At 39.8% G+C, this 56,861-nt stretch carries 68 protein-coding genes (1 of these 68 cut by a window edge); 15 read left to right on the top strand and 53 right to left on the bottom strand.

From position 1 onward, the window contains the following. Positions 1 to 362: 362 nt before the first annotated feature. Positions 363 to 686, bottom strand: coding sequence for a DUF4870 domain-containing protein (locus F0342_RS15575; protein ID WP_149156805.1), 324 nt, complete (start codon positions 684 to 686; stop codon positions 363 to 365). Between the two features lie 240 nt (positions 687 to 926). On the opposite strand from F0342_RS15575, the gene F0342_RS15580 reads away from it, so the two are divergent. The 4 genes from F0342_RS15580 (at position 927) to F0342_RS15595 (ending at position 4,352) form a co-directional block, all read left to right on the top strand. Then, positions 927 to 1,706 carry an undecaprenyl-diphosphate phosphatase gene (locus F0342_RS15580; protein ID WP_149156806.1) on the top strand — a complete coding sequence of 260 codons (780 nt, stop codon included), beginning with the start codon at positions 927 to 929 and terminating at the stop codon, positions 1,704 to 1,706. Between the two features lie 10 nt (positions 1,707 to 1,716). Then, positions 1,717 to 2,316, top strand: coding sequence for an undecaprenyl phosphate transporter UptA (gene uptA / locus F0342_RS15585; protein WP_149156807.1), 600 nt, complete (start codon positions 1,717 to 1,719; stop codon positions 2,314 to 2,316). A 63-nt stretch (positions 2,317 to 2,379) separates the two neighbouring features. Continuing rightward, positions 2,380 to 3,510, top strand: a complete 1,131-nt coding sequence (locus tag F0342_RS15590; protein ID WP_149156808.1) for an amidohydrolase — start codon at positions 2,380 to 2,382, stop codon at positions 3,508 to 3,510. A gap of 284 nt (positions 3,511 to 3,794) precedes the next feature. Continuing rightward, complete coding sequence (locus F0342_RS15595; protein WP_149156809.1) at positions 3,795 to 4,352, top strand: GNAT family N-acetyltransferase; 558 nt, start codon at positions 3,795 to 3,797, stop codon at positions 4,350 to 4,352. A 467-nt stretch (positions 4,353 to 4,819) separates the two neighbouring features. Here the strand turns inward: F0342_RS15595 and F0342_RS15600 are convergent, their stop codons facing one another. Together F0342_RS15600 and F0342_RS15605 are read right to left on the bottom strand one after the other, a co-directional pair. Beyond that, the gene (locus F0342_RS15600; RefSeq protein ID WP_149156810.1) at positions 4,820 to 4,969 is read right to left on the bottom strand and encodes a DUF2639 domain-containing protein; all 150 of its coding nucleotides are present in this window, start codon (positions 4,967 to 4,969) and stop codon (positions 4,820 to 4,822) included. A gap of 60 nt (positions 4,970 to 5,029) precedes the next feature. Next, on the bottom strand, positions 5,030 to 6,100 hold the full coding sequence (locus tag F0342_RS15605) for an undecaprenyldiphospho-muramoylpentapeptide beta-N-acetylglucosaminyltransferase (RefSeq protein WP_149156811.1): 1,071 nt from the start codon (positions 6,098 to 6,100) through the stop codon (positions 5,030 to 5,032). A 394-nt stretch (positions 6,101 to 6,494) separates the two neighbouring features. Between F0342_RS15605 and F0342_RS15610 the strand changes: the two genes are divergently transcribed. Next, positions 6,495 to 7,862, top strand: a complete 1,368-nt coding sequence (locus tag F0342_RS15610; RefSeq protein WP_149156812.1) for an MATE family efflux transporter — start codon at positions 6,495 to 6,497, stop codon at positions 7,860 to 7,862. 61 nt (positions 7,863 to 7,923) lie between these two features. Here the strand turns inward: F0342_RS15610 and F0342_RS15615 are convergent, their stop codons facing one another. The 4 genes from F0342_RS15615 to F0342_RS15630 form a co-directional block, all read right to left on the bottom strand. Continuing rightward, the gene (locus F0342_RS15615) at positions 7,924 to 8,697 is read right to left on the bottom strand and encodes an SDR family oxidoreductase (RefSeq protein ID WP_149156813.1); all 774 of its coding nucleotides are present in this window, start codon (positions 8,695 to 8,697) and stop codon (positions 7,924 to 7,926) included. A 263-nt stretch (positions 8,698 to 8,960) separates the two neighbouring features. Further along, positions 8,961 to 9,773, bottom strand: a complete 813-nt coding sequence (locus F0342_RS15620; protein ID WP_149156814.1) for a CAP domain-containing protein — start codon at positions 9,771 to 9,773, stop codon at positions 8,961 to 8,963. 319 nt (positions 9,774 to 10,092) lie between these two features. Then, entirely contained in the window at positions 10,093 to 10,452 is a 360-nt protein-coding gene (locus F0342_RS15625; RefSeq protein ID WP_149156815.1) for a hypothetical protein, read from the bottom strand. A 149-nt stretch (positions 10,453 to 10,601) separates the two neighbouring features. Then, on the bottom strand, positions 10,602 to 10,883 hold the full coding sequence (locus F0342_RS15630) for a hypothetical protein (RefSeq protein ID WP_149156816.1): 282 nt from the start codon (positions 10,881 to 10,883) through the stop codon (positions 10,602 to 10,604). A 69-nt stretch (positions 10,884 to 10,952) separates the two neighbouring features. On the opposite strand from F0342_RS15630, the gene F0342_RS15635 reads away from it, so the two are divergent. After that, positions 10,953 to 11,198, top strand: coding sequence for a DNA alkylation repair protein (locus F0342_RS15635; RefSeq protein WP_149156817.1), 246 nt, complete (start codon positions 10,953 to 10,955; stop codon positions 11,196 to 11,198). Positions 11,199 to 11,287: 89 nt separating this feature from the next. Here F0342_RS15635 and F0342_RS15640 read toward each other — a convergent pair whose 3' ends face one another. The 5 genes from F0342_RS15640 to F0342_RS15660 form a co-directional block, all read right to left on the bottom strand. Further along, positions 11,288 to 12,907, bottom strand: coding sequence for an MDR family MFS transporter (locus tag F0342_RS15640; RefSeq protein WP_149156818.1), 1,620 nt, complete (start codon positions 12,905 to 12,907; stop codon positions 11,288 to 11,290). Positions 12,908 to 13,021: 114 nt separating this feature from the next. Then, positions 13,022 to 13,489, bottom strand: coding sequence for a MarR family winged helix-turn-helix transcriptional regulator (locus tag F0342_RS15645; RefSeq protein WP_262481767.1), 468 nt, complete (start codon positions 13,487 to 13,489; stop codon positions 13,022 to 13,024). A gap of 47 nt (positions 13,490 to 13,536) precedes the next feature. Continuing rightward, on the bottom strand, positions 13,537 to 13,872 hold the full coding sequence (locus F0342_RS15650; protein WP_149157006.1) for a DUF2085 domain-containing protein: 336 nt from the start codon (positions 13,870 to 13,872) through the stop codon (positions 13,537 to 13,539). Between the two features lie 38 nt (positions 13,873 to 13,910). Beyond that, on the bottom strand, positions 13,911 to 14,204 hold the full coding sequence (locus F0342_RS15655; protein ID WP_149156820.1) for a hypothetical protein: 294 nt from the start codon (positions 14,202 to 14,204) through the stop codon (positions 13,911 to 13,913). Between the two features lie 23 nt (positions 14,205 to 14,227). Continuing rightward, positions 14,228 to 15,148, bottom strand: coding sequence for a CobW family GTP-binding protein (locus F0342_RS15660; protein WP_149156821.1), 921 nt, complete (start codon positions 15,146 to 15,148; stop codon positions 14,228 to 14,230). A 480-nt stretch (positions 15,149 to 15,628) separates the two neighbouring features. Here F0342_RS15660 and F0342_RS15665 point away from each other — a divergent pair, with 480 nt between their 5' ends. After that, entirely contained in the window at positions 15,629 to 16,354 is a 726-nt protein-coding gene (locus F0342_RS15665; RefSeq protein WP_149156822.1) for an AlbA family DNA-binding domain-containing protein, read from the top strand. 1 nt (position 16,355) lies between these two features. Here the strand turns inward: F0342_RS15665 and F0342_RS15670 are convergent, their stop codons facing one another. From F0342_RS15670 to deoD, 5 genes are all read right to left on the bottom strand, one after another. After that, positions 16,356 to 17,291, bottom strand: a complete 936-nt coding sequence (locus F0342_RS15670) for an LCP family protein (RefSeq protein ID WP_149156823.1) — start codon at positions 17,289 to 17,291, stop codon at positions 16,356 to 16,358. Positions 17,292 to 17,405: 114 nt separating this feature from the next. Further along, positions 17,406 to 18,809, bottom strand: a complete 1,404-nt coding sequence (locus F0342_RS15675; protein ID WP_149157007.1) for a lmo1851 family serine protease — start codon at positions 18,807 to 18,809, stop codon at positions 17,406 to 17,408. Positions 18,810 to 18,985: 176 nt separating this feature from the next. Next, on the bottom strand, positions 18,986 to 19,573 hold the full coding sequence (locus tag F0342_RS15680; RefSeq protein WP_149156824.1) for a YitT family protein: 588 nt from the start codon (positions 19,571 to 19,573) through the stop codon (positions 18,986 to 18,988). Between the two features lie 172 nt (positions 19,574 to 19,745). Further along, positions 19,746 to 20,585, bottom strand: a complete 840-nt coding sequence (locus F0342_RS15685; protein ID WP_149156825.1) for a M15 family metallopeptidase — start codon at positions 20,583 to 20,585, stop codon at positions 19,746 to 19,748. Positions 20,586 to 20,735: 150 nt separating this feature from the next. After that, positions 20,736 to 21,440 (bottom strand): purine-nucleoside phosphorylase, encoded by a 705-nt coding sequence (deoD, locus tag F0342_RS15690; RefSeq protein ID WP_149156826.1) that lies wholly within the window; start codon positions 21,438 to 21,440, stop codon positions 20,736 to 20,738. 130 nt (positions 21,441 to 21,570) lie between these two features. On the opposite strand from deoD, the gene F0342_RS25480 reads away from it, so the two are divergent. After that, entirely contained in the window at positions 21,571 to 21,693 is a 123-nt protein-coding gene (locus F0342_RS25480; protein WP_262371772.1) for a hypothetical protein, read from the top strand. A 17-nt stretch (positions 21,694 to 21,710) separates the two neighbouring features. After that, positions 21,711 to 21,854, top strand: a complete 144-nt coding sequence (locus F0342_RS24960) for a hypothetical protein (protein WP_187443262.1) — start codon at positions 21,711 to 21,713, stop codon at positions 21,852 to 21,854. 73 nt (positions 21,855 to 21,927) lie between these two features. On the opposite strand, the gene F0342_RS15695 is transcribed toward F0342_RS24960, so the two are convergent. The 4 genes from F0342_RS15695 to F0342_RS15710 form a co-directional block, all read right to left on the bottom strand. Continuing rightward, complete coding sequence (locus F0342_RS15695; RefSeq protein ID WP_149156827.1) at positions 21,928 to 22,248, bottom strand: YodL domain-containing protein; 321 nt, start codon at positions 22,246 to 22,248, stop codon at positions 21,928 to 21,930. A gap of 96 nt (positions 22,249 to 22,344) precedes the next feature. Next, positions 22,345 to 23,115: a sporulation protein gene (locus F0342_RS15700; RefSeq protein WP_149156828.1), complete on the bottom strand. Its 771-nt coding sequence runs from the start codon at positions 23,113 to 23,115 to the stop codon at positions 22,345 to 22,347. A 17-nt stretch (positions 23,116 to 23,132) separates the two neighbouring features. Further along, complete coding sequence (locus F0342_RS15705; RefSeq protein ID WP_149156829.1) at positions 23,133 to 23,936, bottom strand: serine/threonine protein kinase; 804 nt, start codon at positions 23,934 to 23,936, stop codon at positions 23,133 to 23,135. Between the two features lie 755 nt (positions 23,937 to 24,691). Continuing rightward, positions 24,692 to 24,868 (bottom strand): YozD family protein, encoded by a 177-nt coding sequence (locus F0342_RS15710; RefSeq protein ID WP_148969368.1) that lies wholly within the window; start codon positions 24,866 to 24,868, stop codon positions 24,692 to 24,694. Between the two features lie 123 nt (positions 24,869 to 24,991). Here F0342_RS15710 and F0342_RS24965 point away from each other — a divergent pair, with 123 nt between their 5' ends. Beyond that, positions 24,992 to 25,162: a hypothetical protein gene (locus tag F0342_RS24965; protein ID WP_188048578.1), complete on the top strand. Its 171-nt coding sequence runs from the start codon at positions 24,992 to 24,994 to the stop codon at positions 25,160 to 25,162. Here F0342_RS24965 and F0342_RS15715 read toward each other — a convergent pair. The 9 genes from F0342_RS15715 to F0342_RS15755 form a co-directional block, all read right to left on the bottom strand. Continuing rightward, a complete protein-coding gene (locus F0342_RS15715) occupies positions 25,146 to 25,805 on the bottom strand; it encodes a hypothetical protein (protein WP_149156830.1) in 660 nt (219 codons plus the stop codon). The genes F0342_RS24965 and F0342_RS15715 overlap by 17 nt on opposite strands. Before the next feature lie 137 nt (positions 25,806 to 25,942). Continuing rightward, on the bottom strand, positions 25,943 to 26,167 hold the full coding sequence (locus F0342_RS15720) for a YozE family protein (RefSeq protein WP_113970954.1): 225 nt from the start codon (positions 26,165 to 26,167) through the stop codon (positions 25,943 to 25,945). Between the two features lie 92 nt (positions 26,168 to 26,259). Then, on the bottom strand, positions 26,260 to 26,550 hold the full coding sequence (locus F0342_RS15725) for a YokU family protein (RefSeq protein WP_149156831.1): 291 nt from the start codon (positions 26,548 to 26,550) through the stop codon (positions 26,260 to 26,262). Then, on the bottom strand, positions 26,543 to 27,970 hold the full coding sequence (gene kamA, locus F0342_RS15730; protein ID WP_149156832.1) for a lysine 2,3-aminomutase: 1,428 nt from the start codon (positions 27,968 to 27,970) through the stop codon (positions 26,543 to 26,545). The genes F0342_RS15725 and kamA overlap by 8 nt, the downstream gene beginning before the upstream one ends. Positions 27,971 to 28,062: 92 nt before the next feature. Continuing rightward, positions 28,063 to 28,896, bottom strand: coding sequence for a putative beta-lysine N-acetyltransferase (gene ablB, locus F0342_RS15735; RefSeq protein WP_149156833.1), 834 nt, complete (start codon positions 28,894 to 28,896; stop codon positions 28,063 to 28,065). A gap of 205 nt (positions 28,897 to 29,101) precedes the next feature. Beyond that, on the bottom strand, positions 29,102 to 30,367 hold the full coding sequence (locus F0342_RS15740) for a peptidase (protein WP_149156834.1): 1,266 nt from the start codon (positions 30,365 to 30,367) through the stop codon (positions 29,102 to 29,104). Between the two features lie 11 nt (positions 30,368 to 30,378). Continuing rightward, entirely contained in the window at positions 30,379 to 31,041 is a 663-nt protein-coding gene (locus tag F0342_RS15745) for a 3-oxoacid CoA-transferase subunit B (protein ID WP_149156835.1), read from the bottom strand. Further along, complete coding sequence (locus F0342_RS15750) at positions 31,020 to 31,718, bottom strand: CoA transferase subunit A (protein WP_149156836.1); 699 nt, start codon at positions 31,716 to 31,718, stop codon at positions 31,020 to 31,022. The genes F0342_RS15745 and F0342_RS15750 overlap by 22 nt, the downstream gene beginning before the upstream one ends. A 2-nt stretch (positions 31,719 to 31,720) precedes the next feature. Further along, the gene (locus F0342_RS15755) at positions 31,721 to 33,028 is read right to left on the bottom strand and encodes an aspartate aminotransferase family protein (protein ID WP_149156837.1); all 1,308 of its coding nucleotides are present in this window, start codon (positions 33,026 to 33,028) and stop codon (positions 31,721 to 31,723) included. Positions 33,029 to 33,372: 344 nt separating this feature from the next. Between F0342_RS15755 and F0342_RS15760 the strand changes: the two genes are divergently transcribed. Continuing rightward, positions 33,373 to 35,166: a methyl-accepting chemotaxis protein gene (locus F0342_RS15760; protein ID WP_188048579.1), complete on the top strand. Its 1,794-nt coding sequence runs from the start codon at positions 33,373 to 33,375 to the stop codon at positions 35,164 to 35,166. A 62-nt stretch (positions 35,167 to 35,228) separates the two neighbouring features. Here F0342_RS15760 and F0342_RS25175 read toward each other — a convergent pair whose 3' ends face one another. Continuing rightward, positions 35,229 to 35,369: a YjcZ family sporulation protein gene (locus tag F0342_RS25175; protein WP_113970745.1), complete on the bottom strand. Its 141-nt coding sequence runs from the start codon at positions 35,367 to 35,369 to the stop codon at positions 35,229 to 35,231. A gap of 164 nt (positions 35,370 to 35,533) precedes the next feature. On the opposite strand from F0342_RS25175, the gene F0342_RS15770 reads away from it, so the two are divergent. Next, positions 35,534 to 36,115: a DUF502 domain-containing protein gene (locus tag F0342_RS15770; protein ID WP_149156839.1), complete on the top strand. Its 582-nt coding sequence runs from the start codon at positions 35,534 to 35,536 to the stop codon at positions 36,113 to 36,115. 95 nt (positions 36,116 to 36,210) lie between these two features. Here F0342_RS15770 and F0342_RS15775 read toward each other — a convergent pair whose 3' ends face one another. The 4 genes from F0342_RS15775 to rsgA form a co-directional block, all read right to left on the bottom strand. Further along, positions 36,211 to 36,711, bottom strand: a complete 501-nt coding sequence (locus F0342_RS15775) for a PTS sugar transporter subunit IIA (protein WP_149156840.1) — start codon at positions 36,709 to 36,711, stop codon at positions 36,211 to 36,213. Positions 36,712 to 36,820: 109 nt separating this feature from the next. Further along, on the bottom strand, positions 36,821 to 37,243 hold the full coding sequence (msrB, locus tag F0342_RS15780; RefSeq protein WP_149156841.1) for a peptide-methionine (R)-S-oxide reductase MsrB: 423 nt from the start codon (positions 37,241 to 37,243) through the stop codon (positions 36,821 to 36,823). Then, complete coding sequence (msrA, locus tag F0342_RS15785; protein ID WP_149156842.1) at positions 37,240 to 37,782, bottom strand: peptide-methionine (S)-S-oxide reductase MsrA; 543 nt, start codon at positions 37,780 to 37,782, stop codon at positions 37,240 to 37,242. Before msrA ends, msrB begins: the two co-directional genes overlap by 4 nt. A gap of 158 nt (positions 37,783 to 37,940) precedes the next feature. Continuing rightward, positions 37,941 to 38,966: a ribosome small subunit-dependent GTPase A gene (gene rsgA / locus F0342_RS15790; protein ID WP_262481769.1), complete on the bottom strand. Its 1,026-nt coding sequence runs from the start codon at positions 38,964 to 38,966 to the stop codon at positions 37,941 to 37,943. Positions 38,967 to 39,294: 328 nt separating this feature from the next. Here rsgA and F0342_RS15795 point away from each other — a divergent pair, with 328 nt between their 5' ends. Beyond that, positions 39,295 to 40,035, top strand: a complete 741-nt coding sequence (locus F0342_RS15795) for a DUF4397 domain-containing protein (RefSeq protein WP_149156843.1) — start codon at positions 39,295 to 39,297, stop codon at positions 40,033 to 40,035. A 79-nt stretch (positions 40,036 to 40,114) separates the two neighbouring features. Here F0342_RS15795 and F0342_RS15800 read toward each other — a convergent pair whose 3' ends face one another. The 3 genes from F0342_RS15800 to F0342_RS15810 all read right to left on the bottom strand — a co-directional run bounded on the left by F0342_RS15800 (position 40,115) and on the right by F0342_RS15810 (position 42,627). Next, entirely contained in the window at positions 40,115 to 40,702 is a 588-nt protein-coding gene (locus tag F0342_RS15800; protein WP_149156844.1) for a YpmS family protein, read from the bottom strand. Then, the gene (locus F0342_RS15805; protein ID WP_149156845.1) at positions 40,699 to 41,529 is read right to left on the bottom strand and encodes an SGNH/GDSL hydrolase family protein; all 831 of its coding nucleotides are present in this window, start codon (positions 41,527 to 41,529) and stop codon (positions 40,699 to 40,701) included. The genes F0342_RS15800 and F0342_RS15805 overlap by 4 nt, the downstream gene beginning before the upstream one ends. A 120-nt stretch (positions 41,530 to 41,649) precedes the next feature. Beyond that, complete coding sequence (locus F0342_RS15810) at positions 41,650 to 42,627, bottom strand: nucleoside hydrolase (protein WP_149157009.1); 978 nt, start codon at positions 42,625 to 42,627, stop codon at positions 41,650 to 41,652. 222 nt (positions 42,628 to 42,849) lie between these two features. On the opposite strand from F0342_RS15810, the gene F0342_RS15815 reads away from it, so the two are divergent. Then, positions 42,850 to 43,335, top strand: coding sequence for a PCYCGC motif-containing (lipo)protein (locus F0342_RS15815; protein ID WP_149156846.1), 486 nt, complete (start codon positions 42,850 to 42,852; stop codon positions 43,333 to 43,335). Between the two features lie 81 nt (positions 43,336 to 43,416). On the opposite strand, the gene F0342_RS15820 is transcribed toward F0342_RS15815, so the two are convergent. The 3 genes from F0342_RS15820 to F0342_RS15830 form a co-directional block, all read right to left on the bottom strand. Then, positions 43,417 to 44,259 carry a DegV family protein gene (locus F0342_RS15820; RefSeq protein ID WP_149156847.1) on the bottom strand — a complete coding sequence of 281 codons (843 nt, stop codon included), beginning with the start codon at positions 44,257 to 44,259 and terminating at the stop codon, positions 43,417 to 43,419. A 211-nt stretch (positions 44,260 to 44,470) separates the two neighbouring features. Beyond that, positions 44,471 to 44,722 carry a DUF2535 family protein gene (locus tag F0342_RS15825; RefSeq protein ID WP_149156848.1) on the bottom strand — a complete coding sequence of 84 codons (252 nt, stop codon included), beginning with the start codon at positions 44,720 to 44,722 and terminating at the stop codon, positions 44,471 to 44,473. Positions 44,723 to 44,828: 106 nt separating this feature from the next. Continuing rightward, on the bottom strand, positions 44,829 to 45,482 hold the full coding sequence (locus F0342_RS15830; protein ID WP_149156849.1) for an SOS response-associated peptidase: 654 nt from the start codon (positions 45,480 to 45,482) through the stop codon (positions 44,829 to 44,831). A gap of 193 nt (positions 45,483 to 45,675) precedes the next feature. Here F0342_RS15830 and trhA point away from each other — a divergent pair, with 193 nt between their 5' ends. Beyond that, complete coding sequence (trhA, locus tag F0342_RS15835) at positions 45,676 to 46,314, top strand: PAQR family membrane homeostasis protein TrhA (RefSeq protein ID WP_149156850.1); 639 nt, start codon at positions 45,676 to 45,678, stop codon at positions 46,312 to 46,314. Between the two features lie 72 nt (positions 46,315 to 46,386). Here the strand turns inward: trhA and F0342_RS15840 are convergent, their stop codons facing one another. The 12 genes from F0342_RS15840 to F0342_RS15895 all read right to left on the bottom strand — a co-directional run. Continuing rightward, a complete protein-coding gene (locus F0342_RS15840; RefSeq protein ID WP_149156851.1) occupies positions 46,387 to 46,872 on the bottom strand; it encodes a dihydrofolate reductase in 486 nt (161 codons plus the stop codon). Continuing rightward, positions 46,869 to 47,663 (bottom strand): thymidylate synthase, encoded by a 795-nt coding sequence (locus F0342_RS15845; RefSeq protein WP_149156852.1) that lies wholly within the window; start codon positions 47,661 to 47,663, stop codon positions 46,869 to 46,871. Before F0342_RS15845 ends, F0342_RS15840 begins: the two co-directional genes overlap by 4 nt. Before the next feature lie 22 nt (positions 47,664 to 47,685). Then, positions 47,686 to 48,375, bottom strand: a complete 690-nt coding sequence (locus F0342_RS15850; RefSeq protein ID WP_149156853.1) for an anthrax toxin lethal factor-related metalloendopeptidase — start codon at positions 48,373 to 48,375, stop codon at positions 47,686 to 47,688. Between the two features lie 345 nt (positions 48,376 to 48,720). After that, positions 48,721 to 49,311 (bottom strand): YpjP family protein, encoded by a 591-nt coding sequence (locus tag F0342_RS15855; RefSeq protein ID WP_149156854.1) that lies wholly within the window; start codon positions 49,309 to 49,311, stop codon positions 48,721 to 48,723. A gap of 814 nt (positions 49,312 to 50,125) precedes the next feature. Then, on the bottom strand, positions 50,126 to 50,902 hold the full coding sequence (locus tag F0342_RS15860; protein WP_149156855.1) for a class I SAM-dependent methyltransferase: 777 nt from the start codon (positions 50,900 to 50,902) through the stop codon (positions 50,126 to 50,128). Between the two features lie 111 nt (positions 50,903 to 51,013). Further along, positions 51,014 to 51,448, bottom strand: a complete 435-nt coding sequence (locus tag F0342_RS15865; RefSeq protein ID WP_149156856.1) for a BrxA/BrxB family bacilliredoxin — start codon at positions 51,446 to 51,448, stop codon at positions 51,014 to 51,016. A gap of 23 nt (positions 51,449 to 51,471) precedes the next feature. Beyond that, positions 51,472 to 52,599: a conserved virulence factor C family protein gene (locus tag F0342_RS15870; RefSeq protein WP_149156857.1), complete on the bottom strand. Its 1,128-nt coding sequence runs from the start codon at positions 52,597 to 52,599 to the stop codon at positions 51,472 to 51,474. Positions 52,600 to 52,677: 78 nt separating this feature from the next. Next, positions 52,678 to 54,558: an ABC-F family ATP-binding cassette domain-containing protein gene (locus tag F0342_RS15875; protein WP_149157010.1), complete on the bottom strand. Its 1,881-nt coding sequence runs from the start codon at positions 54,556 to 54,558 to the stop codon at positions 52,678 to 52,680. After that, complete coding sequence (locus F0342_RS15880; protein WP_395940693.1) at positions 54,555 to 55,205, bottom strand: HD domain-containing protein; 651 nt, start codon at positions 55,203 to 55,205, stop codon at positions 54,555 to 54,557. The genes F0342_RS15875 and F0342_RS15880 overlap by 4 nt, the downstream gene beginning before the upstream one ends. Before the next feature lie 84 nt (positions 55,206 to 55,289). Next, positions 55,290 to 56,153 carry a DegV family protein gene (locus F0342_RS15885; protein ID WP_149156859.1) on the bottom strand — a complete coding sequence of 288 codons (864 nt, stop codon included), beginning with the start codon at positions 56,151 to 56,153 and terminating at the stop codon, positions 55,290 to 55,292. Positions 56,154 to 56,211: 58 nt separating this feature from the next. Next, a complete protein-coding gene (locus tag F0342_RS15890) occupies positions 56,212 to 56,694 on the bottom strand; it encodes a hypothetical protein (protein WP_149156860.1) in 483 nt (160 codons plus the stop codon). A gap of 28 nt (positions 56,695 to 56,722) precedes the next feature. Further along, on the bottom strand, positions 56,723 to 56,861 hold the 3' end of the coding sequence (locus tag F0342_RS15895) for a formate--tetrahydrofolate ligase (RefSeq protein WP_149156861.1). It continues 1,553 nt past the right edge of the window; only the last 139 of its 1,692 coding nucleotides appear in the window; its start codon lies beyond the right edge, outside the window — the gene reads right to left on this strand; the stop codon is at positions 56,723 to 56,725.

Raw genomic sequence — 56,861 nt, forward strand, 5'->3', positions numbered from 1 at the left:
ACTTATAGGCAGTAAGAATGTAGTAGCACAGAGTGGATTGTAGCGGAAGGCACTTGACTCCTGCGGGAGATAGAGGAAAAGTCGAGACCCCACAGACAGAACGTCGAGGAGGCTCGACTTCCTCCCCGGGGAATCTTGTGCCTGGAGCGGAAAGGAACGGTCCATGTTTTCGCATTATCACTCCTTCAAAGGATGAATTTACTTTTATTGGAACCCGTGCATGATCAGTGAGGGAGATCCCCAAATAGCGACGAGGATGCCCACCGGCCTTACTTTCTCAGTATAAAGACCAACAAAGTTAAAGGAAAGAACCTTAATACAACAGAAAAAAGAACCCATGAATGCTCATGAGTTCCCAGCTGCTATTTAAGTAATCGAAAGACTGTCGGAATTCTATAATGCTCTCCCTCATAGGCTCTGATTGCTCCCAATATCGTAAAGATCAAGGCCAGGACCCCCACGACAGGTGCCAGAACAAATCCAATCAGCACCACCATCAAAATGGTGCTTACCAAACCATAAACGGCATATGAAATAAGAAAGTTGAAGTATTCCTTTCCATGAAAGTCCACAAACTCTGATTCTTCCTTTTTGATAAGCCAGATGATCAATGGTCCAATGAATGCTGTGAAGAAGCTTAATATATAAATAAGAGCTGCCATCATTCTTTCATCTTTTGTCGGCATATTGAAATTCCTCCTTTTCACTGCTCACCTTAAATTAGAGTAAACAGCAGTTTGATTCTATCCTCCTCTATGTTTACGTTCATTCAGTCAGAAAGTTTCATCCAATCACGTATTTTTTTAGAACCCTTAAAGAGAAATTCATCAAACATCAGGACAGTCCTCATGAAACGTGAAAGGATGGAATATATGTTAAAAAGAGGAGTTTGTCCTTAGTGGACTTGAAGAAAGGTAGTGGTGGATTTGAATAAATTTGAAGCCTTTATTCTGGGAATCATACAAGGTTTAACAGAGTTCCTTCCAATCTCAAGCACAGGTCACCTTTATCTCGGAAGGCTTAGCTTTGGCTTGGAGGAAGCTGGACTTTTCTTGGATACAATGCTTCATATCGGAACATTGATCGCTGTTCTCGTTGTGTATCAAAAGGAACTTCTCTACATGCTGAGGCACCCCTTTAGTAAATTATCGTGGATTCTCATAATTGGGACGATCCCGGCTGTAATCGTTGGTTTTTTGTTCGAAGATTTCTTCGACTCAATCTCAAAGTCGGGTTCCACCATAGGATGGGAGTTTCTTGCAACGGGATGTATTATGTATTTTGCAGATGGAGTGAAAAATGGCTATAAAAAATTGGATGATCTTTCTTACACAGATGCAGTGGTAATCGGGAGCTTTCAAGCAGCAGCCATATTTCCGGCATTATCAAGATCAGGCTTAACCATTGCGGCAGGTTTATTCAGGAAACTGGACAGGGAAACGGCTGCTTATTTTTCCTTTCTTCTCTCTACCCCTGCCATACTCGGAGGAATCGTGCTACAAGGAAAAGAAATGATAGGAGGAACTGTTGAAGCGGTTTCTTTTTCAAGTTTAGCCATCGGAACAGTAAGTGCCGCAGTGTTTGGATATTTCGCCATCCTTACGATGGTAAATTTCTTGAAAAAACACTCGCTAAAAATTTTCTCTTACTACGTGTGGGCGTTAGGGCTCTTGATTCTCTTTCTTCAATACTCAGGAATCATGTAGGAGGAACACGATGAACCATGAAACGATTTTACACATCCTGACACAATTAACTGATCTGGGTTACTTAGGAATCGCACTTGCTCTCATGATAGAAGTGATTCCAAGCGAGCTTGTATTAAGCTATGCAGGCTTTATGGTGAATGCCGGTAAGATATCTTTCATTGGAGCTTTCCTTAGCGGGGTCATTGGAGGCACACTTGCACAACTATTTCTCTATTGGCTTGGCTACTACGGAGGCCGCCCCTTCTTCGAAAAATATGGAAAGTATCTTCTTATTCAGCAAAAGCATTTAAGTGCTGCTGAAAAATGGTTTGATAAGCATGGTACCATCGTCATTTTCACCGCTCGATTTATTCCGATTGTCCGTCACGCCATCAGTATTCCGGCAGGCATCACCCGCATGCCTCTCTCTACTTTTAGTCTTTATACCTTTGCAGCCATGCTTCCCTGGACATTATTGTTTATGGTCATCGGGATGGAGCTTGGTACTCATTGGGAGCATATAGAAGTAATCGGAGTACGTTATATTAAGCCTTTGGGTGTCATTGCGGTGTTAGGAACATTTCTCTATCTGTTTTTTTCCTATTTTAGAAACAAAAGGAAGGAATAACTTCTTTTTTTTCATAAAATTGTTTAAAATAAGAAGGAAACAAGGCCCACGAAAGGATTACCTATGAATTCCATACTATTAAAGAACGCAACCATATACCCAATCACATCAAAGCCCATACAAAACGGCTCTGTACTCATAAAAGACGGAATAATCAAACAGATATACTCACATAGCGTAGAATCATCCCGGGAAGTTCCAGTGTATGATTGCCTGGGGAAATTACTTTTCCCAGGTTTCATCGACTCCCATACCCACCTGGGATTATACGACGAAGGCACAGGGTGGGCAGGTAATGATGCCAATGAAACCATCGAGCCCATGACTCCTCATATCCGTGCATTCGATGGCGTTTATCCATTGGATCCCGGTTTTAAAGATGCTCTGAAGTACGGTGTCACAACGGTGAATGTCATGCCGGGGAGCGCAAATGTCATCGGTGGTACGACTTCTGTGATCAAAACCTATGGCTCAACGATTCGTACGATGCTCATAAAAGAAACCTCCGGATTGAAAATTGCTCTGGGGGAGAACCCGAAGCGGATTCATAGCACCGGCAACAATGATTCCATTACAAGAATGGGCATAATGGGAATGCTTAGAGAAGCATTTTTCTCAGCTAAATATTGCGATCAACCTGAAGAGCTCAGGGTTGCACCTTTAGTATCGGCTTTAAAGCGTGAAATCCCGGTTCGGATACATGCTCACCGTGCTGATGATATCCTGTCTGCGGTCCGTTTTGCCGACGAATTCAATTTGGATTTACGTATCGAGCATTGTACAGAAGGCCACCTCATTTCTGAGGAATTTCATGGTAAGAATTTAATGGTTTCAGTAGGGCCAACCTTTACAAGAAGATCAAAAGTAGAGCTAAAAAACAAAAGCTGGGTCACATATCAAAAACTAACGGAAGCTGGTGTCGAAGTATCCATCACGACAGATCACCCATACACTCCCATTCAATACTTAAATATGTGTGCGGCTATCGCTGTTCGTGAAGGATTGGCAGAACATAAAGCTCTTGAAGGCATCACCATCCTACCCGCCAGAAACCTTGGTGTATCTGACCGGATCGGTAGTATCGAGATAAACAAGGACGCAGATTTAGTTCTTTGGAGCCACCACCCATTTCATTTTATGGCAAAGCCCATCATTACGATTGTGAATGGAGAAATCGCTTATCAAAACGTGTAGAAACTTGTTAAAAATTTTCATCAAAATTTAGCATTTTACCTATTTCCTTTTTGAGATAATTCGTATATGATACAAATGGATAATATATTTCCGATTACATTGTTCTAAAACGCGATCTATTATTATATAGAGTGATTGTAATGAAGGGAAGGCAAAAGGTGCGCCACCAGTTTCTTGACTGGTCTTAGTGGGTTCGATTCCCACCCCGAAATTTTTTAGTTACCATTTAAAAATTTCGAGGGTGGGATCGTACGCAAGTAGACTGCCCTCAAGGAGGGTCTACTATGATCAAGAAACGTGAATTACATGAGTGTCATGAGCTCTATGACCTGATGGTGCATCCGGATGTCTTCCCTTTCGTGCGTCAAAAAGCTCATTCCTATGAGGAGCTCCTATTCTTAACGAAACAAACGATTGAAGCTGAGGAACGTGGAGAACTCATTTCACGAACAATTTTGGACGAATGGGGCAGCCCGATCGGAACGATAAACTTATTTGATATTCAAGAAAATGCTGGATTCCTGGGAACTTGGATCGGCAAACCCTATCATGGAAAAGGATACAATCAACCAGCCAAAGATGCATTCTTCGCTGAACTTTTCTTCGAATTAGGAATGGAAACCATATTCATGAGAATCCGCAAAGTGAATACCCGCTCCCAAAAAGCAGCAGAAAAACTTCCTTATGTACTAAAAGCGAATGAAACAAGAAAATCTCTTTACGAACAATTAAATTCTCATGAAGAAGTTTATGATTTGTATGAAATCCCTAAAGACTTATACACTCTTTATCTATATCAGCATCAACAATCCCAAGAAGAAGAGCAAGCATTGGAAGCTTAGGATATAAGAGGCTGGGACAAAAGTTTTTTATCCTAAGTCAAACCCGAACAAACCTGCCCCTTAGTGTGCAGATTTGTTCGGGTTTATTATTTATTTTCGAATCATTTGATTTTAGCTGTTTCCAGCGGTTGATTGGAGTGCAAGACGAAGACTCCTGCGGGAAAGTAGCTTATGTGAGACCCCGCAGGCTTGCCGAGGAGGCTCACGGGCTACCCGCGGAAAGCGTAGTCTTGCACGGAAATCATTAGCGGTATTAAGAACCTACACATCTACTCTTCGTCTTTTTATCGTGGTTTTTTAGTTTTGTCCCAGCCTCTTTTTGCTTCAAAAAAAAATATATATCATACACAAAGATGATGACTTATCCTCTCACAGTTTCAACTGAAAGACCAACGATATTATCCCGAAAAAATTATTATAGCTCACAAAAAATAGGAGCTGCTCATAGTTGACGGCAGCTCCTACTCTTATTTCTTTTTCGCTACTTTCTCGAAATACAAGTTTCTTACGACATAGGTTTTATAGTTTTCCAATTTTCTTTTTTCCAGTGGATGATAATTGATTCCCATCTTTTTAAGTTCTTGAAGGTACCACCCTTTTGAAAATTGATAAGCCAATGTACCTCTCCCCTTCAACCATTTATATACTATATGCTTAAAGGAGGGTACAATGACTTTTTATCGGGACATAGATGAAAGTTCCTCATACATGTCTTGTATGGTATAAGCTTTTTGACCTTTTTCCATGTTGTGGATATAGGTATCTCGATTTTCCTTTAACTCCTTGACTTTCACGAGGAAGTTCGCTTCGGTCAGCTCTTCTTCTTCCAGCTTTAATGCATATCCATGCTTTACGAAGCTATTAGCATTAAGGATCTGATCTCCCCGACTGGCTTCCCTTGATAGTGGGATCAGTAACATTGGTTTTTTCAACGCAAGAAATTCAAAGATCGAATTAGATCCCGCACGCGAAATCACATAATCTGTCATCGCTAAATAGTGAGGAAGCTCACCTTTTATGAATTCATATTGTCGATAGCCTTTTTGGGTATAAGTTTCATCGATATTGCCTTTACCGCATATATGTATGATTTGAAAATGGGATATCAGGTCATCCAGATTCCCTCTTACCGCTTCGTTAATTTTTCTTGCACCAAGACTACCACCCATAATCATCAATACAGGCTTATCTTCATAATACCCGGTTAATCGTTTTCCTTCCCGTGCATCTCCTGTAAACAACTCTTCACGTATGATTGCTCCTGCACATAATGATTTATCACTTGGAAGTGATTGAACCGTTTCAGGAAAAGTGGTGAAGATTTTGGTGGCAAATGGAACCGCTAATTTGTTCGCGAGTCCCGGTGTTACATCTGATTCATGAATCGCTACTGGAATCTTTGTAATCTTGGCAGCCATGACGACGGGAACGGAAACAAATCCACCTTTTGAAAAAATGATGTCTGGTTTCGTCTTTCGAATGACAGCTAATGCATCGAACACGCCCTTCATCACCCGGAATGGATCCGAAAAGTTTTTCCATGAAAAATATCGTCTGAGCTTTCCGCTTGAAATACTTTCGTACGGAATATGAGGAAACTGTTCTGTTATGATTTCCTTTTCGATTCCGTCTTCCGATCCAATATACGTTATCTCCCAGCCTTCTTTTTCAAAGTGTGGGATCAGTGCCGTGTTTACCGTAACGTGACCTGCTGATCCACCACCTGTAAATAAAATACGTTTACTCATATGTATAAACTCCTAACTCGATTTTCTACTAAGCTTATCTTTCATCATTATACACTTTACCAAAAATAACTGGGTCATAGAACTACGAAAATTTGACAAAAGAATTGGGTCCGTCAACCGGAACTCTTTCAATCACTGCAACTATCGTGTTGAACGTTGGTTACAAGCCCGGCGTCGTAGTGGTTCATCTGGAATAATACTTTCTCGATGATGGAAGGGGAGACCCTGACATCTGCATCAAGCTTCCTCCCTGAGAAGTAATCTTTTCTAAACCCATTATATCGAAGTCATCCATTAATATGCATATTTGACTCTCTATCACTTGAAAATATGATACAGTATGATAGTGAATTTATCATATGTTCAAGGGACGTTTAGTAAAGGAGTTCATTCTATGAGAGAAACACACACTATTAAAGATAAAATCAAACAATTTTCCCTTATACTCATTCCCATTCTGGTCACCCAGCTTGGAATGTTTGCGATGAATTTCTTCGACACCATCATGTCAGGGAAGTATTCTCCCACCGACCTGGCAGGCGTCGCCATAGGTTCCTCCCTTTGGGTCCCGGTATTTACAGGGTTAAGTGGCATCCTTCTCGCGGTTACCCCAATCGTTGCTCAATTAATAGGAGGAGGAAATAAGAAAGACGTTCCTCACACTGTGCTTCAAGGCGTATATGCTGCCATTGCTCTATCACTTTTCGTGATGATTGTCGGTGCATTCGTTCTCAACCCAATTCTGAATGGAATGAATATAGAGACACAGGTCCGTACTGTAGCCAAGGATTACCTTATTGGACTTTCATTTGGAATGATTCCATTGTTCATCTATAATGTGCTGAGATCGTTTATTGATGCTTTAGGGATGACAAGGGTCACCATGTTTATTACATTGCTTTCTCTTCCGATCAATGTGGTATTTAATTATATACTGATTTTCGGAAAACTCGGTTTCCCTGCATTAGGAGGAGTAGGTGCGGGTTATGCTTCAGCCATCACCTATTGGGTCATTACTCTTATTGCCTTTTGGGTCGTGCATACGAAAAGTCCTTTTAACCAATTCTTTGTCTTTAAAACCCTTCATAAGCCTAACCTTCTTAAGTGGAAAGAGCTCTTTCAAATCGGGGTACCCATCGGTTTATCGATTTTCTTTGAAGTAAGCATTTTTTCTGCCGTTACTTTGTTGATGAGCAACTATGACACCGTTGTTATTGCAGCTCATCAAGCAGCTATTAATTTTGCATCCTTTCTCTATATGATCCCTCTTAGTATTTCCATGGCATTAACCATTGTTGTAGGGTTTGAAATCGGGGCGAAAAGGCTACTGGATGCAAAGATCTACAGCTGGATGGGGGTAAGCTTTGCATTACTATTGGCAGGCATATATGGTGTGATCTTGCTCGTGTTCCGTTCAGAAATCTCGTACCTTTATTCAGAAGATGCATATGTATTGGAATTAACGGCTCATTTCTTATTGTATGCCGTATTCTTTCAGCTATCAGATGCCATTCAGGCTCCGGTACAAGGGGCACTCAGAGGATACAAGGATGTTAATATCACCTTTGTGATGGCGCTCATATCCTATTGGGTGATTGGATTACCGCTGGGTTATTTCCTGGCAAACTACACTGACTTTGGTCCATACGGATTTTGGCTAGGTCTGACATCCGGATTAACAGCAGGTGCCATAACATTGTCAGCCAGACTATTATTCATACAAAAAAAGTATCGAAAACAATATGGCATTAAAAGTGAATAAACCCATTAATGAAATGAATAGACACGGCAGATTCTTTTTTCTGCCGTGTCTATTCTTTCATTCACTGACGAAATACCTTTCCCAGCACATCCTTGCCCCCTGTAACGGGAATGATGGAGCCGGTAATAAAATCAGATTCTTCTTTACAAAGAAAAGAAATGATCCTCGAAAGGTCTTCCCCTGTTCCTGGTCGCCCGATCGGTGTGCCCGGATCATGATATTTTTTAGCTTTATGGATCTCCTCTTCTTTCCATTCGCCTACGATATCCCCAGGGCAGATCATATTGGCGGTTATTCCATTACGAGCTTCTTCTATTGATATCGTTTTCGTAAAGGAAGCGAGTCCCGCTTTTGCTGCCGCAAACGCGGAACGATAGATCCAACCTGGTGCTGTTTCAACTCGATCATAACCAAACGTAATGATTCTTCCCCAGTTCTTTTCACGCATTTTAGGAATGATCAGCCTGGATAAATAAAAAACGCTATTTAAATTTCCATTTACTATGTAATTCCATTCTTCCGGGGAATAATCAGCAAATGACTTCCTCTCTTTCACGTAAGGACCTGCATTATGAATTAAGATATCGATACTTTTCACTTCATCCCATATCTCCGTTACCATTCGTTCACATTCTTCCGGTACAGAAATATCACCTTTGATCGCTATTAATTTATTGTTAAATTTCTCCTTCATGTGGGAAACAAGGTCCTTAACAAATTGATCATTTTGTTTGTAGTTAATAATAACGGTATAGCCTTGTTTCGAGAATTCCTCTACCGTTCGCCGGCCGATCCCCTTCGAACCTCCCGTTATAAGCACAACTTTTTCTTTCATCAAGCTCACTCCACGTACTCGTTATACTTCAATAGTAAGAATGATTAAGCTGAATTGCAAATGTGAGCTCTTAATTCGTGTGTTCATGAACTTGCACGCACTATTCTTTGTATATCTTTCCTAGTTGAGTGAAAACCTAATCTCAAACTTCTTTGCTAGGCTTTGTTGCGCCAAATTGTGAACACCACTTAAATTTTCAAGAGGATAAACACAAAAAAAAACAACCTCTCCAAAAGAGAGGCTGCTTTCATGATTGTGTTATATTATTTACCAATGAACTGTTGAGTCCAGTAGTTACCGTTTTCTACATGTCCTACACCGATATGAGTGTAGTTTGAGCTTAAGATATTTTTACGGTGACCATCACTGTCCATCCATGCTTGTACTACTTCTTCCGGAGTAGGCTGACCCATAGCGATGTTTTCACCGGCAGAGCTGTATTCAATGCCGAACTGCTTCATCATGTCGAATGGTGAACCGTACGTCGGGCTATCATGGGAGAAGTAGTTATTCGCTTGCATATCACGAGACTTTTCACGTGCAACTTTGCTTAGCTCAGTATCTACTTTAAGAGCTGGAAGACCTTGCTTAGCACGCTCTTGGTTTGTTAATTCTACTACTTTTTGCTCATATTGGCTTAATTGACCTGTTTCTTCACTAGCCTGCTGTTCTGGTTGTTGTTGCTGTTCGTTTGCTGCAGGTGTTGGTGCTGGTGCTTCTGCTTTTGGTGCTGGAGCTGGTGCCTCTGCTTTTGGTGCTTCTTCTTTAGGAGCCGGTACTGGCGCTTCTGCTTTTGGTGCTTCCTTAGCAGGCGCTGGTGCTGCCTGAGCTTTAGGAGCTTGTCCATTTAACAACTCTTGTACATTAATATTCTTACCATCGATTTGGTATTTTGCTAGAGTATCTTGTACAAATTTATTTAAATCTTCTTGATTACCACTATATTTAAATGCGTTCACTTGTTGTGCAACCTTATCTGTTGGACATGGTGCTGCAGCGTCAGCTTTACCTGCCGCGAATGGTGCTGCTAATAAAGTGAATGCTGTTGCAGTTGAAATCATCATTTTCTTATTCATAAAAATGAATTCCTCCTTAGTGAATGTGTTTTTCTTTGCTGCACATTCATCATACCACCCTGTTTTTGTTACATTTACGGGAGAACTTGGTAACTAGAAATCAATTGTTCTATTTTGAAAGACAATTACTCTATAGTACTATAGTAATCACTGATTCTAGTAGGGAGAAATGTATTTCTGAAATGATTTACTTACATTTCCAATGATTGTATTATTAGTCTTGAAGACTAATAATTACCTGTATATCAATATTGACAGCTTTTTAAAGGTCCTATCATTGTAACGGATGTTACAGTAACATTTCACATAACATACGATTTCACCCTAAAGATAGGTATTCATTACATTTTTTGTCAGATTCGATTATGATATATCCTTCTACTTGAAAGCCAAGACGTTTTAATTGTCTAACCCCTACATTGCATTCAATAGGATTACTCCCCATTACCAAGATAGGAACATCAGGGATGTCGCGGGAATGCCGGCTTATATATCCACATGGGATTGCTATAATGTTATCGCAATCCTCTTTTGAAGAATCCTGATAATCCCGGACATCCACCACTACTTGCCGGGAAGTTACCTCAAGAGAAGACCATTGTTTTGTTCTAACAGGGAAATATCGATAGTACATCATATAAGAAAGTACACTAAATAGAAGTAAGCTTGTTACTAGCATACTGGCATCATCCTTTTTAATAAACTATCATCATTATATACCTATGATGGTATAAAGGGGAGAAAAACGCTCAGAATGAGATGATTATTTTCTGACATTCCATCATACGCAATGTCTGCCCTCAGTTATCCCTAAACTTCTAAATGTCTTTATGTATCTCCGTTCAATTGTGAGACTATTTCAAGATGTACCTTTATTAATGAAACTTTCTCTTCACTCGTCAGGTCCGATTCAATGATTCTCTTGGTAGCTGAGAGGTATTTTTCTTCTTTTGATTTACGTACTCTTGGATGACTATTGCCGTCCAATAATTCACGTTTAATTGTTTCCTTCAGGATCTCTTCTGAAGAATTACCCTCACTTATTAATAATCTGTTTTTCCATATCTGTCTGTAGGCCTCTAATAATGCATCGAATGATTCTAATCTCATGTTCAAACAACCCTTACATAAAAAGTTAATTTATAAAGCATACTAGAAAAAAAAAGAGAGGTGATGTACATGACTACACCCTATCGCTGTCCCAACTGTAAAACGAATCGCACTCGGTTTAATATTATACAACAAGTATCTCAGAGTGTGAAACTCGATCCTGCCTCTGGAGAAGTTGTACAAAGTTATGAAGAAGGGCAGATCGAGCCTTTTCATCTAGCATATAATGGACCGGATTTAAAAGTACAATGTGCCGCTTGCGGTTTAGTAGAGGATGAGATGACGTTTAAGAAATTTGGAGAAAGTTCGATGTAATTCATATTAAAAAGGGGTAACTGGTTGGCACTGTGTTTGAGTAAAGACCCACCCGGTTAACCCCTTTTCTTATTTGGAACTGGAGCCAATCAATGATTGGAAGCTTCTTTAAGCTTTGTTTCTTTCTCTTCTTCAGTTACATCTTTATTCGACATACGTAAAGGTATTTCGTTCATAAAGAACGTTAATACAAAACCAACAAGAAGAATGATAGCACCAATAAAGAAGACATTCGTTAATGCGAAACTTAACGACTCTCTCACTCCTTCGAGAATGGTTGAGTAAATCCCTTGGAATTCTTTAGGTAATGTTGATTGTAATTCTTTTAATTTCTCACCATTCATAATATTTTGAGGATCCTGTAGCTGCTTCAGCACTCCTGATGTTTCAGGATTCGTAAGTAGAGGTGAGTCTTTCACTTCAGACATTTTCTCAGTCATCTTTGAAGACATGGAAGTATTCATCACGGTACCCATGATGGCTACACCAATCGTACCGCCTATTTGTCTGAATAATTGGGTCGCAGCGGTAGCCACACCCAGGAACTTATGCTGAACAGCGTTTTGAACCGTTAAAGTGAACACAGGGAAGCTCAGCCCGAGACCTGTTCCTACTATAATAATATTGATTAGAGCCGTTGTATTGGTTGTGTTCGTATCCATAAAGGATAAAAGAATCATTCCTGCACTCATTACGAACAAACCGATTAGCGCTAGAAATTTATATCTGCCTGTCTTAGTGATGATCTGTCCACCAACTGTACTTGCGATCACCATACTTAATGTCATCGGCATCATCACCAAGCCCGACTTAGTGGCAGATGTCCCCATGACCCCTTGAATAAAGAACGGCATATACATAATGGCTCCAAACATCCCGGCACCCAGGATAAATCCAATGATATTGGATAAGGTAAAGATTTTATTCTTGAACAATTGAAGTGGAAGAACGGGATTGCTTGCTTTCTTTTCCGTAATGATAAATAAGACAAGAAATAACACCGTTGCTGTCAATAACCCTATTATGGGAAGGGAAACCCATTCATAATCATTCCCACCCCAAGTAAAGGCCAATAGTAATGGAATAATAGTCAGAGTGAGCATAATGGAACCTAAGTAGTCCACTTTCAATCCTCTATTTGGCTTCTGTGAAGGAAACATTTTGTAAATCATTCCAAAGGCGATGAAACCTACTGGAAGGAAGACCCAGAATACCCAGTGCCAGTCTGCATTATCAACGATCCAGCCTCCTAATGTTGGGCCGAACACACTTGCGAGACCAAATACACTACTCATTAAACCTTGCCATTTCCCTCTTTCCCGAGGCGAAAATAAGTCTCCTACAGCCGTAAACGCAGTAGACATGATCATCCCGGCTCCAAAGCCCTGAATCCCCCTGAAGATGATTAATTGCAGGATTGAGGAAGAAAGTCCATTCAAGAATGACCCGATCATAAAGACACCGATACCAAGGAGGATGAATGGCTTTCTTCCATACATATCCGATAATTTCCCTACTAATATGGCTGTAACCGAACTGGTTAACATAAAGATTGTAAATACCCAGCTATAGTAGTCAATCCCGCCGATTTCAGAAATGATTCGTGGTAAAGCGGTTCCCACTATCGTTTGATTCAATGCTGCGAATAACATGGCTGACATGATGGCTATCATGATCATTACTTTTTTTCGATGTTCTAAGTGCTCCATTTTTAAGTCTCCCTTAATATTTATAATGAGAATAATTCACTTACTTAAGTAATTAAGCATAATAGAAGGGATGACCCGATCCGGTCAACCCTTGCTCTCTCATGCTTACACTTATTACTTACGATTTGATGCTAATAGTTTTTCAAACAGTTCAATCAGGTGGTTTATCTCTTCTTTATCAAATTTCACAAATAGTTCCTGAAAGTATTGAGTCTTTTTTTCTTCACATTGAGAAAGCATTGCTTCGCCCTGGGGTGTCAGAGCTAACTCTACTACTCTACGATCTTCGTTAGACCGCATTCTTGTGATATAGCCTTTTTCTACTAAAGTATCTGTAATGGAAGTAATATGACTTGCCGATACTTCCATACGTTTGGATATTTCAGAGGATTTCAATGCTCCATTCTCGCTAATGAGCTGTAGTACCCGAAATTCTCCATTGGAAATGAACTCACCAAAGATGGTTCGAATATCTGATTTCATCATTCTAAAAACGGATCTAAATAATCGCTCTAACTCGAACATTTCTTTTCCCACTAAAAATCGACCTTTCTCACTTCTTCCACTGAATAAATAGTTCACTAAGTTAACTATTATAGTTTAAACATTTTCTTCTGATCTGTCAATGGTTATGAACCGGTCAAGACCATGACGGTTCTGACCCCCACCCTGGAGAATAGAATGATACTGATCGATAGTCCGATCCCACATAGGAGTCCGGTCAGCAACCGTAACGAATTAGTACTGGTTCTCCATTTCCACTTCTGGGTGTATCCATCAGCCAGTAGAGGGATGATGAGCATCCCCACATAAAGCAAATGAACGAATGTTACCAAAGGGAAATACAACCAAACGAACGGGATCCCGAATAGGATTCCCAAGAGAATACCCATACAGCGGAAACATAAGGGAAATTGTTTCCCCCAGACGACGAGTGAACGTTCTCGTATTCTATGACAGGGCATAAAGGATAATGTAAGGATGCCTTTCACTCTATTCCCTCCTATGGACTGCAGTCCGGTGTACAATCACAGTCCGGTGAATCACAGTCAAATTTCTTTCCCCGTGGAAAAGGAAGACAGTCAGGTGAATAAATTGCACAGTCCCAACAATCATTTGACCTTTCCCTATTATGTTTTTTTCGCTGATAATACACGATCGTTGATATAAACATGATGACACTAAGTACGATTAGGCCGGTAAAGATGATGAACTGCAGTGTTGTCTCATGTATACTTAACCCGTAGAGTCCACCGATAAATATGATTAGTTCTACACTAAACAATAGAAACACCATGAATTGTTTCTCCACCCCTTAGGTTATTCGATTATATCTATCTCCTGCAATGAACGTATTACTTCTGTTTTATGTAAATCTTCTCCAATTATGACGAAATTGGTAGGATATTTCATATCTCCCGGCATAAATAAAGGCATACCATATGAATATTGAAACAAGGTTGGATTTGTTCGACCCTGTAATGGAACATACCCCTTCATTCTATAAATGCTGTCAGGTTGATTTTTAACCCATTCTTCAAACGCTTCTCCATTGACTGATCCATTGAATGTATATACGATTGCTTGTAAGGTTAAGTGCTCGCCGATGGGTGCTTTCTCGTAGGAACCTTTACGGTTATCCGCTTCTAAAGAAAATAGATCTTTCATAGAGACCTTTGAATAGTTCGTTAAGTACACTTTAGCATTTTGGTTGATTTGCTGAAGTTCATACGAGAATGTTCCCCGCTCCATCTCTGTAAGCAAATCCATCTTATTTGCCACAATATACTCCGCATGGCGAATTTGTTCCCTCATCAAATGTAAGACGGCCGGACTGAATTCACCCCTATTTTTCCACTGGAGTCCATCCACAACAGTAACAATCCCCCTAAATTCAAACTGATTTGCAAACAGTGGGGATAAGATGGAATCGACAACCTCAACGGGATGGGCTGCTCCTGTTGTTTCAATTACCAATACATCGAAATTTTCGTTAAGCAGTAATTCCTGAAGCTGTGACTCCAGCTTTTCTGATATGGTGCAGCATATACATCCATCAAGCAACTCCCGTAAAGCCGTATCTTTTTCAACTTCATCACTATCGATGGATACACTTCCTAATTCATTCATTAATACAGCCGATTTTTTATTCTGGTCCTTTAAGGCTTGAAGCAAATCTTTTAATAACGTTGTTTTTCCACTGCCAAGGAATCCGGATAGTATATAAACATCTTTCTTCATTTAATCTTCCTCTCTATAGATCCTATACATATTCTATTAGAAAGCGCTTGTGAACACAATGAAGGTATTTTTTAAAGGCTCTATTTACAAAGTTTATAGCTACCCTAGACATAGTAACAGTAATTGATTTCCGGGGAACTGCGTAAACTCCGGCGGATTTTGGTCGTGCCGAGACCCCGTTCGGCTAAGCTGAGGAGGCTCGGCCGAACGCTAGTTGCATGCGGAGCGGTTCCCTTCACCATCCAGCAGTCACTAATGGACAGAGTCAAAGTAGACCTTATGTTAAGAAAAATAAACTTTTAGAAAAGAGCAACTGTAACAAGCGTTTTATTATCTTTACACGCATAGAATGAAATAAAAAGGAATTGAGTCAACTAAGATAATTTATGGATGCTGATTTCTTTAATTTATCACAATAAAAGATCGTTCCTTTACGGCAGAATTATTTAACATGTGAGTACTAAAAAGGTGGGGTTGTCATTGTACTATGAGAAGATTGTACCGCTTAAGTTAAGGGACTTTTTGAAGAATCCTTCTCATGAAACATTGAGGGATCTGTTGCTTCATAATACGGGTGAGACGGATTACGTGGACTTCAAATCAGATTGGATTGAATTCACAAAAATGGCGAAGCATATTCTGGCTATCTCTAATTCAGGAGGCGGATGCATCATTATAGGAGTGATGCAATATGATGATGGATCATTAGATTTAAAGGGATTGTCAGATGAGGAATTTTTAGATAAAGCAGATGTTGATAATAAACTACAGCATCTGCTTCCAAAATATTTACGTTATCGCACCGAGGATTTCATTTTCCCCAAAGGGATTCACCCTTTATTGAGCTTGAAACGGTTCCAGGTTCTCATCATTGACTATGATCCGCGATACGTTCCATATACCTCTATTGTGACAAGAGGTGAATTACGGTATGGGGCCATTTATGCCAGACAAGGGACGAAGACAATCGAGGCGAGCCACGAAAAATTGGTGGACGTAATTCTCCGCAAAGTCCAGTCCGGTGGGTCGGATAGTGATGAGCGTACATTAAGAGAACATCTGGAGCACCTTAAAATTCTGCATTTGGAACATGACCAAGCCGAAGACCTGAAGTACAAAAAATATCTGCATGATTTGATTATAAGAAAGATGAAGAAGATAGAAACTTTCCTGGACCTGGATTCATCCGAATTTCATTCTTGGTAAATCACTCAACCGTTTTCAGAAACTCACTGATGGCTTCAAGATTCTCCCGTTCATCCATGTCTAATACCTGCCCTGCATTCACAGTAGAAAGATCGGTAAAGCTCCCTTCTATCGGTACTCGAAGTGTTTCCACCCGGTCTACAGGATGTAGCATTAATGACATTCCATACTTTATTACTTCACTCATTGGTGTAGAGGTTTCTACGTTATTTAAACCTTCTCTCATAATGGAAACAACGGTTGTAATTCCTTCGCCGGACTGCATTTGCTCCATTAAACTTTTTTCTGCTAACGCCATGATTTCCTGCTGTCTCTCCACTCGTCCAAAATCGCTTTTTATGTCTCCCCTAAACCTTACATATTGTAAGATTTCTTCTCCTTTTAACACTTGCTTCCCGGGATCCTTTGACCATTTCCAATACTTGATCATCGGTTCTGACACTGTAACCCCGACCCCTTTTGGAAAAACGAGATCCATCACGTTTATGAAATCATTAAAATCTACTTTCACGGTATGGTGAACATCTATGTTGAAATTATTTTTTATCGTTTCAGCAAGGAGCTCTTCTCCCCCCCACGTATACGCATGATTAATTTTGCTCTTTTCAAATCCAGGAATGTTTACAAATGTATCCCTCATGATGGAAACAATCTTAATGGATGTCGATTGTGGAGAATATTGAGCAACCATTAATACATCTGCACGGGCAGGTTCGTTCTTTCGTTGATCTGAACCGATTAGAAGTACATTCACAGGAGATTTTTTATCCTGAAGGATTAAAGGAAAAATCGATTCCTCCTTTTTATCTAAGGAATGCTTTTGCGATTGAACTTCTTCTTTGGGTGCCGGTTGTTCTCCCTCACCCCAGAAAGGCGAACAACTTACAACAATGAATACAGAAAATAATAAAGTCAGCAGTAACGCTGGTTTTTTCATAAGATCACCTCATATATACTCTCATTGTTGGTACATCTCATCTATTCTATACGAGTAAGAAGAAACCAATAGCAAAAAAAAAGATCTCAGGTACTTTCACCTGAGATCTTCCACTTAATTATTTTTGTTTAATTCTTCGATCGCTTTTTTCACTTGCGGATCGTTTTCTTTTAGTTTATCTCGAAGGTTGGACATAAGCTTAACCGTCGTCTCAGCATTTAATGTTCCAGTTACCTTTAGTTCATTCTTTTCCTGGAACTGCTTAACCGCTGTTGTCGTATCTTCATCGTAATATCCATCAACGTTTCCTGGATTCAAGTCCAGTGCATTGAGCATTTGCTCTGCTGTTTTCACCTGATCCGATAGATCTGATTCCTTCAGTTCCTTTTCAGGATTGATGTATGGAAGCTGCGCATATTCCGGCATCTTCACTTCAATATCGGGAGTGATCCCCTTTTCATGAATCCAATTGCCATCTGGCGTTAACCATTTAGCCGTTGTAAACTTCATGTTTGATCCATCTTGGAAAGTTTCGGCTGTTTGTACCGTTCCCTTACCAAAGGTTTTCGTTCCAACAAGGGGAATATCGTTTGACTCACTTACAGCAGCTGCTAAGATTTCGGCAGCACTCGCGCTTCCACCATCAACAAGAACAGCTGTTGGCACATCTATCTTCTGCCCTGATTCGGAAACATACTTTTCCACTTTACCATTGCTGTCTTCTACTTGGAATAAAACTTCACCTTCAGGAACAAACAAGTTAGAGATTTTCACCGCTTGATCCAGTAATCCACCCGGATTTTGTCTTAAATCAAGAACAAGTTTTTTCATACCTTTTTCGTTCATTTCATTTAAAGCTTCCGTTAATTCTTTATACGTATTCTCCGAAAAGCTCGTAATTTGAATTTCAGCTACTCCATTTTCTTTCATTTCTGCATAAACCGTTTCAATTGGAATTTCATCCCTTGTAATGGTTACTTGCATTGGCTTTTCCTGACCTGGTCGCTGAATGGTCAATGTAACCTTTGTCCCTTTTTCACCACGAATGAGTAGTACCGCATCGGTGACAGACATTCCTTGAATACTTTTGTCATCCACTTTCGTAATTGTATCGTTCGGCTGTAATCCGGCTTTCTCTGCCGGAGAACCTTTTATGGGAGAAACGATGGATATATATCCTTCTTTCTCTTGTATTTCTGCACCGATTCCTTCGAAAGAAGAAGAGATGCTTTCCTGGAACTTATCAGCTTCTTCTACATTCATATAATCAGAATAAGGATCACCCACACTATCAAGCATCCCATTTATAGCACCGTTTACTAAGGTGTCCTGATCAAGGTCTTTAAAGTAATTTTCATTTAACTTATCATACGCTTCATAAAGTTTTTGAAACTCTGAACGTTCGGTTACTCCTACATTTACTGCCTTCTCGTCTCCAAACGCCAGTGCAAATGTTGTAATTCCTGCAGTTGCAAATACAAGGAAAAACAAGAGCATAACAAATTTAAACTTCTTCATTTTTATAAAACTTGAATGGGTTTCTTGTTGTGACTGATCTGTCTTATCTTGTTCCAAAGCTTTCCACCACTTTCGTTGCTATGTATCTTGTGTGAATTTACGACTACACTATCACGAAACAGCTATATGAGCAATCTTCCAGCTCATAGCCTCTTTATTCTATCAGCTTTTCAATATTAACGAAAGGAAAATCCATTGTCATGATTATGATGCGTCAAAATCGTTGTAAAAAACCCTACTGTACTGACAGCAAATAAAGAATATAAGAAAGACTCCGTACCAATGATCGGCCAGCCAACCATCAGCACGATGCTATCAAAAGCAAAAATTAATTTTCCTACGTTCATTTGAAAACTTTTTCCAATCAGTTGAGCTAATAAATCAGATCCTCCTGTGGCGGAGTTTCCTTTTAACATAAGGCCGATTCCAATCCCAACAAATGTCCCCCCTAAGAATGCGCTCATAAGCGGGGAAAGAGTTAAAATATTCTTCCACTGATAAAAAAAGTCTATCATTAACGAGGATAACCAGAGACCGTGAATACTATTATAGAAAAGTTTTCTGTCAACAAAAAAAGCCAGCATATATAACGGCACACTCAGTAAGATTATCGTGAGACCCGGCTTAAAACCAAACCAGTAATGGGCAATAAGGCCAATCCCAATCATACCCCCGTCCAGGAAATGATGCGGCACGAAAAAAAGATTGATGCCGATTCCTACAAACACACTTCCTAAGATAATAATGCTAAAAGTCCTAAACATACGTTTCACCCGCTCACCTCAAACTGGGACAGCCCCTATTATTGTTGTATGTGAACATTTGAGAAAACAGAACAACCCAAGGGCGGAATGATTTAATAAGAGACGCCATTATCAATCACAAGTGACACAGAAAAGGGCCAGAAGCCAAAAGCCCCTAACCCTTAAAAAATCATTATATCTTTTTCACATTATTGAAATATTCCTCTAAAGACCAATTGTTTTCATGAATGACTTTAGCTGCATCCTTACCAACATACCTGAAATGCCAGGGCTCATATTGGTATTGTGTAATTGAAACCTTATCTTCAGGATAACGAAGAATGAACCCAAATTTATAGGCGTTTTCACCAAGCCATTTCCCTTCCTTCGTATCAGCAAATTCAATGTTTACTTGGAAGTTATTACTTTGACTTGAAATGTCCATGGCTAATCCGGATTGATGCTCACTTTGTCCTGGAGGTGCCACGGCCATTACAGCTTTCTCTTCTCCGAATTGAGCAATTTCTCTTTCCAGCAGCATTTTTTGATATTCATACGAACGATAACCTGAAATAGCCGTTAGTAAAATTCCTTGTGATTTGGCTTCAGCGAACATTTCCTCCAGCTGTACTGCCGCTTCTTTACGAAGATACGCCTTTTCAAGTTCTTGATTACCAAATACGAACGGAACTTTTGGGCGAACCAAATCAGTTGGTTTGTATTCATCTAATGCATATTCCTTATTTACTAGCGCTAAAAGGTTGGAAGGATTTTGAATCACTTGTTTTCCATCCACTACTTTCACATCATTAAAGTATTGAGACTCTAATTGTAGTTCAGGTGGAACTGTTTCTTCCTCTGTAGTGGGAGACTGATCTTCTTCCGGTTGATCTCCTGGAGTTTGCTGCTTAGGCACTTCTTCTTTCGTTTCTTTTTGTTTCTGGCCAAATAAATTCTCTGACCAATCTTGTACTTGCGAACATCCCGATAACATTATCAAGGAAGCAGCCGTTACGAAGATGATCTTTTTCATACTTTCACCTAGTTTCTCTCTAAAATGTTTCCAACCAATATCTTATCATGTAATAAGATTTCTGTATGCAGGATATACTTCACAAAATGAAAAACTGCCTATAAACCCAGAAGTGGGAATGTAAGCAGTTTCTTTTGATCGTAAATGGACCTACTCTTGAATAGCAGCTTCCAATGCAACTTCAATCATTTCATTAAATGTTGTTTGACGCTCATCTGCAGTCGTTTCTTCACCTGTTAAGATATGATCACTGACTGTAAGTACAGATAATGCATTGCGTCCAAATTTTGAAGCTAAAGTGTATAAAGCTGACGTTTCCATTTCAATTGCCAAGATGCCGTATTGAGCCCATTTTTCATGCTCTGCATTGTCATTGTAGAACATGTCGGCAGTAAATACATTTCCGACCTTTAAGTTCAGGCCTTTTTCCACACCGGCATCATAAGCACGTTTAAGTAGATCGAAATTAGCTGTCGGTGCATAGTCAATCCCGTTAAACGTTAATCGGTTCATTTGAGAATCAGTTGATGAGGTCATAGCCAGTATGACGTCACGAACTTTAACATCCTTTTGGATAGCACCACAAGTTCCGACACGGATCAGGTTTTGTACGTTATAGCTTTGCATCAATTCGTTGATATAAATGGAAATGGAAGGTACGCCCATGCCTGTCCCTTGAACCGAAATTCTTTTCCCTTTGTATGTCCCAGTGTATCCAAACATATTACGAACCTCATTGTAACAGGTTGGATTTTCCAGAAATGTTTCAGCAATGTATTTTGCTCTAAGTGGATCTCCTGGTAATAAAACCGTTTCTGCTATTTCATTTTCTTTTGCATTAATATGTATACTCAATTTACTTTTCCTCCTATCAAGTCTGCTGAAACACCATTGTAATCCTTTTTTATTTCTTATGCAACGCTTGAAAATGGAAGGATAGAAAGCAGTGCATGGGGTCAAACTAACGACAGAAGGAGGGATTCAAATGGCTAAAGAAAAAATGAGTAAGAAACTGAAGCAAGCAGTTCAGCATGCAAATGAAACTAACCCTTCTACCCGTACAGGGACACAACCTAACTCTTCAAGAACTGAAAGACTTAAATCATAACGGGGAGGAAGATTTCTATGGGTAAAAAACACCGAAACAGAATCAATGCTCCTAAGAAAAATAACCATATCCCAAAAGAAGCACTGGATGCAGAGCACAATGCACATGCTAAGGAAAATTCAGCTCAGAACCGGAAAAACGGTCCGGGTAATCACATATAAATATTGCTAATAAAATAAAGGAAAGAATCTTACCTCGATGGAAGATTCTTTCCTTTATTTCGTTGTTCCATATTTAATGAATCAAGATCCTATTCACTCTTTTCCATCCATTTGGCTGAAGGCGATAATAATAATGACCTCTCCGCCCCTCGTCAATAAAGATAATATCACGTGTAGCAATGTATCTGCCCTGATAATTTTTTGGAACCAAATCTGGTACGTTAAATGTTCTGAACGTTTTATACAGGGCTTCTTCATGATTATTTGCTTCAACCGAGATTCGATATACCTTTTCATAGCCTTTATCCTCTCCATACTTTGGAGTTTGGAAAATGGTCATGTCATAGGTAGACCTTAAAAGCTTAGGACGAATGATTTTTTCAAGTAAAAGCATGAGCACCCCTCCGTCATTATGTTGTACTCATACTATTACACATAGACCTTGTCGAATCCTTCATGGAAAAATAGGAATCTTTGTCGAATCGATCCCTTAAGCGAATTTATTTATCACATCTTTCAGTTTAGATGAGAGATGTGGGATATCTGTCGTTCTAATTGTCAGTCTGACCATGGATTCGTCCATTTCAAGTGCTTCTGCTAAGAATCCACCTAACCCTCTTGCCCGTCGATCCACTTCCAGAAGCAGATCCACTTGTTCTTCCGATTGATTCAGGAACATCACTTCAAGTTCATCTAATTTTCGTTGATATGGACCATTGACCGGTACGAATTCGAATTCCTGTATGAATGGATAGCGACCTCTATAGCGGCGTGGTGCCTGCTCACATTCAACCTTACGAATCCTGAAGCCCAGTTCCTGAACAGATGTGAGCACTGCATTCGTCAATTCATTCGGTAAGATTTCAATATAATCTTTGTCTTTAGGATCAACTGCATTTTTAATATCTAAGCCAGTGGCTACCCACACCCTTGTATTTCCATACGTGATCGGGGTTTCAAATGGTAAGGTAAAGGAAAAAGGAAACTGTTTCTTTTCATTTTCTCCGATAGTAAACGGCTCAGATATTTGCACTTTTTGAATGGGAGCATAATCAGTATACTTTTTGTCATCTGATTCACGAATATATGTAGTAAAGAGTGTTAAATAGATAGCATCGATATTCTGATCTGCGCTCCCTCCTGTAATTTCTACAATACCTTTTGCCGTTTCCCCTGCTTGATAGCTTGATTTTTCTAATTTTGTATCTACTGTAGCGGCTCCGATTCCTATTGAAGCAAACACTTTGTTAAAAAAAGACATTTGATTTTCCTCCTCGATTATCTTTCTTGTAATGTTTTAATCACTCGGTATAATTCCACCAGGATTTCCTCAGCGTCCCTAAACCCTGAATCAATTTGCAGAAGTCTTCTGATCACCATCTTTGTATCATGATGAATGGCAAGTTCTTCTTCCCAGCTTCTCTCCTTTTTCATAGTTGGTTCATAAGAAGAATACAATAAAAATAGCAGAAAATGCCCGATTGCGTAGAAATCACTCTTCTTCGATTTATCCCTCATATAATCCTTATGTTTCCCTGGGATAGTCTCTGATGTTTCATTCATTTCACAAGCAAGACCAAAATCTATTATTTGAAGCGTTCCATGATCCAGTAAAATATTTGGGATTCTTAAGTCACGATGAACGTATCCATTTTCATGGATCCATTGTACTAGGTTAACCAATTGTACACCTAAAGTTAGTGATTCTCCCTCCGAGTATGTTTTTCCTTCAATAAAAATTAACTCCTCAAATGTTTGACCGTGCATTTTTTCCATAACGAAATAAGGAGTCTTCCTATACTCACCTGTTGTATAAACAGATGGAAACCGGGGATGAGATAAAGTTTGTAGTGCATTCATTTCATTTTGAACATATTGGGCGTGATTAGAAAATAACTTTTTGTAAGGGCGAATTCTTTTTAGTATGGCTTCTTTTCCACTAGAGTGTTCGATGACCGAGTAAGTTGTACCATAGCTTCCTTTTCCAACTAATCGGATGATATGGTAGCCATTGATGTTTTCTCCAGGTTTCCACGTCTGTTCAAATCCATCGATCAGTCTGCGAAAAAGCGTGTGTACCATAACCTGTTTCCTCTCATTCCATCAACTGCTATAAAAGCTGGAAAAAAAGCTTTTACTCTTATGCTTCTTATAATGCTGATGTCCAAAATGTTTATGTTTAGGTGATTTATACTTTCTCCACGCATCACTGGAGCTGTACCGATGATGTTTCGAACCTAACAGGCTTTTGATTATTTTCCTTAACATAAGCAAACCTCCCAAGAATGTTTCTTATCGACTTGTATTACTATATACGTTTCATTTAGAAATTAGTTTCAAACATAAAAAATATCTTAGTGGAGCGTGATAATCTGCTTTCACACGCCTTGTCCAAAAAAGGGCAAAATGCGTTTTTCTCATTTCTTGAGTTGTGTAACGTAGCCATTTTTCACCATTCCCTCAGCGGATCGAGAGCAGATTACTGGCCACACATTCATTCGAAAGAAAATAAAAAAACTCGTCTATATAGTCCCACTTAATGTCCTGTTTGGGATAACATGCCTTCTTTCACACTCTCTTTGTCTGACTGGTTTATTGACCAGCCGATCGAAGTGATGGCACCTCATTTGACGATGATACCTGATCGTTTTTCTATGAAAAAAAGTGGAAAGCGTTGACCTCATTTCTTGTGAATCTAAAGAGGGATTAACTCAAAATATAGTGCCTCGATGTTTTTCTGCCACCCGAAAAACATGAAAGGCACTTTAGAGTTAATCCCCATTATGTGAATGAACATTCCTTACGATGTGATTTTCAATTCGATGGTTGAAAAGATCCTATACATCTTCTTCCCATTCTTCATCAATGATACATTTGGCAATCAGATACTCGAATGTGATATCCGCTATTTCTTCCAGCTCATCTTCTGACGGTACATATCCTCTTTGAACGAGTTCTTTCATGAAGAACTCGGCAATTTCCTCGGTGTCGATAAAGACTTCTATCTCCCGCATGTGATCGCCCCCTTTGATTCTCAATTTATGACAGAATGCTTCCAGTTATGCTATGAGAAAAAAGTTTTCATAAGATTTAAAAGACAAGCATAGACTTTATCATCAAAGATAAGGAGCGATTCGATGTTAAGCACATTTACTCAAAAAACGAAAACGATGTTAAAAGATTTAGAAAATGGTGAGGGAATGATTGTCTCAGGAATGCAGTGGATCCTTAGGGTTGTATTGCTATCATTTTTAATCATAAGCGTTCCAGTTTTTCTGTATATCATGTGGCTTATTCCTTCTCTTTAACAATAGATTGTGAGTTTGTATGAGATCTCAATTGTTCTAACACATAGTCCATCTTATTCTTATATTTAGTATCTTCAAAGAGAAGATACAGTGCTTTGTAATCATTATAATGATCCAGAAGCTGATCAATCCAACTTGGCTTTGGGTGAGCAGATGAACGAAGCGATTTTATTTTGCCTTCTTTTTTCTGCGGAAATACGAATCCGTATTTCTTAATAAAGGCCTCTGCTTGCTCTTCATCTGCAACTAAGGTGATTTCATCTTCGTCTGCTTCTAACCACTCTCCATCTGTAATTCTCATTAACTCATAAATAACGTCTTCCCAGGCATCGTCCTTATAACGCCATATTTCCGTCCTGAATCCTACCACTTTAAAGAGATCCTCTTCATATCCCTTGACAATAACCAGATCTCCGAATAGAAATTTATATTCAATATCGATCTGTTCCTGTTCAAAAATGTATCCATCATAAGAATCAAGCAATTCTAATGCTTTCTCCTTGAAAAGTCCTTCACTTTCGTTTACCTCATATAAAAACTCACCATCGAGTTTTTTAATATCGGTGATTTTCCCGACAGTACCATAGATTGTTACAACTACCGTTTCTCCAACTCTGAATCTAGGCTCTTTTCGTTTCTTCATTCTCCCCTCACCCTTAATCGCCTTTTTTATATGATATGCAACAACAAGCATATCGGTATACACGAAAAGCCTTTTTAAAAAAGGACCGACATTTGTCTAGAACAAATGTCAGTCCATTGGCTTAAAGGATTATTAGGTTAAACTTTTTCTTCTAATAAATAGGCGTCCCATGCCATATCGAAAATGGACATACTTTCAAGATAATGACCATTCATTTCAAGGTAAGAACTAATCTCATGGTATTGTTTTGATTGTTTAGGAAAGCTATGATCATCATAAGCTGAATTTGCGAAATGAGTTAATTCATCCTTGGCAGTAGGCTGCCTATATTTCATTAAATAATGATAAAAGGATTTTCTCACCTGTTCCACCTACCCTTGTGGTTTCTTTTCTAAAAGGATAGCCGAAGAAGATGAATTCGTAAAGTGTTTGCTTTAAGTGAGTATATCCACTGTTAAAATCGAAAGTAATTTTTCTTTAGTAAACGGGGGAGTTCCATTAATTCTGTGTAAGTGATCACTTTATCGATTAAATTGGTGTCGATTAACATAAGCTGGTCTTCAATTTCATTGATGACCGTTTCTTCCTGATACTCCATTCCACAATGACTGCAGCTCATGCTGGGGACATTCGAGATTTGAATCGCTCTTGTACCATCAGGAAGCTCCCAATACACGTTCGATTGATTCTCATGAGCTGTCTCACCTTCACACCATTCGCATACTTTTGCATTATTTTTATCCATTGATGGTTTTTTCCTTATCATCATTTTTATCTTGTTCCATTTTTGATAGCATCGCTTTATGCTTCTTTTCTTTAAGCTGATCTCTTTTTCCTCTAAAGTCCTTAAGGGAATTGTGATCCGGATTTTCCTGATATTCCTTTCGTCGCTCCAAACGCTTAAGTCCACTCGGGGTGAGGGAAGAATGGGTTTGATTCATCAATCCGGCAATTCCAATGGTTGGTTCTTTAATCTCTTCATCATGATACACTTCTTTAAAATAATCATCTGCCCTGCCTGCTACGTATTCTTCCGGTTCCGGATAGGTAGAGATGACTCCTTCAAAATTACGGACGACCACTTTTGAAGCACTTTGAGAAATAAGGTAATTCGGTTGCAGGGAAATTTTCCCTCCACCACCGGGGGCATCTAACACAAAGGTCGGTACGGCATAGCCGGATGTATGTCCCCTTAAGCCTTCGATAATCTCCAGCCCTTTGGATACAGGTGCGCGGAAGTGGCCGATTCCTTCTGATAAGTCACATTGATAAATATAGTATGGACGTACTCGAATCTTAACAAGATCGTGCATAAGCTTTTTCATAATAGGCACACTGTCGTTTATACCGGCGAGAATAACCGCTTGATTCCCTACAGGGACCCCTGCATTTACGAGCATCTCACACGCTTTCTTGGACTCTTCGGTAATTTCGATCGATGTATTAAAGTGCGTATTCAACCACACGGGATGATATTTCTTCAAAATATTACACAGGTTCTCGGTAATCCGCTGTGGAAACACTACTGGCGCCCTCGTTCCAATCCGGATGATCTCGACATGTGGAATCTCTCTTAAATTCTTTAAGATGTATTCAAGAATCTGGTCATTAATCAGTAGACCATCCCCACCCGATAGCAGTACGTCTCTTACACTTGGAGTATCCCGGATATATTCAATGGCCGCATCAAGTTGCTTCTTTGGTACGCCCATTCCAATTTGTCCCGAAAACCTTCTTCTCGTACAGTAACGACAGTACATGGAGCATTGATTGGTTACGAGAAATAACACTCTGTCAGGATATCTGTGCGTCAATCCAGGAACTGGGGAATCTTCATCTTCATGTAAAGGATCCTCCAGGTCATACTTCGTTTTATGGATTTCCTGACCAATCGGAACAGATTGCATCCGGATAGGGCAGCGCGCGTCATCTTCATTCATTAACCATGCATAATAAGGAGTAATATTAAGCGGGATTGTTTTAGTCGAAATCTTTACACCTTCCTCTTCATCCGGTGTCAGGTTTACCACTTTCTTTAAGTCATCGAGGGTCCTGATGGTGTTTGTCAGCTGCCATAACCAATTATTCCATTGTTCATCCGTTACATCCTTCCAAAGCTCAATATCCTTCCAATGCCTTTTCGGTTTATAGAGATTCATTTTCATCTACTCCACCAACTTTCAAAAAAGTATCTTTCTACCAGGAACAGAACTATACATTAGCCTATGAAATAGGATCCCAATCGGTTTTCATCCTTTTACATTACACTCAAATCTTTTTCCCAAATGTTCATATCTTCCATTTTGTCGAAGATGATGCAATTGTTCGCCAGTCTTCCTCCGTATCGATATCCGAGCTGATGGAATACCGCATTCATACCAACTGAAAGTGCCCTGGCAATCGTATAGGCACAGAAAATGTCGCGGTTAAGCAGTTCCCATTCCAATTTTCGGATCAGGTGCTTCATATACCCGCCTTTACGATAGGAAGAGCGTGTAGCACAATCCGTTATTTCGGCGTTCTTACAGGTTGATGATACATCAGCGGAAGCTGCACTGATGATTCTTCCTTCCTCCTCGATATAAACAAAGATTGTCCCACTTTTCATTGACTCTCTCACATAGTCGGGATTGTGTAATGGTACAGGATATAGCTTAAATACTTCTTGATAAAGGTCGGCCAACCGCCCTGCATGCTCTTCGGTCGCGACGGAAATCGGTTTAAAACCTTCGCTTTCGTGTCTACCTAGCTCCTGTACGGATTGAAGAATGGCATCCTCATCACTCCAGTACGAGCTATTTCTTCTTTCATCGGTTAAAAACTTACTCATAAAAAAAGCTTTATCCCCATTAAAGTACGCGTTTACTCCCCCCTCCAAGATGAAACCTTTTTCGAAAAAAAAGAGAGATTGATCCCTTCTTGCTTTCACAATTACCTTTTCATAAAGGTTGGACTGAGTCTCTTTCTTCACATACTCCCACAATAATACCGGGTTCCCTCTAAACTCATCCACCCGCAGCCTTCTGTTATAGCCATCTTTATAAATGGCAGCTTCTATCTTCGGTTTTTTAATATATTCGTATGTCTGCATTCTTATAAGCCCCTTTTTTACCAACATATGAAGTGATAAGGTAAGTTATGAAACAAACCATTATAAAAAGGAACAACCTATGTCTTTAATCATTAGAGTTGTTCCTTCTATGGATGATATGAAGTTTTTAAGATTACATTGAAGCTGACAAACGGTTTGTGAAAGGGTTAAATATCAATTATTACTCTATACCCATAAAGAAAAATTATGGCTCTTTATTACACCAATCCAAAATAAATAAGGAAAGTATTTCAGCAGTTTGATAAATTTTATTCAATTCGATGAATTCGTTTGCGTCATGAGCCACTTCAGTTATTCCAGGACCGAATACGACGACCGGAATATTCCCTCCCCTAGATAGGATTCCACCATCCGTTCCCCAGGGAGAGGCTTCAATGATGGGGGTGGTTTGCAATACTTCATTGGCATGATAGCAAAGCTTTTCCACTAATTCATGGTCGCAGGAAAGGTCACCAGGCTGCCACCTTCCACCAAACCATTCGATTTCCACAGGATAATGATCAAACCATGAATCAATCTTATCCAACTTCGAGAGGGCATCCTCTACCTCTTTTTCTACTAGTTGTAGGGACTCCCATGGTCCAACCCCCACCCTTCCCTCAATGATAGCAATATCAGGAACGGAGGATGGCCACTTTCCGCTTTCAATTCTTCCAATATTAATGGGCAATGGAATAGGAATATTTTTATATAAAGGATCGTCCACCCTCTTGTTTCTGGATAATTCCAATTCTTGAAGAGTTTGAATGACAGTATAGGCTTTATCAATTGCGTTTACCCCTTCATACCTGGTGCCCCCATGTGCCGATTTTCCTTTTACTTTCAGGCGGAACCACATGGATCCCTGTTGCTTCGGAAAGATCTTCATGTTGGTAGGTTCGGGAATAATGGCAACATCTGCTTTGTACCCTCTCATTAAGGCGGCAAGGGTCCCGGTCCCGCCACTTTCCTCCTCTATCACACTTTGAAAAAGGATATCACCTTTCAGTGGGATGTTTAATTCCTTCACAATTTCCAATGCAAGGAGTAAAGCGACAGATCCCCCCTTCATATCGGTTGACCCTCTTCCGTAAAGCTTTCCATCTTCAATCACACCACCATAAGGATCATATGTCCAATTCTCCCTGTCACCTTCTGGTACGACATCAATGTGGCCATTTAACAGGAGACTCCTACCTCCACCTGTTCCTTTTAACACACCCACTACATTTGGGTTGCCTTCGAAGTTCTCACGATCACATCGATAAAAAGGATGATCCAACACATCCGATTCTTTCACTTCCCAAATGTCCAACTCCAAACCAAGCTTCCTGCATTTCTCGATGACAATCGCCTGTGCCTTAGATTCATTTCCCCTAACACTATCTTCCTGCACTAACCTTTGCAGGAGCTTGATTGTACTTTTCTTTTTTTCTTCTATTATTTCCTTGATGAGACGGTGAGTTTCCAAATCGGTTCCTCCTAGTCTATATACTTGATAGTGGGGCTCAGGGTATATTGAGCTTCTGTTGTCTCTTCAATATCTTGAAGTGTGTATGGATTAAATAGTTCTTCTAATATCAATCGACCATCCTCAATTGTAAATACGGCCCTGTCTGTTATGACCATTGAAACACATGATCTCGTCGTTAGTGGAAGCGTGCATTCCCGAACAATTTTGCTTCCACCTTTTTTATCTAGATGGGTCATGAGCACTATGACTCTCTTTGCCTTCGAGGCAAGTTCGGTTGCACCTCCCATCCCCGGTACTTTTTTGCCTGGTATGATCCAATTGGCAAGATCGCCTTTTTCACTGACTTGCAGGGAACCCAGAATCGTTAAATCGACTTTGCCCCGGCGAATCATGGCAAATGCGATGGAGCTATCTGTATAACAGCCTCCATTCATTAATGAAACAGGGTATCCTCCCGCATTACACAAATTTTCGTCCTCTTGCCCTTCCCTTGGTGCAGGCCCGATTCCAATAATTCCGTTCTCCGATTGAAAAACAACGGGAAACCCCTGGGGAAGGTGATTTGGAACAAGTGATGGTATTCCGATCCCTAAATTTACAATCATATGCTCTTTCACTTCCAAAGCAGCACGCTTTGCTAACTTATCTTTCAATTCGTTTCCCACGCCCATTTCCAGTCGACTCCTTTAGATAAAACAATATGATCTACAAATACACCCGACGTGACAATTTCCTCAGGATCCAACTCGCCGACATTCACAATTTCTTCTGCCTCTACAATTGTGATATCTGCTGCCATAGCCACAAGAGGATTCGTATTTCTGGCACTTTTATCATAAATGAGGTTCCCAAATGTGTCGGCTTTTTTGGCATATACTATTCCCACTTCGGCAACCAGGGCTGTTTCATATAAATAACGGTCCCCATCTATCTCCAGTATCTCTTTTCCTTTATTTAAATAAGGATCATCCAAACCTATTTCGGTTACGATACCCTTCAACCCCACTCCACCAGCCCGGATTCTTTCGGCCAATATCCCTTGTGGAGAAAACTCAACTTCAAGCTTCCCTTCACTCATTAATCGACCTGCTACAGGGTTAGACCCGATATGGGAGGCAATCACCTTCTTTACTCTGTGTTGTGCAACCAGTTGTCCGATTCCGATATGAGGAAAACCTGTATCATTTCCAATAATCGTGATATCCTTCGTTCCCCAATCCAATAAGTGCTTACATATAGTAGGAGGAGAACCCACCCCTCCAAATCCGCCAAACATCAAAATCATTCCGTCATTAAAAAAATGTTTTATATTTTTATAGCTGCTTCTTTTGTTATAAAGACGCGACATATTTAGATCTCCTTCCAATTCTCTTCTACTAGTTGAAAGGTTCTTCTTAGTCTTTTAACCATCTCCTCGAGCTCCCTTTTCGAACTGTTCAATGGAGGAGTAACCATTATGGCCGATCCCTTCCTCCCATCTATCCCCGCCGCTGCGGGATATAATAAAATCCCACATTCAACCCCGGCTTTAACAATATAAGAAGTAAATGGTGCTCCAAGGGAATTCAACTCTATGCCCAACATCAGTCCTTTTCCTCTCACATCTTGCACAAAGGAAAATTCAGTTTTAAATTTTTCTATTAGATTTTTCAAGTATGTTCCTTTATGACCGACACCTTCAATCATCTTTTCTGAATCAATCAGTTTTAGAACGGCAAGTGCTGCTGTTGCAGACATAGGATTTCCACTAAATGTATGACCGCTCATAATGACTCTTGACCCATTCAATATCGGCTCCATAACGTTATCGGAAATGAGCGTGGCAGCAATAGGGGCATATCCAGCACTTAGTCCTTTCCCTATCGCTACAATATCGGCCTTTACTTGCCACTGCTCTAAAGCTAAAAAGGTTCCAGTCCGACCACAGCCTGTCATCACTTCATCTGAAATAAACAAAATATCATGTTTCTCACAGATTGATTTTATCCGTTTATAATAACCTTTTGGAGGAGTAATCGCCCCACCTGCCGCACCGATGATCGGTTCTGCCATAAAGGCAGCAATATTATCTGCACCTATTCTGCTGATCATCGTTTCTAATTGAGAAGCACAGGCAAGATCACATGATGGATGCGTTTTTCCAAAAGGACAGTGAGCACAATAAGGCGGCTCGATGGTCGGCCAATCACCTAAAAAGGAGTCGAATCGTTCTCTTCTGGATGGATGTCCAGATGCGGATAATGCACCGAAAGTGATCCCATGGTAACTCAGCCATCGGGATAATACCTTTCTTTTCATTGGTTTTCCTTGTTCCTGCCAATGCTGGATGGCAATTTTGATGGCCGTCTCAACAGCCTCAGAACCACTATTCACGAAGAAACTCCATGGATAGCCTGCCTTCTCGTGCAGAAAGGCAGCTAAATCCTCAGCAGGCTGATTACTGAATTGAGACCGATACACAAATGCCACTTTATTTCCTTGATTCACAATCGATTGAAGAATTTCTTCCATGCCATGTCCTACATTTGCCGTAACTGCTCCAGAACAAGCATCTATATATTCCCGGCCATCAGTATCGTACAAATACACACCCTTGCCATAATCAATTGTCGGATAGTGTTCACCAATCAACGGCTTTATTAAATGCGAATGAGGCATAATCCCCCTCCTGAAAGAATCAGATTCGTACTCTCTTTCGATTCGCTCATCTGGTTGCATAAAAGATTTCCCTACCATTATTCATATGTATGAAAAACGGAATCTTTCTTTTCTTTAAGAAAAAAGAATAGGACAAATAAATTTTTTATTAAAGCTCAAAGCCTCATCAAAAATGAAAACATCTTTTCTTTCAGCAAGAGTTTATTAATTGAAATATACTAAGATTCTTAAAAATTCGACAAAAAGTTTGCAAAGTGACTAGATAAATTAGGACGATATGTATAAAATAATGGTAAGATAATCCTATAATACTACTTTTTGCTTATCTTCAGGAGGGGGAAATGGTGAAAAAGACAAGAGAAAAACATCTAAAAAAAGCACCAAAAACGAAGAAAAATAAGAAAGAAAAACAGAAAAAGACTTTAGGAGCCTTCTCTTATTTCCGGACAATACGGGGAAAAGTGGTTCTGTCATTCGGTTTATTGACCATTGTCCTTCTAGTCCTTGCCTCAACTTCTTACTTCAATATGATGAAGCTTGAAAAAGAGATCAACACGCTGATTACATACGATATGCAGGTTGATACAAAGGTGAAGGATTTATCGAAGGTATTAAATGAGATTGAAATTGGAGAACAAGGCTTTGTCATTACAGGGGCAACGGGATTTTTGGCCCCCTATCAAAATGGTAAAGGTCAGGTAGAAAGTCACATCGAAGAATTGAATAATCTATTACAGGACGATCAGGAGCAGCTTGATAAATTGGATAAGATCGAAGCTCAATATGGATTTTGGATACAATTCGTTGACCGGGTAATCGAGACACGGAAGGATAAAGGGCTTGAGCAAGCAGCAACACTCGTTGAATCTGGTACGGGTAAGAAATATCTGGACGGAATACGCTCATATGTTGATATGATTGTAGTCGACCAACAAAAGGATCTGTATAATCGTATTGATTCTCTAAATCAACAGGTTTTCCTGTCCAAAGTCGTTACCATTGGCTTATCGGTATTTGCGGTTTTATTGGCTATCTTCTTCGGAATCATTTTATCTCATACAATTAAGACGAACACCAGGAAAATCAGCCGTTCTATTTTAGAAATAGCAAACGCTGGCGGAGATTTAACAAAACGCATTCATGTTAAATCCAAGGATGAGCTTGCTGACCTGGCATCTGATACAAATCAGCTTATCGCCGGGATCGCCATTCTGGTAAAGCAGGTTTCGGAAATGGCCGAAAACGTATCAGCCAGTAGTCAGGAACTTCTTGCATCAGCCGAAGAAACATCAAGGACGATTACTTCCATTGCAGAAACATCCACTGAAATTGCAACTGGAAGCGAACAAACAACAAGTCGGATGTCTACCTCATTAGAAAAAATGAATAGTTTGGAAGAAGCTGCCCGTTTTTTATTCAATCAAGCAGAACAAGTACGAAAAACTGCACGTGATATGAGGGTAGTTGCTGAACGAGGCGGCAAAACCGTTCAAGCCTCTTCTTCTAAAATGATGAACATTGAAGAAACCATGTCCAATACAAGTGAAACCGTCGAAGCGTTAGGACAGCGTTCATCACAAATTACGACGATTATCGGTACCATTACTGACATTGCAGAGCAAACCAACCTTCTTGCTTTGAATGCTGCCATTGAAGCGGCACGTGCCGGAGAGCATGGAAGAGGCTTTGCCGTTGTGGCAGATGAAGTCAGGAAACTGGCGGAACAATCCCGACAAGCGGCAAAAGGTGTAACAGAAATCGTACACAGTATTCAAGAAGAAGTGAATGTCATTATTAAGCAAAACTCGGATGGAGTAAAAGAGGTTATCGCAGGGGTCGAAATCACAAATGAAACAAACGCCTCCCTTGAAGATATACTAAACCAAACCACAAAAACAACAGTAGTAGTGGATGAGATGGTTGGTCATATTCAGGAAACCCTTAGTCTCAGTCATGATGTAGCAGCTTCATTTGCCCTGGTCAATGAAATTGCTGAAGCTACTGCTTCTAACACAGAAACCACTGCTGCTGCCTCCGAGGAAGGATCAGCTGCGATGGAACAAGTAACGGCAAGCGCTTCAGAGCTTTCACAACAAGCGGAAAAATTGAAAGAACTAATTTCAAGTTTTAAAATTTAAGACTAAAAAAGAGCCGTCGAGGACGGCTCTTTTTCATTTCTCATTAACAACAAAATCTGGAATCACTTCCCGCAGTAGCAAACGGCTCCAATAATAATTAACAGGATGAATAACACAACAATCAACGCAAAATTATTAACACCGGCAACTGGATAAGCATATCCACCTTGATAGCATGGATCACAACCATAACCATAGTTCATACCTATCACTCCTCAAAAAATATTTATTTACATTACACTGTATGTCATTCACCTAGAAATGGTTTGTGTATTTGCCTAATTTATTTAGCTCTACTCCTTTTCTGTACCGTAGCCTTTCTATATAATAGGAATAGATTTTAAGAGAAGACAGGAGAAATGACAGTATGAAATGGTTTATAAAATCGTTTATTAACGGTGTTCTAACAATTGTTCCGATTGGATTGGTCACTTATGTAGTTTATAAAATGTTTCTATTCCTCGATGGTTTATTAGGAAATGTTTTAAAACCCTATCTTGATGAAAACTATATTCCCGGTATTGGGCTACTCGCAACCATCGTTCTATTGACCTTGCTCGGTTGGCTTTCCACAAAGTTTTTTACAGGTACGATCATTCGTATAGTTGATATCCTTTTACAAAAAATCCCCTTTGTGAAAACGATTTACTCGGTCATCAAAGATACCATTCACTCTTTCTTAGGAGAAAAGAAGTCCTTTTCCAAAGTTGCACTCGTCAAAATGCCTGGTACAACAATGAAATGCCTGGGCTTTATTACGACAGAGAACCTTGCAGATTTGCATAATGACCTGCAAGATCACGTAGCTGTATACGTACCTCAAACGTTTCAAGTAGCAGGAGTCACCTTTTTGATTCCCAAAAGTGATATTGAAATATTGGAAATTAAATCTGAAGAAGCGATGAAGTTTATATTGTCTGGGGGAATGACGACCAAGAAGGAAGAATAGTTTATAAGCTGATTAGACAATATCAATGCGGTGATTTGCGAGGGTCGATGGACACCTTATAAAAAAAGACCGGCAATCAAGCCGGTCCATATCTATTATTTAGTTGAAATTTCCAATACCTCATCTTGTCCTGCTGTAACAGACGTCAACTCTTTTTTCACTAGTTCAGCCATGTCATCACCGTTTGTTAAGATGATTGGTGTGATGGTACTTTTTGCTTTTTCTTTCACAAGGTCTAAGTCATACGTAATTAATGGATCTCCCACATTCACTTTGGACCCTTCTGAAACATATGCTTCAAAGCCTTCACCGTTCATTGAGACTGTTTCAAGACCGATGTGGATAAGTATTTCAGCACCGTTTTTTGCTTTGATTCCAACAGCGTGCTTTGTTGGGAAAAGCTGCATGATTTCGCCGTCTACAGGTGAAACCACTTTACCTACTGTAGGATCAATCGCAATCCCATCTCCCATCATCTTTTGAGAAAATACTGGATCTGGAACCTCTTCTAGTGATTTTAATGTACCCGTTAAAGGCGCTACTGCATGAACGGTTTTAGGTGCCTCTTCTTTTTTACCGAAAAGCTTTTTTAACATATTCATTCACCTTCCTATATTTATTTTATATACACATTTGTAGCTCAATGTAAACATGAGAAAGTCTATTTTAGCACATATGTGAAGAGTTTCACAACACTTCATTATTTTAGAATAACTTTTTATATTCCCCGTATCCCTCTTCGTCAAGCTTTTCTGCCGGGATAAATCGAAGAGCGGCTGAATTAATACAGTATCGAAGCTTGGCTGGTCCCGGTCCATCATTAAAGACATGACCCAGGTGAGAATCTGCTTCTTTACTCCTCACTTCCGTTCTGACCATAAAATGACTGCGGTCTTCTTTTTCAGTGACTTCCTCTTCATCTATCGGCTTTGTAAAACTTGGCCAACCACAGCCGGCATCATATTTATCTTTTGAGCTAAAGAGAGGTTTACCTGAGACGATATCTACATAGATTCCCTCTTCAAACGTATTCCAATACTCATTACTAAAAGGAGGTTCAGTACCATTCTTCTGTGTGACATCATATTGTTCAGGAGTTAACGTTTTCTTTAAATCTTCTTTACTCATTTCTCTTCCCTCCAATGATTTTCAATAAATGCTATTCTTCCAGACCCTCTGCTGTATCGATTATAATGACCAGGGTTTTTTTTGTAATAACCCTGATGATACTCCTCTGCAGGATAAAATTCCTTCGCTGGCAGAATTTGAGTCGCAACCGGCTTTTGAAACTTACCTGACTGCCCAAGTTTCTTTTTAGATTCTTCCGCCAGCTTTTTTTGCTCTTCATTGTGGTAGAAAATAACCGTTTTATACGAATGTCCACGGTCAAAGAATTGCCCGCCTGGATCGGTTGGGTCAATTTGCTGCCAATATACTTCCAGTAATTTATCGTAAGGAAACACTGATGGATCGTATTCAATTTGAACGGCCTCATAATGACCAGTCGTTTCTGAGCATACTTCATTATAAGTTGGATTCGGAACGGATCCTCCCGTGTAACCTGAAATCACACTGTTAATCCCTGGCTGTTCATCAAATGGTTTCACCATGCACCAAAAGCAGCCTCCGGCAAATGTAGCTTTTTCATAATGTAAAGCTTCCGACATGCTCATCATCCTTTCTATTTCATTCTACTCACTATTCCCTTTGTAAGAGATTTTAACGCATTCAAGTTAAAAGGGAAAATATTAAGCTTGTTGAATTGGTTTAAAGGTAACAATGTAAAAATAGACCCTGGAGTCATCCAGGGTCTATCGTACATCAATTATTTAAGCTTTCTCTGCTTACCGATATTCTTCCATTTTTTTCGTTCTAACGACTCCAGTCGCTTATTCCCTTTTCTCTCCATGTAGGCAATTTCCCTTTGCAATTTCAGATAATGCGCGAATCGTTCCTCTGACAGAGTACCCTCTTGTATCGCTGTTCTAACCTTACAACCAGGTTCATCCTCATGACGACAATCGGTGAATCTGCATTGAAGTGCCAACTCTTCAATATCGTTATACTGTGTGGAAAGTCCTTCTTGTCCCTGCCATATTTGAATCTCCCTCATACCGGGCGTATCAATGATGGATGCACCACTATCCAATAAGAATAATTCTCTGTGTGTTGTGGTATGGCGCCCTTTATCGTCTGATTCCCTAATTTGTTTGGTCTTTTGAACGTCATCTCCTACAAGAAGATTGACTAGGGTCGATTTACCCACACCAGAAGAACCGACAAGCGCAACCGTTTTGCCCTTTTCCAGATAGGGATGCAATTCCTCAATTCCCTCATGATTTACAGCGCTTATTGCTAACACTTTAACCCCGAGCAATGCCCTTTCAACTTCTCTCTTTTTCTCCTCGATATCCTCACATGTGTCGGATTTTGTAAGAACGATAACGGGATTTGCTCCACTCTCCCAGCAGAGAAGTACATACCGCTCCATCCGTTTACTGTTTAAGTCGTCATTTAAAGAAGATAGAATAAATACGGTGTCTATATTCGTAGCAATGATTTGCTCTTCTGCTTCTTCCCCTGCCTTCTTTCTTGAAAACTTACTCGTTCGGTGCAACACCTTTTCTATGATTGCGCCTTCCTCGCTTAGGAGAATCCAATCCCCCACTGCAGGAAGGTCTTCCCGCTTAACCGTTTGGAACCTGAGCTTCCCTGAGATTTTACTTAATCGATCTTCTGTTTTGGTCATGACCATGAAGGCACCCTTTTGTTCGGTCACAACTCTTCCTAACATGTATCCTTCTTCTTCAAGGTGTTCCACCATTTCAAATACATTTTCTCTGTTATTCAATTTAGTTCCTCCCAAAAATTAAAAAATCCGTTGCGTGATTCAACACGTCAACGGATTTTCAAGTTTGAAAGAAAAAAATCAGTTTATCCCGTTAAAAGTGAGTTGACGTGCAGAACCATTACGAAGCATATTATTTAGTTTACTTTTATAACAAATCAATAATAAGTTCATATGTCATCACCCACTTTCTCAATTATTAATTTTATTATCCAGTATTTTCTTCTAAATTGCAAGTGATTTTTCTGATTTTTTCAAAAGATAGGTACTTTCACCATTTTTCCTCCTCCGCATAATCTATTGTGTTAATAAACAAAAGGGAGAGATACGGATGAGCCAACACGATTATTTGAATAAAGCGGCGATGTATGACTTATTATCCGGTTATTATAAATACTCAGATCCATCCATGCATATTCATTACTATCAAAAACATTTAAAATACATGAGGCTGGCTTTGCAAGCACAGCGCGCTGATATGACTACATCCACCCAGCCTTCTTATGTTCGCGTATTACATGCTGTACCCGATGCACCAAATGTGGATGTTTACGTGAATGGAAACCGTGTTTTAAGGGATGTGGCCTTTAAGGATGTAAGTGATTATTTAACATTACCGGCTGGGAAATATCATATTGATGTTTATCCTGCTGGTACAAGTGTGACGACTGTTATAAGCAAAAAAGTAAAAATCGACCCTGGCAAAATTTATACTCTCGCCGCTGTAGGTACTCTAAATAAACTACAACTCCTTCCGTTCATTGATGACCCGACGGTTCCAAGCGGAGAAACAAAAGTTAAATTCATTCATCTTTCCCCTGACTCCCCTGCAGTGGATATCGCAGTAAAAGGTGGAGACGTCATATTTCCGAATGTAGCATTCAAGCAAGCTAGCGATTATCTTGGATTAACTCCAATGACAGTCAACTTGGAGGCAAGAGTGGCAGGGAGTAAAAATACGGTCCTAAGTGTTCCGAATGTTCAATTAAGCCCTAATCAAGCTTACACCATCGTAGCTGTTGGGTTAGCCAACGGAACCCCCGAATTAGAAGCCATTCTATTAAAAGGATAATCACGTCTGTGTTCCGGTTTGTGCCTACTTACGTATGTATACGAAAAAAGGTGGCTTCCATCAGGAGGCCACCTTTTTCCTATTGAGCACGATCTACTGGTACTAACAACCGGAATGAAATATTATCTTCCTTTAAATTAAATTCGTTCGCTCTTACTTTAATATCACTCTTCAATTTCATGTCCTGTAATGAAACGTAGATTAATTCATCTGTAGGTTGTATCTTCACCCATTCCGGAAAGTTATATGAATCTCTCATTACCTTCAATACGTATGAAACCGGCAGATTTAATTGTCCTACTGATATGGATTTCTGTTTCAGGAGGATGTCTCCATTTTCCAGTGCTTTAGGTTCAAAATCCAGCTTAAAGTCTAAGTTTGATGTAAATACCGGAACAGACCCCATTAATTCCACGTCGTCTTTTAGCTGAACCTTATAATCAACAGGTCCCTTCATTCCTTCAGCTTCAATATAATGTTCAATAATCAGATTTAAATCCTTTTTGTTTGTTTCTACATTAAATCCTACTTCTTGATTGGTGTTTTTGTTGCTTTTAGGCAGTGCATCATCTTTAATCGGCATAAAAATCATTGAAACAATGATGGCTAATCCTATTAATACCACTCCTAAAAGAACAAAAAAACCGACCTTCCATTTGTTCTTCATGACGGCTGCTCCTCTTCCTCAACAGGTTTCTTTCTATCTGTCAATGTAGCTAATGTTTCCCCTTTTGTCAGGTTAATAAACATGCGATCTGCAATCATTTTATAGCCTTCATCATTTGGGTGAAAGTAGTCTTCAAATAATAAAGTATCCCCTGCATCAATAAATAAGTCCTCTATCTTAACGAATAAGGTTTTATCATAATCTGAAAGAATCTCCCGGCTGGCATCATTCCAATCATGAATCACCTGGTTGACTTCTTCAATATCAGAAAACCATGTATTGAATGGATTATATAACCCTACTAGTACGATTCCTGCATTTGGGTTATAGCTCCTGATCGTCTCAATGATTTCTTGTAACCGCAATTGGTATTGTCGTTTCTCTTCCTGAAACACTTCTAACTTCAAGTGTGAAAGATTTTCACGGAAAATTTTCATAACGTCGTTACCGCCAATCGTGATCATAACTAAATTTGCTTGTTCAATAGATATTTTCACATCTTCTTTTTTCAATCTTTTTAATAATTGGTCGGTACGGTTCCCTCTTACCCCATAGTTATGAAATTGGGCGTCTTTTACTCCATCCAGTGATTCCAGATGTTTCTCTAAGTAAGGGACATATCCACCCTTTTTCGTACTATCACCTACACCTTGAGTCAATGAATCGCCCACTGAAACAACTTTTAAGTTCTTCGGTATGAAGGTTTCGTTCGGATTATCTTTATCCCACATGGATACTTCTCTTGTAATATGCTCAGCAGCATCTTCTAACGAACATCCTGACAGGAAAAAAACAAAAGCGAGCATGATAATCGGTAGTTTTTTCATATGCGTCACCTCGCTTGCACTTTAGTATTATTATATCACGCTTGTTTCGTCATGAAACCTTTGTAAACAAATCATTAAGAACATGTAAATTTTTATGGCATTGTCACTCTTGTTCATTAACTATCGGCTGGGACCAGATTTTAACGTCTCAAATACCTCTGTGATAAACTGCCTATAGTTGAACTGCTTTGCGATCTTATGGACCTGCCAATTTTCTTTTTCCTTTGACTGCCTAAAATCTCCTATGCTCTGACCAAAAGTCCAGCCTGTATTGGTGGCAACCCGGATAGGAACTTCTTCAAACACCATTTTATCGCCATCCGCAAGAGTCCACATTGCCAATAAGTCATGCAGGGGACTACCCGAAATATCAGGATACGTTTTCTTATAGAACTTATAGTAATAATCCACCATCGGTTTGATGATCTGCCCGACTTTGTCATTTGAATTCACATAAAATTCATGGAGATGATCAATCATAGCAGGTGTTACAAGAGCATACATGGTTACATCTAAGGGGATGAGATGAATTTGTTTGGGGGCGAGTTGAATCAAGATATTGGCAGCATAAGGATCGCCATAGAAATTCGCTTCTGCCGTCGGGGTCACATTCCCCGGTACATGAAATGCACCTCCCATAACATAAAATTCTTTTACCTTTTTCATAGTTTCCGGATAAAGCACAAAGGCAGTTGCCAAGGAAGTCAATCGACCGGCAGAGTATATATATAATTCACCGGCATACTTATCAATTAGTGCATTGATTTCATAAAAGTTTTCGGTTATTTCTGAGTTTTCGAGTTCTATATCATCAAGGGTTATCGGTCCCAATCCTTCCAAACCGTGTACATCCGGATAGAATTGTGGTTGTATGCCCGTTAAAGCAGAGACCGCTCCCCCGATAACAGGTATATCGGTGATTCCGGTAATACTTTGAAGATATTTGACGTTTTTCAATGCACTCGCTTTAGAGACATTACCATAATCAGAAACAATTCCTACAACTTCAATCGTATCACTATAGTAAGCATATAATACTGCGACAATGTCATCGATCCCAAAGTCTGAAATCACCAATACTTTTTTCTTATCAGTCAAGTCCGGCCACTTCCTTTCTTTTGATTTCAATTTAATAAGAAAGAATCATTTTTTTATCTATCGGCGAGATCAGGCCAAACTTCTTACCTATTATACTTCTATGATATGATTGCATTGGTTATGAGGACGCAATAAGATTCATAAAATCATCAAGGAAAGGTACAAACCTGCTTTTTAAAAAGTGGTACAATACAGTTATAATCGCATAGGGAAGGGGAACGAATGAAGAAAAATCTCTTATTATATTTCACTGTTGTTATTGGATTATTAGGCATTCTTGCGGGTTGCTCAAGCAATCAGGAGGAGGAAGCTCATCATGATCATACAGCCGCCAATGGGGATCTTCGGGAAGAAACTGATTCGGTTGACACACTTCCCTCTTTTCTCGATGATAAGGACGACAATATGAAGCTAATCTATTCTTCAGCTGCTAAAAACCCTGATCTGTTACAATATATCCCTTGTTATTGCGGGTGCGGTGATTCTGCCGGGCACGAGAGCAATCTGAACTGCTTTGTTTACGAAATAAAAGGGAAAAAAGTGGTATGGGATGATCACGGTACCAGGTGTCAGGTGTGTTTGGAAATTGCGGCAGAATCCATTGTGAAGTACAAGAATGGAGAATCCATCAAGCAAATTAGAAACTTTATTGATGAACAATATAATGAAGGTTACGCTAAGCCTACACCGACGCCTATGCCTTCATAATTATAAAAAACAGCAGATGATTCTGCTGTTTTTTAAAATAGAAAAAAGCGAAAGGAAAATTCCCTTTCGCCTCTGGTTAGATCAATCAGTGTAATACATAAATCCTATCGCACCAATTCCTGTGTGGGTACTGATGATTGGTGTGGTCGGAACTATATCGATTTGGTCGTAACCTGTTTTCTCGATAATCTTTGCCTTAAGATTTTGAGCCAACTGCAGACCATCGGCATGAACAAGCCCTACACCACGAATTGTCTTCCCTTTTACATCGTCTAAAAATTGCGTTGTTAAGTATTTTACTACCTGTGAATGGCTTCGAACCTTTGCGACTGGAGTGTATTCGCCCCCTTCTAATGAAGCGATTGGTTTAATATTTAGCAAGGAACCGATCATTGCACGTCCCTTTCCGATTCTACCGCCTTTTGCAAGGTTCTCAAGTGTATCTACCACAACGAACAAGTTTGTATTCTGACGGATTGTTTCAACTGTTTTCAGAATTTCTTCCAATGGTTTTCCTTCTTTAGCAAGTTTGGCAGCTTCGATTACCTGAAAGGCAAGTCCTTTAGAAATAAAGCGTGAATCTACAACCGCCACATCTGATGAAGACATTTCTGCAGCAGACTCGGCTGAACGCACTGTACCACTCATTCCACCTGTCATATGTATGGATAAAACTTTCGAACCATCTTTTCCTAATTCATCATAAAGTTCTACAAATGTTCCTGCAGATGGCTGCGAACTTTTTGGTAATTCCTTAGAAGCTTTCATTTTTTCCAGAAAGCTAAGTGGCGAAAGATCTACTCTATCTAAATATGTCTCTCCGTCGATTGAAATGGATAGAGGAACTACATGAATATCTAGTTCCTTTACGATCTCATCTGATAAATCTACTGTTGAGTCTGTTACAATCTTAATTTTGGTCAATTTTGCCACATCCTATCTCCCATATCATTAGTATTATATCGTTAAATGCCAAGGAATTAAATAGATACGAAGGATTTCCACAACCGGTTGTCTAAATTGATATATATTTTTGAACGTGTAATGTCGATAATTGTTTCATACATGTAAAGATATTGATATAAAAAGGACTGGTCCCACGTAACATTACGCTAAAGACCAGTTCCCAAGAGAATTATGCATTATTCTTTAACTCTTCTGATTGATAAATTTCTTCATACTCTGACCATTTCGTCGTTCTCTTTAAATGTTCTCTAAAACTGTACATGGTCTTAGGCCCATTCTGATTGACAACCTTTGAAATGAATTGATGAAGCCTCAGGTTTACCCTTAGATAGAGCGGGTTATCTTCCTTCATGACAGGAACTTCTAAGATTTTGACCTTCCATCCATCCTTTGATTTGAACTCAATGGTTTTTGTCAGCAAAGTATCAATCCTCTTTTTCACCCGTTTATATTCTTATTATACCCCATTTAATGGCGCATAAAATGTCTAATCGTGCAAAAACACTAATATTTTTTCTCTAAAACGGTTATGAAACTGGCACAATACATTCGGGGGAATCGTGTTTGGATGAATTGACGATATCGGATACCTGGTACCCTTTCATTTGGTCTTTATGAAGCGGCGTTAAAACCGAAGAAGCTTCTTCAAAAGAATAATCGTCTATATTTAACCATTTCTCAATCGCTTCCTGACTCGTGAGTATAACAGGCATTCGTTCATGCACTGGTTGTACAATGGAATTTGCCCCTGTCGTAAGGATCGTGGAGGTTGTGACCTCTCCATTGCGATCCCACAAACCGGCAAACACAAATGGCTCTTCTTCTTTTAATTGAAATCTTACAGGTACCTTTTGGTCTTTCTCCTTCTTCCATTCATAAAATCCATCGGCAAAAATCACCATTCTTTTCGAATGGACAAGGGAATTGAAACTCGGTTTCTCCAATAAGGTTTCACTGCGAGCATTGATCAATGGTTTCCACTTCTTCTGATCTGCCCAACGAGGAACAAGCCCCCACGTTATCTCTCCCGCTCTGCGCTTGCCCTTATGTGAAATAAGGGACAAAACTTTTTGCGTTGGAGCAATATTGTATCTTGGCTGCCACTCTTCAAGGAATTCATCAATTAAGTATTGTCTCACTAATTCTTCTAAAGGGGTCGTTAAGGAAAATCTACCGCACACCACTGTCACCTCATTTGTTTTCTTTAATTAGGAATATACAACATTATGAGGAGAATTTCTAATCCAAAAGGCGCACTTTAACCCTTTACTATGTTAATGATTGCACAATGAAGATAAGAGGATTATCATAAATATATACAATATTGACTCATTGAGCGTTCAATGAGGGGATAATAGAAAGGATGATACTTCTTTGACTTATGATTTCGATTTTTCCAATTGGAAAGAAGAAGTTGCAAACGCCATTACCCATGGAATCGGATTAATTTTGAGCATACCCGCTTTAGTAATGTTAATCATTTTCGCCGTTCACGAAGGCTCTGCCTGGCACGTTGTCAGCTTCTCTATCTTCGGTGCTTCAATGATACTCCTATACTTATTTTCAACCCTGTTACACAGCTTTAAGCCTTCGAAGGTAAAGAATCTATTTGCCATTTTAGATCATTCGGCGATATATATCCTGATCGCGGGAACGTATACACCGTTCATGCTAGTCAGTGTAAGAGGCACACTCGGCTGGACATTGTTTGGAATTGTCTGGGGACTCGCCATTGTAGGGATTGTATTTAAATGTTATTTTGTTCAACGTTTCCAAGTCGTTTCCACTCTCTTTTACCTGGTGATGGGCTGGCTCGTTATCATTGCCATTAAACCATTGTACGCAAGTCTTACCGGTGCCGGATTCGGACTGCTGCTGGCAGGTGGAATCATGTATTCCATAGGAGCCATTTTCTATGTTTGGAACAAACTGCCTTACAATCACGCAATCTGGCATCTTTTCGTCCTGGCAGGAAGCAGCTTTATGTATTTCTGTATTTTGTTTTACGTTTAAGTATGTTTATGTTTTTTCAATAAAAGGGTACTGACGGAATATCCCGGCAGTACCCTTATTGTCTCTTCTCATCTATTTCCGTACATAAACCTTAAATTCATAGTCGTAAGGATTTTTCTCATCCTTCAATCCTTTAACAGAGGAGATACAAGTGAAATCCTCCCATGGGATGGAAGGCATGGTCGTGTCGCCTTCAAATTCATGATGAATCTCTGTTACATACAACTTATCTACATAAGGGATGAACTGCTTGTACACTTCTCTTCCGCCCATAATAAAAGTTTCTGAGTCTCTTCCTTCCGCCCATTCCAGGATATCCTTCACAGAATGCAGAACAAGACAGCCATCCGGTTGAAAGCTTGTATTTCTTGTAAGAATGACATTCTCTCGTTTTGGTAACGGCTTACCAATGGAATCAAACGTTTTTCTTCCCATGACGATTCCATGTCCATCAGTCGTTTTCTTGAAAAATTTCAGGTCTTCAGGAAGCCTCCATGGCAATCCATTTTCTTTCCCAATCAATCGATTCTGATCCATTGCCCAAATAAAAGAGATCATACACTCACGGCTCCTTTTATATGTGGATGCGGATCATATTCCCCAAGGTTAAAATCTTCAAACTTAAATCCGAAAATATCTTTCACTTCTGGATTGATAGATAATGATGGTAATGATCTGGGTTCTCTGGAAAGCTGTAAGTTCACTTGATCAAGGTGATTCTGATAGATATGGACATCACCAAATGTATGAACAAACTCTCCAACTTCCAGATCACATACCTGGGCTACCATCATCGTTAATAGAGCGTATGAAGCTATATTAAAAGGAACGCCGAGGAATACATCAGCGGAACGTTGGTACAGCTGACAGGATAATTTGCCATCGGCTACATAGAATTGGAATAAGCAGTGGCAAGGAGGCAAAGCCATATGATCTACATCCGCAACATTCCACGCACTTACAATCATTCTTCTGGAATCAGGATTGTTTTTAATCGTATCGATGAGGTTCTTAATTTGGTCAATCGTTTCTCCGTTAGTTCCAGACCATGATCTCCATTGGTGACCGTATACAGGGCCTAATTCTCCATTTTCATCGGCCCATTCATTCCAAATCCGTACACCGTTTTCCTGAAGATATTCAACGTTCGTATCTCCTTTTAGAAACCAAAGGAGTTCATGGATAATGGATTTCACATGCAGTTTTTTAGTTGTAAGTAGAGGGAATCCTTCTTTTAGATCAAAACGCATTTGATAACCAAACGTGCTTATCGTGCCTGTACCTGTTCGATCTTCTTTCTTGGTGCCATGTTCAAGGACATGTTTGCACAAGTCTAGATATTGCTTCACAATGACCACACCTTTTATAAGTTTATAGTTCTTTAAAGAATTGATATGTTGCTGGTGCCTTTTTCTTTAGAAGATTTCTAGTTTCAGAGTTTAAATAATACATAGCAAATGTTTCAGCAAAATATTCTTCTTTGTATTGAAGAAAATAGGGTTCATTCGGGAATACACGTGGAGCTTCCCTCTTCCAAAGAGGCAAAAATTCCAGCTCGTAATAAAGGTCCGTTAAGACGTAACGATCAATACTGTGAGCGAGTTCATGTAATTCCAGGTTAGTCGAATTATGACCCTTCCCTTTCTCACTATGACCGATTTTCACTAATACAAGCTTCGATCCACCGATTCCAGGAACGTCATCCCATGTAATACTTTTATTAGTGTACCCTCTTGGGGTTACTCCTTTCAAGTGACTTGTGGTAGAAAAATCGGTTAATTTTTTTTCAAACAGCCTTATTTTGATTTCCTGTGAATTCGTAGACTCTAAAAGTGAGGTCGGAATATGATCTAATCTTTCAATCATTTCCCTAGCAGCTGTTTTATCATAAGCAGCTTGTGGCAACAGGACCATATTTTCTAACTGTTTACTGGATTGAAGTTGTAATTGTGTTTTAAGAGGAGAATGCTTTAAGAGGGTTCCACTGTAGTTGGCTTTTGAGTTGGTCCACAAAATGACTAAAGTAACCGAAATAGCGAGGATGATGAATATACGCTTCACTTATTGTCCCTCCTTTCTTCTAAAGAAAGTATCATGATGTTTTTACTATTTTAACATAATGATAGAGTTGTTTTTAGGAGAGATTGTTTCCAATAACTAAAGCGGAGGCGGCTTGCTCAGAGGCGACAAGCATAAGGCGAACCTGCCGGAAAGGCGCCCTTTGCCTTTTTGGCAGGTTTGACTTATGACCTCGAGCCTCTAGCCGCCGGAGCTGGATGATAACTAAAGCGGAGGCGGCTTGCTCAAAGGTGACAAGCATAAGGCGAACCTGCCATTCAAATTAAAACAAAAAAGCAAGCACGCAGAATTCACGCACTTGCCTTTATTCGTATATGGACGTTGAAATCAGGAGACACTCATCCATTGTGGCGGAGTGTTTTTATCCCAATATATACTTCCTAAATCATGGTGTGCTTGAAATTGATCATGAACTGTATGATAGTGAAAGTTGAAGTAATAGCCATCTTTTGGCGGATGGTCTTTTCTTACATGGAATCGTATGACATCTTCACCAGAGCGTTGGTCATAAATATGAAAAATCTTTTCTGTTTTTGCATATTGAGGCACTTCTGAAATAGTAAGTGACGTTAAGTCTTCTTCTGGAAATTGAACAGCTGTATCAGCTATCGCCTTTTCGATCTTAGGAAGGATTAAAGACTTGAATTCGTCTTCAATGACAGGCTTGATCTTAGTCCCGAACTTTTCATAAGCATTTTTCTCTGCTTGTACCATCATGTTCCCTATGAAATCCTCATGGGAAATGGAAGACTCCTCTTCCAGTACTTCCTCTGGAACAGATTCAACCGACGAAGGCTTTCCATTGCCTTTTGCCATAGTGTGATTTTGTTCATTGAGAAAGGCTTGTGAAGGGGAAACAAGTCCAAATGTTAGAATGGATAGCAGGATAAAAAACGACTTTTTGAGCCAGATTGACATAGATAACGTCCTTTCCTATGTAGTACGTCTATTATTATACTATTTCTTACGAATAAAAAGTGAAAAAGGTTTCATTTTTTTGTAGGATATAAAAATATTTATGTGGTAGTATAATAAAGAGGATACTTTGTAAGGAGGATAACTAGATGGATACAGGACTTATGATCAATATCGGATACTTACTTCTATTAGGTTATTTCGTTGTACTAGGGTTTACTGATTAATACTTAGATGCTTAGACAGGCTTAAGATGCCTGTCTATTTTATTGTTTAAAAAAGCTATTTTCACAAAAATCATTTTTAAACAAAAGGTATGCTTCGGCTCTGTCAATCAGTATGTGCTGGATGGTGAGGGAATAGCTGGACAGTCCCAAGAGCAATGGAGGGTTACTCAGCCCCAACAAGCATAAGCTAAATGGGCTAGCCGCCTGAGCTGAATAGGTAAGACCCACTGGCTGTGCATAGTTGTAAATGAATTCAAAATAAGTAAAATTAATTAATTATTAATTTACGAACAAATACTCGACATATCTACAATAGGAGCAATTTTTTGTGTTTTTCTATCCTGCATAAGGCAGAAAAAATATAGCAGCACAGAGTGGATTGTAGCGGAAGGCACTTGACTCCTGCGGGAAATAGAGAAAAGGTCGAGACCCCACAGGGCAAAGCCCGAGGAGGCTCGACTTCCTCCCCGGGGAATCTTGTGCCTGGAGCGGAAAGGAACGGTCCCTGTTTTCACACTACCAATTGTTTAAAACGACTGTCTTCTTAAGATAGCCACAATCTTTGCGAAAAGAGCCTAACTAAAAGACTTTTATACTCGAATGATTCCAAAGTGAAATTTGGCGGATGGCCTTTTGATTACGTCAAATCCCAGTTCTTCGAATAATGGAGACTGATAGTGCTCTTTTAATACTACCCGCTTTTTGGCCACCCTTATTGCTTCTGCTATTCCTTCTTTTGTTAAGCCTGTATAGCTTGCCCATTGGCGGATCGGGTTTATTCCATGAGAATCTGTTAAGGCTTCTTCAAACATGGGATCAAGGTAAACGACATCAAATGCCTCATCGGGAATACCCTTTAATTCTTCCTGAAAATGTCCATTGACGACACTGATTCGATTCATGGCTCTATTCAGATCATGAAGTGGAGATACCCAGTCCTGAAGTCCGTGATGAAGTATATGTGAGATATACTTATTCGCTTCGATTCCGACTACTTTCCCCTTTTCACCGACTATATGGCTGGCGATAATACTATCTGAAGCAAGACCTAGTGTGCAGTCCAGAAAACTCATGCCTCCTTTAAGGTCAGCAGCTTCAATGAGTGGATCGGTCTCTCCGCGAATGATTCTTTTGATTCGGAAGGAAGCGGAGTTAGGGTGGAAAAAGAACGGTTCGCTATTGTCTTCTCTAGAATGAAGTTCTAATCTCTCTTTTCCGATCACTAAACAGTCTTGTTCGTGCAGATTCATGTGGTGTAAAATCGATCTCTTTTTTCTGGGGATATAGGGAATATCGAGTACCTCTGCTGTTTTATATGCCTTCTCTATGACTTCCTGGTTCGCTCTCCCGCATGTTGTGACAAACATGTTAAACATTCTCCTTTAATGGTACCATTTTGCTTGTACGTTTTTTCTAATGTTTATCTATCCTACCATAAAAAGAAACGGATGACAGAGTCACCCGTTTCTTTGTTGTCTTTAGCAATTTTCGTTAAAAGCTGTGGATAAATTGGAAATTATAGAGGAAATATCATGATCTTCAATTTCTTCCCTTGGGATGAAGTGAACGACTTTATTTCCTTTAAGTAAAGCCATTGATGGGGAGGAAGGTTCGTACCCTTCGAAATACTCTCTCATTTTGGCTGTTGCTTCTTTGTCTTGCCCGGCAAAGACAGTAACGAGGTGATCCGGGGCTTTTTCATTATTCATAACTGATTGCGTTGCAGCGGGTCTTGCAAGTCCCGCTGCACACCCACATACTGAGTTAACAACAACCAGGGTTGTTCCATCTGCATTTCCCATGTATTTCACTACTTCTTCTTCTGTACCCAGCTCTTTGAAGCCTGCTTGTGTAAGTTCTTGTCTCATCGGCTTAACTAACTGCTTCATATACTCTTCGTATGCCATTGACATCTATAATCAACCCTTTCCCACTTTTATTGGTGACGTGCTTCGGTCATCTGTTTCCAAACAGATCCTTTTGCTTCTTCGCCGCCCTCTATTCGTTCGATGGCCATTTTCACTTGAAGCTTCACTTCGAATTCAGGGTCATTTTCCGCTTCCCGTAAACCAGGCAATGCAGATTCATCTCCTACTTCATAAAGGAACATGGCAGCACGCCATCTCACAAGTTTACTCTTATCCTTTAAGGCTTGAATCATTTCCGGAGTAGCTTTTGCAAAACCTAAGTCCGAAAGGCAATCTCCAGCCGTTCTCCTTACTGTGACTGATTTATCACGTAAACCCTTAAACAGCAAAGGAAGAACTTTTTCATCTTCAATCATTCCCAAATAGACAATAGCCAATCTGCGAATGGATACCTTCTCATCCTCCAGGGCTTTCTCCAACAGAGGCAGGTCATCTAAAGTGGGATCTTCCATCGCATCCAGCTTCTGGTACCTTGTTTGCCAGTCCGGGGCTTCAAAGTCCGCGACACTCACCTTTTGCTTTTTCTTGTAAATGAGAGGTCCCTTGGAATCGGTTGTTTCCTGGGCTCCTTTGACAAGTGCTACTAGCCTTTCAGAAGGATAGGCTGCAACCAGTTCTTCCGTCAAATTGTTACCAATTTCATCCAAGTCTCCGTACCGGATACCGTAATCTTTCCACTTTCTGAGAAGGACGACATTATCCCCATCTTTTTGAGCCTGACCGATTGCTTCCAGGAATGGAGCGGGAAGGGAAAATCGCTTCTCTTGTTCCCCGTCTGTCACCTTTACTTGCATCGGAATTTCCTTGAACATCTGCACGCTAACATTCACTTCACCAAAATGTTCTTCCATGGGAGATTCATTTTCCAGGTCCAGAGTATCTTCACCGAATGCTTTTCTAACCTGTGGCAAAAGCTCTTGCCAATCGTATTTCGCATTTCGTTCAACGGCTAAGAAGTCGGCAACATGATAGACCCCTTTAATGCCGTCAATGGCAAGGATATCTTTAATGACGGGAGGAGCCCCGTCCGCTTCATCTTTTTTATAATTATTGCTCTTCCCGGCTTTCATTTCCTGATTAAGAAGAACTTTCATCGTATTAGGACTTGGAGTTGGTTCAATCGATACTATCCTCAAGCTTGTTACCCCTTTCTATAAACACTTCTTATACCATCCATTCTAACACAGTATCCATGGTGCCTTAAACGAAGAGACTTATTCAGCAAATTCGGAAAGGTATGTCCATCTTTCAATTAGCTCTTCCAATTGCTCGTTTAGTTTTTCACTTTCGCTCATTAACTGTTGTGCTTTTTCAAAATCACTGCCGACCTTTTGCAGCTCAGCATCTGTTTCTTCTATACTCTGCTCGATGTCGGCCATCTTTTCCTCGATTTCGTCCCATTCCCTCTTTTCCATGTAAGAAAGCCTCTTTTTCTCTTTCTCTTCTTTCACGGGAGCAGATTCTTGTTTCTTGACCGGATCCAGCTTCTTACTTTTCACTTCGTTCTTTTCCAGGTACTCAGTATATTCCCCAAAGTAAAAGTCGATTTGTCCATCTCCATTAAAGACCAGTAATTGCTCAGCTGTTTTATCTAAAAAGTAGCGGTCATGGGAAACGGTTATGACGACACCTGAAAATTCATTTATATATTCTTCCAGGACGGTGAGGGTTTCCGTATCTAAATCATTCGTCGGCTCATCAAGCAAAAGGACATTCGGTTTTGACATCAATAGCTTAAGCAAGAATAGTCTTCGTTTTTCTCCACCGGAAAGCTTTCTGATCAACGTACCATGCGTACTCATTGGAAATAGGAATCTCTCCAGCATGGAAGTAACAGAGATTTGCTCGCCTTTATCCGTCGTTATATATTCTCCTGCTTCTCTTATATATTCGATCATACGCATATTCTCATCAAGTTCTTCATGACCTTGAGTATAATAAGCGACCTTTACGGTTTGGCCTTTAAATAATTGACCACCTGTAAGCTCATCGGTTCCGGCAAGGAGGTTAAGAAATGTTGATTTTCCGCTCCCGTTTTTACCTACAATTCCGATTCGGTCTTTAGGTTTAATAAGGAAAGAAAACTCATCTAAAATTCGCTTGTCTTCAAACATTTTTGAAGCATCCTTGAACTCAAATACTTGTTTACCCAGACGGTTTCCTCCGATTGCCATGTCAACCTGACCGCCTGTGGGACCTGAAGACATCGTATCCTCTAAATTTTCAAATCGTTGAATCCGAGCCTTTTGTTTAGTGGTTCTGGCTTTTGCTCCCCTTCTCATCCAGGCAAGCTCTCTTCGATAAAGATTTTGCTGCTTTTCGGATAATTGGCGTTCCACTTCTTCCCTGGAAGCCTTCGCTTCAATAAATGAAGCATAATTTCCTTTATAGGAGTATAGGCTTCCTCCATCCAATTCGAAGATTCTGTTCGTTACCTTGTCGAGGAAGTAACGGTCATGGGTCACGAGCAACACAGATCCGTTATACTTTCCTAAATAATCTTCCAGCCATTTGATTGACTGGTAGTCTAAATGGTTGGTCGGTTCGTCCAGGATTAATAAGTCCGGTGTTTCAATCAGGACGCCTGCCAGCGAAACTCTCTTTTTTTGCCCACCTGACAGCTCTCTCATTTTCTTTGAGAAGTCGTGAATTCCCAGTTTTGTCAAAATGGATTTCGCATTTGCACTTGCGTCCCAGGCGTGAAGAATATCCATTTGCTTTTGAGCTTCAAATAAATCTTCCTGTATTCGAGGGTTTTCTGAGTTGTTCTCCATTTCCAAAAGGGCCATTTCATAATTCCGCATAGCCTGGATGATTTTTGCTTCACCACGAAATACTTGTTGTATCACGGTTAAATCCCCATCAAAAGCAGGCTCTTGTTGAAGGTAGGCAATATGATAATCGCCAGGCTTCGAAAGCTCTCCTGTATCATATTCTTCCATCCCGGCAATGAGTTTCAACAGGCTTGATTTACCCGTTCCATTCACCCCGATCAGTCCGACTCTTTCTTTCTCGGTAATTGAAAACGATATATCTTTAAAAAGAGTTTTATCTCCATACGTCTTAGAAAGATTCTCAGCTGTTAACATTCTCATTCTTGACCAGTCCATTCTTTATTAAATTGCTCTAAAAACCTCAGCATGAAAGCATGACGTTCCTCTGCCAATTTCCTTCCCGTTTCTGTACACATTAAGTCTTTCAGTTTCAATAACTTTTCATGAAAATGATGGATACTGGAACTATCCCCATTTCTGTACTCCTCTATGGTCATCTCCGACCTGACTTGAAATTCAGGGTTATACAATGATCGACCTTTCTTTCCTCCATATGCAAAGGTTCTTGCGATTCCTATGGCACCAATGGCGTCAAGGCGATCGGCATCTCGCACGATTTTCGCTTCTAATGATGTTATTACTGCTTCGTGACCACCTTTATAAGATATGGAATAAATAATCGAGTTCAATAATTCCTTTTCAGTTTCCGTTAGAGAGAGGATGGATAGGATGTGATCCAGCCTTTTCTTCCCCTCTTCTTCTTCCACGAACTTATCATCCGGAACATCATGTAGCAATGCAGCCAGCTCGATGATATATGTATGGGCTACATTTTCTTCCCTGGCAATGATAAGTGCCTGTTTTCGTACACGATCCAAATGATACCAATCATGTCCTGTAGACTCACCAAGATACTCACGTTTTAAATAGTCGATTATACCGTCCAGCTTTTTCCGCTCCAAGGTCACCTTCTCCTCTATTGTATCAAAAAATATTCTCTTATCAGAATAAAAAGGAGTGGATGCAGATTCTACACATCACTCCTTTTTCTATTAATTCATTTCGTCTTCTGCAAACCAGCTTATCCCTATTGTATTGGCCCCTGCGTGAACACCGATCACGGCACCCAGTGGGTACGCCCCAAATTCGATCTCAGGGTATTTAATACTCAGTTGTTCAATCCATTCTAAAGCTTCCCCACGGTTTAAACCATGCAGTACGGACACTTTTGATATACGTTTAGTAGCGAGAGCGTGAATTAATCGATCGGTCATGCTGCTCAAACCTTTTTTGATGCTCCTTACTTTATCCTTCACTTCAAGTTTTCCATCCTCAATGGCAAGCATTGGTTTTACATTAAGGACACTTCCGAGGAAGAATGAAAGTCCACTCATTCGTCCACTTTTATGTAGTTGCTCCAAGCTGCCAACCATTACATAGGTTTCACATGAATCGATTCTTTTTTCAATGGCTTCTTTTATTTGTTGTGGGTCTTTGCCCTCGTGAAGTAACCTTTGACCGTATAGGATTAATTCGGTCAATGGATTGGAAATGATTTTCGAATCTATACAAATGATATTTGGTAGTCTATCCTTTAAGAGCGTTGCAGCTTGATAGGCAGATGAATAGGTGCCGCTGAAATGAGAAGAAACATGAATCGAAAAGATATAATCATAGTCCTTTGATAATTCTTCGAACAATTCCTTAAAAGTCCCGATTGAAGGCTGTGAGGTTTTCACTTCTACCTTTACTTCCTTTAATTTCAAGAACAATTCTTCCGGAGATAAGTCTACTCCATCTTGATACTCCCGCTCCCCAAAGAGAATATTCATCGGAACAATATAGATGTGATTTTCTTTACTATTTGAATGTGTTGGAACAAATGCTGTGCTATCTGTTACCCAGGCTATTCTCATTGAAAAATCCCCTTTTTCTATATAATTATGAACTCTTTTTTGATAGAAGTCTAATCGATCAAGATATTTGTAAAGTATCTACAGAAAATGAAATCATTTGAAGAACATCATCAACCATTTCTTCTGTTATGACTCTATTAAAAGTGAGAATCCCTTCATAGGTAATAGGTTTACGAGAGGATATTACTTCTTTCCATTCCCAATTTTTATCTTCACCCCATTTTTCTTCAAGTATCTGCCTGCATTCGTTCAATTTCTCATCACCCTTATAGACGATAAGAATATCTGCTCCAGCTGTATTTTTTTCTGTCATCATTTTTCTCTCTGCCAAAAAATGCCCCATGTCCGCTTTTAAATGGAACTCTATCGAAATGGATTTCTTAGATGGTGAAGAATAATGAATTTGATAGCATCTTTCATAATGAGCAAAATCAAATAAATCTTTGCGATCAAGAATTTGGATTTCCCCTGTCAAGTCAAGATCGTATACAGCTCCCTCAAAGACTACCTTTAAGTTATCAAATGCTGTTGGATCAAACACGTTCTCCTCTCCTTTCAAACCCCAAAGGCTAAAATAACCCTACAGCCCTGCCGTCATCATCCACATTCATTCCGAATGCTGCCGGATTTTTGGGCAGGCCTGGCATGGTCATTACTTCTCCCGTTAATGCAACAATAAATCCTGCTCCGATCTTCGGCTTAAGCTCT

The organism is Bacillus sp. CH30_1T (genome assembly GCF_008364765.1).
In the GTDB taxonomy this organism is placed as follows: Bacteria; Bacillota; Bacilli; order Bacillales; family Bacillaceae_B; genus Rossellomorea.

Excerpts from the sequence above, each read along its gene's own strand:
- F0342_RS15575 (WP_149156805.1), bottom strand. The coding sequence starts at position 686 with ATGCCGACAAAAGATGAAAGAATGATGGCAGCTCTTATTTATATATTA.
- uptA (WP_149156807.1), top strand. The coding sequence starts at position 1,717 with ATGAACCATGAAACGATTTTACACATCCTGACACAATTAACTGATCTG.
- F0342_RS15590 (WP_149156808.1), top strand. The coding sequence starts at position 2,380 with ATGAATTCCATACTATTAAAGAACGCAACCATATACCCAATCACATCA.
- F0342_RS15595 (WP_149156809.1), top strand. The coding sequence starts at position 3,795 with ATGATCAAGAAACGTGAATTACATGAGTGTCATGAGCTCTATGACCTG.
- F0342_RS15605 (WP_149156811.1), bottom strand. The coding sequence starts at position 6,100 with ATGAGTAAACGTATTTTATTTACAGGTGGTGGATCAGCAGGTCACGTT.
- F0342_RS15610 (WP_149156812.1), top strand. The coding sequence starts at position 6,495 with ATGAGAGAAACACACACTATTAAAGATAAAATCAAACAATTTTCCCTT.
- F0342_RS15615 (WP_149156813.1), bottom strand. The coding sequence starts at position 8,697 with ATGAAAGAAAAAGTTGTGCTTATAACGGGAGGTTCGAAGGGGATCGGC.
- F0342_RS15620 (WP_149156814.1), bottom strand. The coding sequence starts at position 9,773 with ATGAATAAGAAAATGATGATTTCAACTGCAACAGCATTCACTTTATTA.
- F0342_RS15625 (WP_149156815.1), bottom strand. The coding sequence starts at position 10,452 with ATGCTAGTAACAAGCTTACTTCTATTTAGTGTACTTTCTTATATGATG.
- F0342_RS15630 (WP_149156816.1), bottom strand. The coding sequence starts at position 10,883 with ATGAGATTAGAATCATTCGATGCATTATTAGAGGCCTACAGACAGATA.
- F0342_RS15635 (WP_149156817.1), top strand. The coding sequence starts at position 10,953 with ATGACTACACCCTATCGCTGTCCCAACTGTAAAACGAATCGCACTCGG.
- F0342_RS15640 (WP_149156818.1), bottom strand. The coding sequence starts at position 12,907 with ATGGAGCACTTAGAACATCGAAAAAAAGTAATGATCATGATAGCCATC.
- F0342_RS15650 (WP_149157006.1), bottom strand. The coding sequence starts at position 13,872 with ATGCCCTGTCATAGAATACGAGAACGTTCACTCGTCGTCTGGGGGAAA.
- F0342_RS15655 (WP_149156820.1), bottom strand. The coding sequence starts at position 14,204 with ATGGTGTTTCTATTGTTTAGTGTAGAACTAATCATATTTATCGGTGGA.
- F0342_RS15660 (WP_149156821.1), bottom strand. The coding sequence starts at position 15,148 with ATGAAGAAAGATGTTTATATACTATCCGGATTCCTTGGCAGTGGAAAA.
- F0342_RS15670 (WP_149156823.1), bottom strand. The coding sequence starts at position 17,291 with ATGAAAAAACCAGCGTTACTGCTGACTTTATTATTTTCTGTATTCATT.
- F0342_RS15675 (WP_149157007.1), bottom strand. The coding sequence starts at position 18,809 with ATGAAGAAGTTTAAATTTGTTATGCTCTTGTTTTTCCTTGTATTTGCA.
- F0342_RS15680 (WP_149156824.1), bottom strand. The coding sequence starts at position 19,573 with ATGTTTAGGACTTTTAGCATTATTATCTTAGGAAGTGTGTTTGTAGGA.
- F0342_RS15685 (WP_149156825.1), bottom strand. The coding sequence starts at position 20,585 with ATGAAAAAGATCATCTTCGTAACGGCTGCTTCCTTGATAATGTTATCG.
- F0342_RS25480 (WP_262371772.1), top strand. The coding sequence starts at position 21,571 with ATGGCTAAAGAAAAAATGAGTAAGAAACTGAAGCAAGCAGTTCAGCAT.
- F0342_RS24960 (WP_187443262.1), top strand. The coding sequence starts at position 21,711 with ATGGGTAAAAAACACCGAAACAGAATCAATGCTCCTAAGAAAAATAAC.
- F0342_RS15695 (WP_149156827.1), bottom strand. The coding sequence starts at position 22,248 with ATGCTTTTACTTGAAAAAATCATTCGTCCTAAGCTTTTAAGGTCTACC.
- F0342_RS15700 (WP_149156828.1), bottom strand. The coding sequence starts at position 23,115 with ATGTCTTTTTTTAACAAAGTGTTTGCTTCAATAGGAATCGGAGCCGCT.
- F0342_RS15705 (WP_149156829.1), bottom strand. The coding sequence starts at position 23,936 with ATGGTACACACGCTTTTTCGCAGACTGATCGATGGATTTGAACAGACG.
- F0342_RS15710 (WP_148969368.1), bottom strand. The coding sequence starts at position 24,868 with ATGCGGGAGATAGAAGTCTTTATCGACACCGAGGAAATTGCCGAGTTC.
- F0342_RS24965 (WP_188048578.1), top strand. The coding sequence starts at position 24,992 with ATGTTAAGCACATTTACTCAAAAAACGAAAACGATGTTAAAAGATTTA.
- F0342_RS15715 (WP_149156830.1), bottom strand. The coding sequence starts at position 25,805 with ATGAAGAAACGAAAAGAGCCTAGATTCAGAGTTGGAGAAACGGTAGTT.
- F0342_RS15725 (WP_149156831.1), bottom strand. The coding sequence starts at position 26,550 with ATGGATAAAAATAATGCAAAAGTATGCGAATGGTGTGAAGGTGAGACA.
- kamA (WP_149156832.1), bottom strand. The coding sequence starts at position 27,970 with ATGAAAATGAATCTCTATAAACCGAAAAGGCATTGGAAGGATATTGAG.
- ablB (WP_149156833.1), bottom strand. The coding sequence starts at position 28,896 with ATGCAGACATACGAATATATTAAAAAACCGAAGATAGAAGCTGCCATT.
- F0342_RS15745 (WP_149156835.1), bottom strand. The coding sequence starts at position 31,041 with ATGGGCGTGGGAAACGAATTGAAAGATAAGTTAGCAAAGCGTGCTGCT.
- F0342_RS15750 (WP_149156836.1), bottom strand. The coding sequence starts at position 31,718 with ATGTCGCGTCTTTATAACAAAAGAAGCAGCTATAAAAATATAAAACAT.
- F0342_RS15755 (WP_149156837.1), bottom strand. The coding sequence starts at position 33,028 with ATGCCTCATTCGCATTTAATAAAGCCGTTGATTGGTGAACACTATCCG.
- F0342_RS25175 (WP_113970745.1), bottom strand. The coding sequence starts at position 35,369 with ATGAACTATGGTTATGGTTGTGATCCATGCTATCAAGGTGGATATGCT.
- F0342_RS15770 (WP_149156839.1), top strand. The coding sequence starts at position 35,534 with ATGAAATGGTTTATAAAATCGTTTATTAACGGTGTTCTAACAATTGTT.
- F0342_RS15775 (WP_149156840.1), bottom strand. The coding sequence starts at position 36,711 with ATGTTAAAAAAGCTTTTCGGTAAAAAAGAAGAGGCACCTAAAACCGTT.
- msrB (WP_149156841.1), bottom strand. The coding sequence starts at position 37,243 with ATGAGTAAAGAAGATTTAAAGAAAACGTTAACTCCTGAACAATATGAT.
- msrA (WP_149156842.1), bottom strand. The coding sequence starts at position 37,782 with ATGTCGGAAGCTTTACATTATGAAAAAGCTACATTTGCCGGAGGCTGC.
- F0342_RS15795 (WP_149156843.1), top strand. The coding sequence starts at position 39,295 with ATGAGCCAACACGATTATTTGAATAAAGCGGCGATGTATGACTTATTA.
- F0342_RS15800 (WP_149156844.1), bottom strand. The coding sequence starts at position 40,702 with ATGAAGAACAAATGGAAGGTCGGTTTTTTTGTTCTTTTAGGAGTGGTA.
- F0342_RS15805 (WP_149156845.1), bottom strand. The coding sequence starts at position 41,529 with ATGAAAAAACTACCGATTATCATGCTCGCTTTTGTTTTTTTCCTGTCA.
- F0342_RS15815 (WP_149156846.1), top strand. The coding sequence starts at position 42,850 with ATGAAGAAAAATCTCTTATTATATTTCACTGTTGTTATTGGATTATTA.
- F0342_RS15840 (WP_149156851.1), bottom strand. The coding sequence starts at position 46,872 with ATGATCTCTTTTATTTGGGCAATGGATCAGAATCGATTGATTGGGAAA.
- F0342_RS15855 (WP_149156854.1), bottom strand. The coding sequence starts at position 49,311 with ATGTCAATCTGGCTCAAAAAGTCGTTTTTTATCCTGCTATCCATTCTA.
- F0342_RS15860 (WP_149156855.1), bottom strand. The coding sequence starts at position 50,902 with ATGTTTGTCACAACATGCGGGAGAGCGAACCAGGAAGTCATAGAGAAG.
- F0342_RS15865 (WP_149156856.1), bottom strand. The coding sequence starts at position 51,448 with ATGTCAATGGCATACGAAGAGTATATGAAGCAGTTAGTTAAGCCGATG.
- F0342_RS15875 (WP_149157010.1), bottom strand. The coding sequence starts at position 54,558 with ATGAGAATGTTAACAGCTGAGAATCTTTCTAAGACGTATGGAGATAAA.
- F0342_RS15885 (WP_149156859.1), bottom strand. The coding sequence starts at position 56,153 with ATGAGAATAGCCTGGGTAACAGATAGCACAGCATTTGTTCCAACACAT.